This window comes from Flavobacterium sp. ABG (genome assembly GCF_001027725.1).
In the GTDB taxonomy this organism is placed as follows: Bacteria; Bacteroidota; Bacteroidia; order Flavobacteriales; family Flavobacteriaceae; genus Flavobacterium; species Flavobacterium cupriresistens.
Genome location: NZ_LEKS01000005.1, coordinates 173,015 through 230,685, shown reverse-complemented (window position 1 = coordinate 230,685; position 57,671 = coordinate 173,015). Strand labels below are relative to the sequence as shown.

Sequence of the window (57,671 nt, the reverse complement as noted above, 5' to 3'; positions counted from 1 at the left end):
AATACTGATTGGAAAACCTACTATAAATATTCAAACAGAAAGCTTGAAAAAACAATTAGCCAACGCAGAGCTTGACGTCAACAGAACTCAGAAATTAGTACAAGGCGGAGTTGCATCTCAAAAACAGCTTGACGATGCCAATGCAAAAGCAGCTACTTTGCGATCTCAAATCCGCGCTCAGGAAAATTCTTTAGAAACTACAACAGAGTCGATGACAGAACAAGCCAATACTGTTGCTGAACAGCTGAAAGGAACAAACGATCAATTAAATAAATGTGTAATAACAAACCCAATAAAAGGTGTTGTCCTTGCCAAATATGCAGAGCAGTATGAAATGGCCGTTATTGGAAAGCCGCTTTATAAAATTGCCAATACAGAAACGCTTGATCTTCGTGCTTATATTACAGGAACACAGCTCCCGCAGATAAAAATGGGGCAACAGGCTACCGTTAGAATAGATCAGGGAAATGATAAGTATAAAGAATATCCGGGAACCATAACCTGGATTTCAGACAAGTCTGAGTTTTCTCCTAAAACCATTCAAACCAAAGATGAAAGAGCTAATCTGGTGTATGCCATAAAAGTTAAAGTAAAAAATGACGGCTACATTAAAATTGGGATGTACGGTGAAGTAAACTGGACAAAATAAAATCATTATGATTTCAGTAAGTGTAAAAAATATAACCAAAACATACGGTGAACTCAAAGCAGTTGACGATGTTTCGTTTGAGGTAGAAAAAGGAGAACTCTTTGGCCTGATTGGTCCAGATGGTGCTGGAAAAACATCACTGTTCAGAATCCTTACCACCTTACTTCTTGCTGACAGCGGAACAGCAACAGTTGAAGGTCATGATGTAGTGAAAGATTATCAAGCAATTCGAAATAAAGTTGGTTACATGCCTGGGCGTTTTTCTTTGTATCAGGATTTGACCGTAGCGGAAAACCTAAATTTTTTCGCTACTATTTTTGGCACTACCATTGAAGAAAATTATGATTTAATTAAAGACATATACGAGCAGATTAAACCTTTCAGCGATCGAAGGGCCGGAAAATTATCTGGCGGTATGAAACAGAAACTGGCTTTATGCTGTGCTTTAATTCATAAACCCGAAGTTTTGTTTTTGGACGAGCCAACTACCGGTGTTGATGTGGTTTCCCGAAAAGAATTCTGGGAAATGCTCGATAAATTAAAAAAACAGAATATCAGCATTGTGGTTTCTACTCCATACATGGATGAAGCCAAACTTTGTGACCGTATTGCACTGATCCAAAATGGAAAAATCATGAGCGTTGATAAACCTGAAACGATTGTTCTGAATTATCCAAAAGTGCTTTTTGCTGTTAAAGCTAAAATCATTTATAAACTTCTGGACAATCTTCGTTTAGATCCTGAAGTGGAAAGCTGTTATGCTTTTGGCGAATACCTTCACCTAACCTTAAAAAATGATGATGACAATGAAAAGACAGTTCAGCAAATAGCCAAAAAATACAATCCTGATGAACTGGAAGTAATGGCAATAACGCCAACTATAGAGGACAGTTTTATAAGACTTATGCGCGAACAACAAAGTACAAACGAAATAACACCAACTTCCAATGGACAATAAAGCAATAGTTTGTAAGGATCTAACCAAACAGTTCGGCGATTTTAAAGCTGTTGACGGAATTTCTTTCGAAGTAGAGAAAGGGGAAATCTTTGGCTTTCTAGGCGCCAATGGTGCCGGGAAAACTACTGCTATGCGTATTCTCTGCGGACTGTCCTTTCCTACTTCTGGTGCCGCGACCGTTGCGGGATTTGATGTTTACAAACAACAAGAACAGATTAAGAAAAACATTGGTTATATGAGTCAAAAATTTTCTTTGTATGATAATCTTACCATATTAGAGAATATTGAATTTTATGGCGGCGTGTACGGTGTTTCGCGAGATGAAATAAAAAAACGCAGTACAGATTTGGTCAAAACATTAGGTCTTGAAAAAGAAGCCACAAAATTAGTAGGAGGATTGCCGTTGGGATGGAAACAGAAACTGGCTTTTTCAGTAGCTATATTTCACCGACCACAAATCGTTTTTTTGGATGAACCTACCGGAGGTGTTGACCCATTAACCAGACGTCAGTTTTGGGATATGATTTATAAAGCAGCAGACGATGGAATAACCGTTTTTGTAACGACACACTATATGGATGAAGCTGAATACTGCAACAGAATAACTGTTATGGTTGATGGAAGGGTAGAGGCTTTGGATACACCAACAAACTTAAAAAAACAGTTCAATACGCATTCTATGGATGAAGTTTTTTATCAACTGGCAAGAGGTGCCAAAAGATCCGGAGATTAAATATGAAACAGCTATTTGCATTTATAAGAAAAGAATTTTATCACGTATTCAGGGATCGCAGAACTCTGCTTATACTTTTTGGTTTACCCATTATGCAGATTGTGCTTTTTGGTTTTGCACTGAGCAGCGAGGTTAAAAATATCGGAATAAGTATTCAGGATAACGCTAAAGATGCTGCATCACAGCAGATTATTGCAAAAATTCAAGCAAGTTCGTATTTTCATGTAAAAGAACCCATTTTAAACTATAATGATATCGAAAGTAAATTTAGAACCGGAGACATCAAATGCGCTGTAATTTTTCCAGCCAATTTTGGCTCAGACCTATTTAAAAAAGTGGGCGGTAAAATACAGATTATTGCAGATGCTTCAGATCCGAACACAGCAACAATTGTAACTACTTATCTAACATCCATTATTAATAATTATCAGCAGGAACTCAATCCTACTGCAAATATTTCGTACCGTATAATTCCAGAGATAAGGCAGCTTTACAATGAAGAACAAAATGGTTCTCTAAATTTTATACCAGGAGTTATTGCGCTTATTTTTATGATTGTAAGTACTGCGCTTACTTCTGTAGCGGTTGTTCGTGAAAAAGAATTAGGTACTATGGAAATCTTATTAGTATCACCTTTCAAACCTATTTTGGTCTTGGTAGCCAAAGCAATTCCTTACTTGGTATTATCGCTTATCGATTTTATAATCATACTTCTACTTTCGGTATTTTTATTGCATGTTGAAATAAAGGGAAGTTTATTGTTACTGTTTGCTGAGAGTATATTATTTATCATTACTTGCTTGTCTTTGGGGCTATTGATCTCCAATTTAACCAATTCGCAGCAGACAGCAATGCTGGTTTCGATGATGGGAATGATGCTGCCAACCATGCTTCTAACAGGATTTATGTTTCCAATAGAAAATATGCCTTGGATTTTTCGCGTGATTTCGCATATTATCCCATCACGTTATTACTATGCAATTGTTAAAGCCGTAATGCTCAAGGGCCTCGGGTTTTCTTATGTATGGAAGGAAACTCTCGTTTTAATAGGTATGACAATAGTGTTGTTAACTCTTGCTTTGAAAAATTTTAAAATCAGACTCTCGTGAAAGTATTAGGATTCATATTACAGAAAGAGTTCCGCCAGATCTTTAGAGATAAAACGATCCTGGCCATGATGTTCGCTATGCCGATAATTCAGCTCATCATCATGCCATTGGCGGCCAATTTTGAAGTCAAAAATGTCAATGTAGCTTATGTTGATAATGACCACAGTACCTATTCTCAAAAATTAATCAATAAGATTGCAGCTTCAGGTTATTTTAAAATTGCGGGTAGTCCAAGTTCATACCGTGAGGGATTAAAAATGATTGAAGACGGGGATGCAGATCTGGTTTTGGAAATTCCAGCTGGTTTTGAACGAAATCTTGTTAGAGAAGGAAGTCAGAAAGTAAATCTTTCCGTTGATGCTATTAACGGAACTAAATCTTCTTTAGGAGGTGGTTATTTAATGGCTGTTATTGCAGATTTCAATAGTTCATTAGCTATAAATTTTAAATCACCTCAAGGTACTGCACAGGCACAAAGAGCAAGTATTGAAATTGATTCCTCAAATTGGTACAACCCAAGGGCAGAATATAAATATTATATGGTTCCGGGAATTTTGGTTTTACTTCTTACTCTTATTGGAGGTTTTATTACAGCACTTAATATCGTACGAGAAAAAGAAATTGGTACCATTGAGCAAATCAATGTGACACCAATTAAAAAGTGGGAGTTTATTCTGGGAAAACTAATCCCGTTTTGGATCGTTGGCATGATTGTCTTTACGGTGGGATTGGTGGTCATGTACGTTATCTATGGGATTTTTCCAAAGGGAAGTTTATTGGTTTTATATCTTTTTGCGGCAGTTTATTTAATTGCCCTGTTGGGATTAGGTCTTCTTATTTCCACATTTGCTGACACACAACTGCAGGCGATGTTTATAGCTTTTTTCTTTATGATGATTTTTATGCTGATGAGCGGATTTTTTACCAGCACTGACAGTATGCCTGATTGGGCAAAACAAATTTCTAATTTCACACCTGTCACTCATTTTATATCAGTGGTTCGACTAATTGTACTTAAGGGCAGCAGGTTTTCGGAAGTTAAAAATGAATTGTTTTATTTAATTGGTTTTGCTTTCCTCCTCAATGGACTCGCGATCTACAATTACAGAAAAACAAGCTAGGAATTCTTTCTTAAATTTTAAGCAAATAATTAATAAACTAAATAAAAATGAAAGTAGTATTAATTGCAAATCTTTCTGCAAATGGGAAAGTCCTTTTAGCAGATAATCCATCAACTCAAGAAGCACCGCAAGAGGCCTTGGGTTATTTTGTAGAGCAGGCAAATCTAAATGGAAATCTTATTCTTGGCAGAAAAACTTATGAAGTTATGCAGCAATTTCCAGGAGGACTAAAAGCATTTTTTCCTAATGTAGAGATTGTATTGATGTCACATTCGAAGATCTCGGTAGAAGGCTTCACAGTGGTAAATAATCCTGAAGAAGCGATTAATTACCTAAGTGAAAAGGGATTTAAAGAAATTATAGTTGGAGGAGGAGTGCAAGTCTACAACGAATTTCTTGATAGGGAATTAGTAACTGATGTGTATTTTAATTTTGTTCCAATGATTATTGGAAATGGTGGAATTATCGGTAATTCAGATGAATTGAATACGAAATTTAAGATTGCTGATAATAAACTTCTAACAAAGAATATTGCCCAGATTCATCTAGTAAAAATTTAAGCTTTTCAAATCTAAATGATTTTAAGTAGTTATTGTAAATTATAAAAAACCTTACTTATCAAAATGGTATCTATTGGGAGTGCTTTGGTATCTGGTATCATTACTCTAAGTTTTAATTTTGTCAGATATAAATTTTAAAATTAAAATAAAATGAATAAGGCACTATTATTAATTGATATACAGAAAGAATATTTTGAAAATGGGGCATTAGAACTTGTAAATCCTATTGGTGCAAGTAAAAACGCAAAGAAACTGTTAGAGCATTTTAGAAAAGAAAACGGGACTATTGTTCATGTTCAGCACCTATCGGGAGAAGGTGTTCCCTTTTTTGTTCCCGGCACAAAAGGGGTGGAAATTCATGAAAATGTAAAACCGCTGGAAGAGGAGAAAGTAATTACGAAACAGTTTCCTAATAGTTTTAGGGATACTGATTTATTGGAATATCTGCAGTCAAAGAAGATAACACATTTGGTAATCGCGGGAATGATGACTCACATGTGCATTGACGCAGGAACAAGAGCTGCTGTTGATTATGGATTTGAATGTACAGTAATTGGAGATGCCTGTGCTACAATGAATCTTCAAATAAATGATCAAGATGTAAAAGCTGCGGATGTTCATAATGCATTTTTGGCGGCATTAGAATTCTTTTACGCAAAAATTACTACAACAGAAGAATATCTGCTTTCGTAAAATTAAAGATAAATAAGAAATTACTTTTATGAAATGAGCCGTAGTTAATTACTGCTCATTTTTTTGGTTTGAAGTAATTTGTAAATGAAGTTGTAAATTTGCTTTAATTATAATGTTAGAACAAATCTTAAAAGTAAAAGAAACGGATTTCAATAGGTTAACTAATTAGAAAAAATGAAAACAGTTAAATTTCATAAAACAGAATGTGGTGTTGAAGTGCTTCTCAACGTATTGCACGGCGATATGCTGAGTGAGAGATATTTGGAGCGAGATACTTACAATACTGATTTTTTTGAAATATTACTTTTTAAGACTGCCAAGGGATCCCTGATTTTAAATCAGCAGAAAATCAATATAACTGACAATACAATTGTTTTTATTTCTCCTTTTCAAAAAAGGCAATGGGCTTTGGAGAGAGAGGGATTGGATTATACTGTTCTGGTTTTTCAGGAAAATTTTCTTAATGATTTTTTTTCGGACAAATTCTTTACGTATCGGCTTCTTTATTTTTATCAATTAAATTATCCTTTAAATATTAGTATTGGAAGGGAAGAAGTTCAAAAAGCATTTGACCAGCTTATGGAAATCAAATACGAACTTGTTAATAGCAAAACAGACAGTATTCATATCATACGATCTCTTACTTATTATTTGCTTTTGAAGTTTAACAGAATGTATGCTGGTGCAAATAATCTTTCTATAGATAGGGCAGAAAATAATTTCGCTTACCAGTTTAAACAATTAGTAGAAATACATATCAGGCAGAAGCAACGCATTGACTATTATGCAGATTTATTAAATGTTAGCAGAATTACAATTAACTCTTGTGTGAAAAAGCAGTTTAATGTTACCGCGACAGAGCTCTTAAAACAGAGACTGCTTTTTGAAATAAAGAATGACCTGATACATTCTGGAAAAACTATTGCTGAGATAGCCTACGATCTTCATTTTTCAGAACCTGGACATTTGATGCGATTTTTTAAAACCCAGACCGGAATAACCAGCAGCCAGTTCCTCTCAGATTACCAAAATGGTATATTTTCATAGCATTTTAGTTATCCAAACTATCAAAATGTCATCGAGTTTATTTATTATTTATAACTTTTTACTCCTTAATAAAACCACCTACAAATAAAAAAAAGCTCATTTCGAAAGAAATGAACTTTAAATTTTGTGACGTCTAGTTTACAATTTGCAAACCATTTTATGAATGATTTAAGGTAATTTGAGAACCTATCGGTTGTATGTTAAAAAAATCTGAAAATGTATTTTAAAATATACTTTTTAGTATATTTGTACCCTAATTAAAAGAGTAATGTTAACTAAAGCGGAAAGAACAAAGCAATTTATACTTGAAACTGCGGCTCCTATTTTTAATCAAAAAGGAATTGCAGGCGCGAGCATTGATGATGTACTTGAAGCTGCTAAGTTGACAAAAGGCTGTCTTTATGGACATTTTGAAAGTAAAGAAGATTTGTCTATTCAGGTAGTAAACTACATGCTTGATTATAACGGATTGAGATTGGTAGCGGCTATTAATAAAGCAAAAACGGCTAAAACTAAGGTTTTTGCTTATTTGGATTTTTATAAAGATCCATTAGAAACCAATATAAAAGGCGGATGTCCAGTGTTTAATATGGCCGTAGAGTCAGATGATACTTTTCCAATAATCAAAGAAAGAGTGGCTGTTGTGATCAGAAATGGACAGGATTTATTTGTCGAAATTTTAAACAAAGGTATTTTAGATGGTGAGTTTACAAATAAGTTAGAACCCGAAATCTATGCTTTTAAAGCAGTTGCAGCCGTTGAAGGCGCTTTAGTTTTGTGCAGAACTATGAATACCGCTAAACCTATGCAAGGCCTTATTAAAAATTTGAAGGAAGAATTAGAGCAGTTTGTAATTTGACTTTTTTTTTGGCTTAAAATAAACTTTTTAGTATATTTTATAGTTTTTAAATGAAGAAAAATTAAAGCCTTTAATCTTTTTTTTGAGTATAAAATATACTAAAAAGTATAAAATTATAATTTAAATATTTAACAATTGAATAAATAACAAAATGAAAACAACAAATAATACAATATTTATTTCAGGCGGTAGCGCTGGAATTGGATTAGCATTTGCAAAAAAATTAAGTGCCGTAGGAAATAAAGTGATCATCAACGGGCGTAATGAAGAACGTTTACAAAACGCATTGAAAGAATTAGACAATGCTGTTGCAATACAAGGAGATTTATCTGTAGCAGAAGATCGTATTCGAATTGCAAAAGAATTAACAACACAATATCCTGAGGTAAATATTATCATCAATAATGCCGGTGCTGCCTTTATGAATGATTTAAGCGACAGCAAAAATAATGCTGCCGAAAAAGCATTTCAGGAAATTAATACGAATTATTTAAGTGTTATCGATTTCACACAATTGGTATTGCCTCATTTAGTACAGCAAAAAGATGCAGCAATTGTAAATATTACTTCGATTGCAGTTTTTAGAGGAAATAAATACCTGCCAACTTATTCTGCAAGTAAAGCTGCATTACATCTTTATACACAAGGTTTAAGAGATTCATTTGAAGAAAATCCTACTCTAAATGTTTATGAAGTTTATCCACCTTTGGTAAATACAGAATTTTCTGCTGAGATTGGTGGTGCAAACGGGATTCCACCTTCAGAAGTTGCAGATGAATTATTCTTGGCATTAGAGAAAAATCAATTTGATGTTTTGGTTGGAGAATCAAAAAAGTTCGCAGATAAATTATAAAACTGAAAATAACTTAGATCTAAATCTTTCATTAGAGATTGAATTAATAGAAAAATGTAAAATTATGGTACTAAAGGATAAAGTGATATTAATTACTGGCGGAGGTTCTGGAATAGGTCTTGAGGCTGCAAAACAATTCTTGCGGCAAGGTGCAAAAGTTATTATTACGGGTAGAAATCAAAAGAAGCTTGATAGTGCAAAAAAAGCGCATTCAAGTTTAATTACTATAAAAAGTGATGCGGGAAAGGAAGAAGATGCGATTGCTCTTTTCAATCATATAAAAGGATTGGGCGGAATTGATATTTTATATCATAATGCAGGAGTGTTAAGTCCGCTTTTAAATTTAGCTCTTACAGATGAAAGACATAGTAAGAATGCTGCTTATGAAATTGAGGTTAATTATCTTGGCGTAATTCGCTTAAATAATCTTTTTATGGATATGCTCCAATCACGAAGAGAAAGCGCCATTATTAATACAACCTCACTTCTTCGTTATGTACCTTCAATTGTAGAACCAACGTATTCTGCGAGTAAAGCGGCATTAGGTTTTTATACAGAATCGCTGCGTAAACATTTACAGATTTTAAACAGTCGTGTAAAAGTATTTGAACTTCTTCCTCCAGTTGTTGCTACCGAAATGACTGCAGATAGAACAGGTAAAAAACTAACAGCAGAAGAGTTTGTGAAAGAGTTTATAAATGCCTTAAAGAAAGATCATTATACGATTCGAATAGGAGATACAAAAGTTTTGTATTTGTTAAATAGATTCTTTCCTCAATTAGCGTATGCTTTAGTTAACCCTAAAAACAGCTATAAATTATTACAAAAATAATCACTTAATAAAATCATATGAAAGCATTTATAATAAAGAGTTATAAACCTAAAGACGGTATGACTCTGGTCGAAGTTCCGGAGCCAAAACTACAAGAAAACGATATTTTGGTTAAAGTAAGTGCAGCCGGAGTAAATCTGCTAGATTCTAAGATAAAAAGTGGTGAATTTAAAGCCATGCTTCCTTACAAAATGCCGCTTATTTTAGGTCATGATGTGGCAGGAGTTGTGGTAAAAACAGGTTCTGGAGTAAAGAAGTTTAAAATAGGAGATGAAGTTTATTCGCGTCCAGCCGATTTTAAGATAGGTACTTTTGCTGAATTTATTGCCATTAATGAAAATGATGCCGCACTAAAACCAACAACTATTTCGATGGAAGAAGCGGCCTCAATTCCGTTAGTTGGGTTAACAGCTTGGCAGGCATTAGTTGAAAAAGCCGCTTTAAAAAAAGGACAAAAAGTATTTATTCAGGCAGGTTCTGGCGGCGTAGGAACCTTTGCGATTCAGCTGGCCAAACATTTAGGAGCTACAGTTGCCACAACAACCAGCACTACAAATATTGAATTGGTAAAAAGCCTTGGTGCAGATATTGTTATTGATTACAAAAAAGAAGATTTTGAAACCATTCTTAAAAATTATGATGTTGTTTTAAACAGTCAAGACGCAGTCAATCTGGAAAAATCCCTTCGGATATTAAAACCGGGAGGTAAACTAATATCAATTTCAGGTCCGCCAGATCCGGAATTTGCAAAAGAATTTAGACTCAATACCGTACTAAAAATAGTGATGTTTTTTCTGAGTTACAGTACCAAGAAAAAAGCAAAACGATTAGGAGTATATTATTCGTTTCTTTTTATGAAAGCAAGCGGGGAGCAGCTTCATCAAATTACAGAACTCATCAATTCTGGAATTATACGCCCGGTAGTAGACAAAGTATTTCCATTTAATAAAGCTAACGATGCTATGACTTATGTAGAAAGCGGGCGTGCTAAAGGGAAAGTTGTGATTAAGGTTAATTAAAATTGACAACAGTTTATTATAATACATAAAACAAAAGCTCAATTCGAAAGAATTGAGCTTTTGTTTTTGTGACCTCGACTGGATTCAAACCAGTAACCTCTTGAGCCGTAATCAAGTGCGCTATTCAGTTGCGCCACGAGGCCTTTTTTCTCAGTTAAACTACATTTAGTAGCTTTCCTTGAGCGCTTATCGCGGGTGCAAAGATAGACATAAATGTGAGATAAACAAGGAAAACAACCCTGATACGACAGATTTTTTTTATGTGGTTTTGAAATAGGATTTTCTATAAACGTTTTTCATGATTAATGCTTTGAAAAGCAACTAAATAGCTAAATATCCTTTAAAACCAATAAGGAGTTATGTATCCATCCAATTTCTTTTTTACTGCCTCCATCCGAATTAACGACGTCTTTTTTGTCATTCACCAGATAAACTTTGTTCCAGGAACCGTTGGTTTCAATGAGACCTACTTCATAATCCTTTTTCAGACTTTTTATAGGCGTATTTTCTTTCGAGGGACCACTTCTAAAATTAGTTCCATTTTCTGTGACCTTAAAGATTTTACCAACCGTATCTGTCTTTCCAAATACGGCAATTTTAAAGTCGTCCCATGGGAATGCCGGTCCCGGATCGGGTTTTCGAGCCGGTGAAATATCATCATGACCAATAGCCGTAGTGAGTTCATATTGACTGATCAGTAAACCGGATAGTTTGTATACGGCATCTAATTGTGCTTTAGGGAATTTGAACCAAAGATGATTGTCAGGATCGGTCCAAAATTTGTGTTTATGGTTACCCACATGCAGTTTTGATGCAATAGTAGCGGGGTAGGTCTTGTAAACCGGTTTTTTATTTTTGTCAGTTCCAACGCGTCGGCGGTAGCTTCCGTCAGTTAATTTTTCTAAATAACCCGGATTAACAATTTCGATCCCTATGGAATGATCATTAAATCCCGATACTTTATCCCACACGCTGTAACCGGCATGATTGGCTCTTCTGTTAAAGGGAACCAACTGTGTGATACTACCATCAACATCTACCACAATATGCGCTGCAATTCGATCCGGATTTCCTTTGTCTTGCGGAGTCATAAACCAATTTAAAGCAGATTCTGCAGTATCACCGGCAGTATAATGAATAACCAAAAACTTAGGCACTATAGTATAACGGGCGTTTGGAGAAACCAGTTTTTTTATTTTATCTGTGACTGTATCGGGAACCAGCCAATCTTTTTTTATTTCCATGATCACTTTCGTTTTTAAAATTAATACTGTTTTTTTTGTCTAACATTCAGTTTGGGGTATGAAAAATAGATTATGAACATTTATAATCAGCATATCTGAATAGTTGTATAAGCAGTTTAGGGTAGGGGTGTGCAGCCTTTACGTTTTACTTTTTCATTAAAACTTTGCGATTTTGCAACTCTGCGAGATTTTTACTTCTCCACAACTTTTGGACTTGGTCCACAAAAGACTCAAAAGGAAGGCGTATAGTGTATTTTCTTTCTCTTTATAATACGAAAGAAAAAAGATTCAAAGAAGAATTTACAGTTTACAGATTGCGATCAATCTATCTATAACTTGCTCAAAAATAAGAATATATGCGAAGTTGTAAAAGGGGGTTTATACCCTTTTTGACTTACTTCATTCAAAAAGAAGCAAAAAAAAGGAACATCTTTTAGAATGTTCCTTTATAAAATGCCTTTTTCTCAATAAAGCCTTACCGATGTTATTGGTAGTAACCTTGTTTGTATGTGCGATTTTTATTTATTTTGGCTAAAAGATCTTAAAGCCTATAATCACTATTGCGCATCCCAAGACGCACTAGGATAAGAAATAGAGCTAGTCACAGGAGCTGTCCAGTAGCTCTGACTGCCACCACGGAAGGTGTGAAGACTTACTGCATTAACATTTCGTTTAGCGTCGTTAGTTACCCAGCGAATGCTTTGATTCAACACCTCCGTACCATTTACATAATATTTGACGTATCCGTTAGTATTGGATCCGGTATTCAACTTAACTGATATTTGACAGTTGTATGTCACGCCTTCTTGGATGTAATATTTTTTCCCAAAATCATTACCAAATTGTCCGGGTTGATCTTTATAGTAAACGTAAGGCTGAAGATACGCCCCGCTTCCCTTGGCAGTGTTCGATCCGCTAGGGCAGTACCACATAAATCGGGCACTACCGCCATTCCCGTCCCAGCCCGGGTCACCACCTGTATTCTGATCCCCAATCAGGATACCATATCCGCATTTACCGCCTCTGCTCCAATAAAATCCAGAATTAAATTTCATTGTAAACCACACCGAGTAAACATCACCCGACCAAACACCATACGAGGTACACAAACCACCGGGACATGATAGTGTATTGGTTTGCAAGGTAATTGTTCTGGCTCCTGCAGAACCTTGTAATACTGCGCCATCTGTGGCATCCTTGCTGACAATTTCCGGTTCGCTTTTGTTACCGTTTCGCGACATCTCTTTGTTATTACTTTGAGGCTCACTTGAATCTTGTTCCTTTTCGCAGGAAGTAAACACTACTGCTGTAATAAATAATAAACTTGTTAATTTTAAGATTTTTTTCATTTTTAAAGGTTTAAGGTTAGTAAATAATTAATGGTTAATAGGTTAATTGTATGCTTGTTACGTATCACATTTACGTTTGTTACGCAATGAAGTGATGTTGCAAAGTTGCTTAATAATAGTTCTCAGGGGGAGCAATAAAGTACGATTCTGGGTACAGAAAAATCCTATTTATGTATTATATGTATTTTTTTGGAATCAAGTATGAATAGACCTTGAAAGTTACTTTGTTGGTAGGAATAGCAATAATGGAATTCATTTATTGCTACTTACTATCCAAAATTCTGATTTTCTGTATTACTTTATAAGAGAAGACTTTATAATTTAAATGGGACATAAAAAAACGCACGTTTATAATTTATATTGCGATTTGCATATCTTTGCGCCTTAAAAAATAAAATTAACATAATTTAACAGTGTAATTACGATGAAATTTTAGCAAATTATTAATAACGAAAACACCGCTAATTGTCGTGATCTCATCCCATTTTTTTTTCTCTAGCACAGTTTAACGAATATGGAAAAGCAAAAATAGGGTACGAATACAGTAATCAAGGAGTAAATAATTCTCCAAGTATACACAGACATTACTATTTATATAGGATGAAAAAAATAACTTATTTAGTAATTATAATTTTCTCTATTACTTTATTATTTTATTTGGGCAATAAATTTGCACCGGGTAGCTATCCGTATGCAGAGAAATATGAACTTCAATATAAATTTGATACTGTTAAGAGCGCAATTTTAAGATTTAAAGAGAAAAACAAGGACTATATTGTACCAAAAGTGTCAATTGAAAATCAAGGTTCTTGGGATTTAAAAGATGAATCAAAATCAGAAACTTCAAATTGGTATCGCTTTTATTTTTATTATAAAAAAGAAAATAAGGTTATATATACTTTAATTAGTTCTACAGGTGAAAATTCAACAGAATTCTCTTTTATATCTATTAATAATGGTCTAAATATTGGTAATTGGAAAGACATAAATAACGATCTTGACTTTTTTGAAAATAAAAAAGAAAAAAAACTGTTTGAAGACCGTATTTTAATAGGTATTAAGAAAGAATTAGATATTCAGGCTAATGGACAATAGGGTAATGTATCAGATTTTGATAATTGTGATTACTTAAGCCACCCTATTTTTGACGGTGATTACAATGATTGGTTTGATTTGAATTTTTAAAGTATAAACAATTAGTACCAAATATTGAAATATAACGAAATAACTTCGTGTCAAAATTTAAATGGCTACCTAAACAAGAAATATAAATGAAAAATATATTAAAAACAACATCTCTTTTAATAACAGGTTTTATCCTGTTCGCTAGCTGTGATGAAAATCGATATCGAAAATATTTTAATGTAAAAAACAACTCAGGAAAATTGATATATTGGGGCGTATCTCATTCCTATCCTGATACTAGTTTGAAAAGTATAGTTAATATACCTGGTAAAAATACAGCCTATAAAATTTATCCAGGAGATATATATGCTTTTACAATGAGCATGTTTAGTAGAAACCCAACGGTACAACTTTTTATTTTTGATAAAGATGTAATAGAAAATACCCCTTGGGATACCATTGTAAAATATAATATGATATTGAAACATTACCAATTTACTGAAAGTGAATTAGAAAAAATGAGCTGGCCAATTACTTATGATGAGAATTAATCCAGAATCTGGAAGTCATGCTTCTTTAACTGGTCCGAGCGGGAATAATCTCAAGGGCTAGCTTCAAATGTCTTGTTAGACTAATCTTACACAAGAAATTCGTTTGATGCAGCAGACGGAGAGTGTCCTTAACGGCATCTATAGGGATTAATGGTACTCCTTTTAATCCGATATGCCTCTCTCGGATAACCCGGAGGAGCTTCCATTCAACACCTTCATTAGGAACTAAAAAATAATCTTTAACATGAAAAAAAAGATATTTTTATTAATAATTTTTTTAATAACTGTTGTTGGATTTATTTTTATAAATGTATTTATAAAATCACGTCAAGAATACAGTAAGAGCTATGATTTTATAATAGCTAATATTGAAATAGATGCTAAAGGAGATTTAACGTTTTACGACAGTCTTAACAATAAATATTTTTTCGCAAGTTACATATTTAATGAATTTGACAAATTAGGAATTTCAATTGGAGATAAAGTTTCTAAGGATCAATATTCAAAAAGTTTAACTATTAGTAGGAGAATAAATGATAAATATAAAATTTATTATATTCAACAGCCTAATGGTATAATCCCTTTTTCGTTTTATAACTATTAAAGGAATTTTGAATAATATATCAGATATTGGCAGCAAATTATTTCATCTAAAATTCATAAAAGCAAACTATTTAAAATAGTAGCGCTATTTAAGAAAAATAACCCCCTCTCTTATGCAGAGGTTAAAGCAGGTTAAATTGCATAAAAAAGAGTATTTAAGTTGATATATCTTCACGCCAAAGGGAGTAGAATTGTCCTTTTGGCGTAAAGATGTTAGTATTGGGCTCTTATTATTTTATTTTATTGAACATATAGCGAGCAATCTTCCATTGTCCGTTTACTTTTTCAAATACAAATAACTCTCGATTTTCCTCTGGAACTGTTTGTCCATTGGCGTGAATTAAAGTGGTTCCTTTTGATGTTGTTTGAGCAAAAGCAAAGTCACCATTGACTTGGATTTCGTCAATGTAAAACTGAATGTTTAGTTGAATTGTCTTGAAAACGAACTCATAAGAACTTTTTATTTGTTCCTGCCCAATTGCCGATGGTGCGCCTGAAGGCATAAAAACGCCATCATTGGTATAAAGCGGTAACACCTTATTAACATCTGATGCATTCAGCGCATCACGATAAGAGAAAAGCACTTTCTCAATTGCTGATTTTTCTATTGGAGTATTCATGGTAATTTTATTTAAATTGTTTGAATTATTTTTTACTTTGTTTTCACAGGCTACGAGCGCTACCAAAAGCACTACGCTAATTGCAATTCTCTTCATTCTTTTATTTTTATAGTTGTAATTTTGTAACTGCTGCTTTTGCTTCTTCAAGTGAAATAGTCTTACCTAATGCTCCAAACTGATGCAGATCACCAAAGACTTCAATGCGTATACTTTGGTCAATTCCACCAATATGCAGAGGTTCAAAACCGGCACTTGAAATGAGCTCTTCAATTTGAGAATTACTGTTTGTGTTGTCTGAAGCATAAAATAAAGTCATTTTGAAAGGATTTTTAAATGCATCGTTCTTAAGTGATTCGGCACCCAGCGTTCCGAATGCTTTTACCAGTTTAGCATTAGCAGGTAATAAGGCAGAAAGAATTTTTGCCGCTGATTCATTCTCATCAATAATTTTTTTGAAACCACCATTTCCATCTGGCGCAATAGGATTCGAAACGTCAATAATTATTTTTCCTGAAAGGGCATCATTATAGTTTTTAAGAAACTCTTTAATGAGATTGAAACCGATGGAAGGAATAATTACATCGGCTTCATTAATAGCCTCAGTAATCGTTTTGGCGGTAGCGGTAGCTCCAAGAGTAGTGGCAATTTTTTTAGCTTTTTCGAATTCTCTTGATGCTAAAATTACATTGTGATTGCCTTTAGTAAGGTTTGTTGCAAGAGCTATGCCTATGTTTCCAAGTCCAATTATAGCTACTTTAGTTGGTGATGAATTTTTCATTTTATCTTTGTATTAAATTGTTATGTCATTATTAACAATACAAAGATGCGATGATGTGTTCGCTCATGTCTATGAACTACTTTAAGAAATAGTCTTAATGTAGCTTAAGGGTAAGTGTTATTTCCCCGCTCTATCGTTTCTGATTTTGCTTAGAAATTCAGGTGTTACTCCAAGATAGGATGCTATTTGCGTGTTGGGCAATCGCATGGAAAGTTTTGGATATTGCTCCAGGAAAAATTCATATCGTTCATAGGCTGTCGAACTAAAAGTCTGCAACAATCGATTCTGAAGTTCAATGTATTTGTCTTCAATAATTACGCGAAAATTTCTATCAAACTTAGGATAGTTCGTATAGAGATACCAAAGATCTCCTTTAGATATTTGCAGAATTGTAGAAGGTTCAATCGCTTCAATATAAAGTTTAGAAGGTTTTTCTTTATGCAGACTATCAATATCAGCAATCCAATCGTTCTCAGTTGCAAACAAGAGATTGTGTTCCTTGCCAGTTTTGTCAACGCCGTACATTTTAAAACAACCTTCAACAACATAAGTAAAATATTTGCAGGTATCACTTTCTTGCAAAATAAACTGTCTGCGTTTTATTTTACGCTCGACCAAGCGGCTCAGTAAGGCCTCTTTCTCGTTTTCATCCAAAGAAAGATATTTGTCAAAGTGTCTAACTATATTTTCCATTAGTCTTATGTCTTGTAGGATTGCCTGTAAAATTTGGGTTCATGGCAATTTTAAAGATTAAAGATGCGAGTTTTTTCGATTAGGTACAAATTTTATGAATATAAAAAACAATTTAAAAAGCAACAAGTGACTACGATTACATAATTTTGCAAAACATAAAGCAACTACCTTCCTAATATCATACCATGAGCAAAACATTATTCAACAACAACCAAATTGGATTAGTATCAACTTTCTCCGAGCTTGTACAAACCGATTTCAAGGGAGAAATGAATGCATTGTGCTGGCACAGAAGTTCGGATGGTGATTTTAACGATGTTGTAGCGCAGTTGAGTATAAAAGGAAATATAACAGAAGTTTACGCTGAAGATCTGATTGCGCTCCAACTCTCAGAAAAGGGGAGTATAGCACGGGAAATAATCTTAAATGATTTACAATTACTAACTGATTTTGGCGCTTCGCCTTCCCTTAATTTATTGAAGTGTTACGAACGCGATGATGAATTTGATTTCATATCAACTGATGTGTATTCGTTTCATGTTGATCGTTCGCCAATTGCGACAGATACTTTTTTATGTACCTATCATGGTGCGGCAAGTGATATTATTTCTAATTCGGAAGCAGAGCAAAAAGTACTAATTCCGGAAGTCCGAACAAAGTTAAAAGAGCTGCATGATGGACCGCCAGAAGAATTCGAAGACTTTCTGAAGGAAAACTATTTTGATTTGCATTATCAAGCACTTGCAGACGTGAAGCCTATTAATTTAGGGTTAGTACATCTTTGGCGACTGGCCGTAGATCATCCGGAGCAGCAAGTGTTACCCTGTATTCACAGAGCACCAATAGAAAAGGAAGGGGAGTATAGGTTGTTGTTAATTTGTTAGCGATTTTTTTAATTCTTTATTAGTTTAACAACTTGATTTTGACTGTTTTCATTTTCTAATTAAAAACAGAGAGATAGGAGGGAACCATTATGTACGTTGCAGACCTAACAGTTTACAATTAATCTCTATATTTGATCATTAAATTAATCAAATGAACGAAAAAACGAAACCGTATGCCTTAATTACGGGCGCCAGCAAAGGGATTGGAAAAGCTATTGCTTATGAATTGGCCAAACAAGGTTATCCACTATTACTTGTCGCAAGAAGTGAGGAGGATTTAAAAGCACTATCTGATGATCTTCAAGTTAAATACGGCATCAACGCTCCTGTTTTATCAATTGATCTGTCGATAAATAATGCATCGTTAAAAGTCACCAATTGGATAAAAGAGAATAACTATCGGGTTGGCTTTTTAGTTAACAATGCCGGTTATGGTGTGTGGGGCAATTTTAGTGAGTCTTCTCTAACCGATCAGCTTGGTATGATGCAACTTAACATGAATGTAGTTGTAGAACTTTCACATTTATTAGTACCCATCCTTTCACAAGAAAAACAAGCCTACATTTTAAATATAGCGAGTACTGCTGCCTACCAAGCTGTACCTACGCTGGCTGTTTATTCAGCTACAAAGGCTTTTGTTTTATCGTTTACCCGTGCCTTGCGTTTCGAACTTGCCACAACTTCAATTTCAGTAAGCTGTTTTAGTCCGGGTCCGGTTGATACAGGTTTTGCTGCCAGAGCTGGTTTAAATGCTTTTAGCAAAATGGCTGAAAAGTTCAATATGCAACCTGATGAAGTTGCTAAAATTGCAGTAAAAGCCATATTCAACAGAAAATCGGAAGTTATTCCCGGTTTTACAAATATCATTTCGGTTTATGCCAACCGCATACTACCAAAGGCTTTCATCGAAAAAACGGCAGCCGGGATTTATAAAATTTAACTTTTTCAAAAAAAAATAAAAAAAATATTCTTTGCGTAAGTGAAATTATCTTACATTTGCTTAATATCTACTAATTCTATAGAACATGTGTAATAAAAAAAATATGTTTAATTTATCTGAAAACCGAATGCACGCCAACATGCGAATGTGTTGTTGCTGTTGCAACTCTTTTAGATAAAATTTCAAACGTTATTCTTTCATTTATTAAATCTATATATTATGGTATCTTCTTACAAAACCTTTACTCTTACTGAGCAATTAACTGACGAGCAAATTAACTTTTTTAACCATTATGGTTTTATCCACTTCAAAAAATTTATAAATCCGGAAACTGTTTCATCAATCATTGCTGCCTCGAAACAAGTGGAGCAAGAATGGATTGACAACGATCTTAAAAAGGTAAACGGTGTTCCAATTAAATTTGGAAAAGATTTAGATGGTTCACCTATTGTACAACGTTTTGCTTTTATCAATCAACATCATCAAACCTTAAGCGGTCTTTTACTTGATCCAAGATTCAATAGTTTATTAGAATTGGCAGGTGATGACGCAAGATTAGGTACGGAAGAAAAAGACGGAATGGTTTTCAATCATTATATCAATGGGCCGGAAAGTAAGTTTACAAAAATGGGCTGGCATACAGATGGTTTGAGAGATATTTTTTATGGCGGAAAATTAAACCCGATGTTAAATGTGGGGATTCACTTAAGCACTTTACAACCCGAAAATGGCGGTCTTAAAATCATTCCGGGCACTCACAAACAAAGTGTTTATCAAATGCTTTTCCGCAAAAAGTACTTTTTAGATAACAAACCCGATCCTGAGGAAATTTCCATCAATCCCGAAGCCGGTGATTTAACCATTCACGATGGCCGTCTGTGGCACAGAGTTGCAGAATCATCTATCCGTGGCGAAGAAAGTAGGAGGAGAGTGGTTTATATTCCAATTATAGCAGGAAAGTACGCTCCTAAAAACGAGAATAGCCCAACGGTTTTCTATCAACGTTTTGCAGGTATTGTTAAATAATATGCTGATTGTACTTGCATTTAGTTATCTGGTTAGATCAGGTAAGCTAAAAAGAACCACCGACTTTTTTAAAAATACCCAAAGAAAAATAAAACTAAAAATTGTAAAACTAGAACTGCCTATACTAGCAGGCGTATTAATATTAGGCTATTAATGGGGAAAGAAACACAGATTGAAGTGTATAGTGCAATTGTACAAAGAACATTTTCAGACCGTAAGCGAACTAATATTCTAAAAAGAGTAGAACAGTTAACGATCGTTTTTTTGCTTCCAAAGGTGCCTGAATTCATTTCGCCAAACGTACTCACCTTAATTGGTACACTTGGTTCGGGGTTAATTTTTTTAGCTTTTGCTTTAGGTACTTATTTCACCAATTGGTATTTGCTTCTCGGTATTATTGGTTTGGTTATAAATTGGTTAGGCGATTCTTTAGATGGAAGATTGGCTTATTATAGAAATATTCCACGTCGCTGGTATGGTTTTGCACTCGATATTATTGCCGATTGGATTGGTATTTTACTGATAGGATTTGGCTACTACATTTATGCTGAAAACGGCACACAAATAGTAGCCTTTGCTTTTGTCGCATTGTACGGTTGGTCTATCATCATCAGCCAGTTGCGCTACAAAATTACAAATGAATATCGTATAGATTCCGGTTTTGTTGGTCCAACAGAACTTAGATTTATTATTGCTTTAATTTTAATTATAGAAGTTTTATTTCACGGATCCATTACCTATTTGGCTGGTTTAATCTCTATCATACTGTTTATAATCAATACTATTGACAGTATAAAACTTTTAAAGTTAGGTGATTTAAGGGATAAAACTCAAGACTAATATGTTCAAGAGAAAATCTATTTTCATTTTTCTGCAAGCACAAGTTGCGGCATTTTTAGGGGGTATTACCGATTATGGCTTAATGATTTTATTGACAGAAGTATTTAAATTGCATTTTACCTTTTCTATTCTAATCTCCGGAACCGTTGGCGCGATTGTCAATTTCAGTATCAATAGATTTTGGGTATTTAAAAACCAATCCGGTTATAGTAGCCACATCAATAGTCAGCTTTTTAAATTTGCGTTGGTTGTATTGGGAAGTATCACCTTAAAATCATTTGGTACGTTTATTTTACAAAAAGTATTTCAAATCGATTATAGAATCGGAAGATTAATCACGGATAGTTTTGTCTCTTACGGATTCAATTACCCACTAATTAAATATTGGGTTTTTAAAGTAAACAAAAAACAGAATGTAACCGAATAGAATTGGCCTATAAATAATCCGTTGGTTGCAATTAAACTAAATGTTTTTTGACACATAGAAACATAGATTCTGATTTACAATTTGACGTGTTTTAAGAAAATCATAATTTTTACACATAGCTTATGCGATTTATTTTAAGTGTAACGCCTTTTTAAGCTTTGTGAACTATGTCTCTATGTGTTAAAATTAATTGTAGCCAACGGATAATATAAACATTTCGCTATGAACAAATTATCATTTAAATATTTTAGAAAATTACTAATCGTTATATCGATCTTAGTAAATATATTTTCTAATGATCTGATGGCACAATCCAAAAATCCATCGCCATTACATTTTCCAACGCCTAAGAATATAGATAATATGCTATTTTACATTCAGCGGGACCCCAATACAAACACTGCGATTTATGCCATAAACTACCAGGAAAATGGAAAAATAAACAAAAGCGATCCCATAAAAGCGTATTGGATTCGATATGCTGAGAAAGGAGATAAAAAAGATTTTAGTTACATACAACGCAAATTTGCATACGGAATAGAAAGCAAAACGGTAAATAATGAGGAGTTTGAACTTCAATTTGTATCGTATAAAAAGTTGCCTTTAATCTTAAAAAAGATAGAGTCAGATCAAAAATACCATGTTTTTGTAAGTGTAAATCAGAAAAAGATACAGGTAGAAAAAATATTTGTACGCATTGAAGGCGGTTCTTTTTGGCTACCCAATGTAAAGTATGCCGAGGTTACCGGAATTGATGCTTCCTCCAATAAAACAATAACGGAAAGAATGTTGTTGAAATGAGATAGATATCCAACAAATAAAAAGCTCTTTTGATAATTTGTAAGAGAAAAAGAATATATTTGAAATAGTAAAAAGCGAAACAAACCTCCGCAAATCTACCTCAAAAAGGATGTATATACGAAGGTTTGTTTCGCATATATAATAGTTAGCGGTAATCAAACCCATCAGACTCAAAACCATAATATTAAATATGAAAATATATTTTAAATATTTTATTTTTTTATTGCCAATGCTGATAATTGGATGCCATTATCATAGAGCGAATATGGTAATTAAAAATGAAACAAATAGACAAATTTGTTACTCGACTTTAGCTAAAAATGCAGATAACAAATATTATGAAATAGCAGCTGGTGGGAAAATCAACTCTCATAATCAAGATTCTCCAATAGTTAGAGGATGTTCAGATAGTTTTAAAATAGATATAAATAGTTATTCTGACAAGTTAATTTATATTGCATTCTATAATACTGAAGAACAACAATATGTTTTTAAAAATATTGATTCTATGTTGAATACAGGAAAACTAAAATTAATGAAGTATTCAAAAAAAGAACTTGATAATATGAACTGGGTAATTACTTACTCGGAAAAATAACAAGAACTACAACCAACTGTCGTTTCTACAAGAGATTTGGGCATTTGGCTGAATTTAAAGATGGTTTTGTACTTGAAAATTTGTGCATAATGGAAAAACTTGCAACTTTAATCCCAAACCTTTTGTAGCACCAGAACGTTACCAGCAATTAGGCAGCAGACTCAAGAATCTGACATAATTTAAAATCAAAAAATGAAAACAAAAACAGTACTATATTTTATTACAAGTATATTATTTTTATCTTGTATTGGATCAGATAACATATCTATACCTCATAGCATAGAAGATGCAAAAAAAGATAATTTACTTTTCGACATTTACATGCCTGATAAAAGAAATGTCACAATTAACAAAAAAGATTATATTATTGGTGAAGCATTTACAACCACTAAATTTAATTCGACAAAAGACAGAACAATAAATAAAAATGTTTTTGTATTTATTTGTAAATTAAAAAATGTAAAAACAGGTGAAAAATTTGAATACGATTGTGACGTTAATTACGATGATTACATCAATTTTAATTCAGAAAATGGAGGAATTTTTGATAGTAATTTAGGTATTGATTACGAAGATTCAAAAGTAAGAAATAAACTTGACACTATTAAAATTGGATTTATTGACTATCTAAAAGTAGAAAACACCATAATATTTACTAAAATTAAGTAAAAAAACTGCTAGTAAAAGCCGTTACAAGAGATTTAAGCATTTGGCTGAATTTAAAGATGGTTTCGTACTTGGGAAATTTATGCATAATGCAAAAAACGCACATGTTTAATTCCAAACCTCTTGTAGCGCCAGGACGTTGTGTGACATTGCTCCGTAAACGATACGCAGACGTTTTCAATCTAGCATCTAGCATAGAGCGGGGTGAAATTTCAATGGAAAAAAAGGTATTCTCGAGAAATTGAATTGCTTTAAAAGTCTTGCCTTCCGATAATGGTAATAATTTCTACCCGTTTATCTCCATTAATTTGATAATAAATAGCATCAACACCACAAACGCAATAACGATATCCTTTTTTAATATGGTCAGCAGATGGAAATAAAAAAGGATTTTCCTCTATTTTTTCAAAACAATCATAAAACATATTATAATAGCTGTCAGCTTGATTAATACCAAACTTGCTAACACCATAATAATAAATTCTTCTTAAATCTTCTTTGGCTTCGCTACTTAAATAATAGCTATACATTATCTAGGTAAATCTTTTTTAAATTCAGCTAACATTTCTTCTCTAGTTTGTTTTTTAGCAAAACCACTTTTTTCTCCCTTCTCTATTTTAGCTCTCACAAACTCATAGTATTCTTCTTGTGAACGCGCTTGCTTAATCAAATAGTTAATAGCTTCACTTTTACTGCTAAATTCTTCCGTATTAACCTGATTTTTCAACCACTCGTCATTAGGGGCTGTTAATGATATACTTTGTCGTGTCATAACAATACAAGTTTTTAGATTGGTGTAAATTTACACCAAAATTTCGAGATAAAAAATATCTTTATGAGTCATTAAAGTTTATAAAAAGCCTCCTGACTTTTTACTGTTAGTTCTTATTATAGTCGTGGATTTTTTACATTGAGGAGAAATATTCTAATAAAATTAGTTTTAAAGTTAGAGACATTTGCAGCAGCGTAAGGAAGAACACTTTGTAGAGCGGGGTATTGAACACATACCAATAGTCTTTTCATTATTCTCATAAGAGAAAAATCTCTGAAAAAACTGCGGTACAAAGTGCTTATTTTTTGTGATCTTTTTTTTCTGCGAAAGCCATTTTAAATTCTGTTTATAAGTACTTGAAATTTGGCTCAAAAGATCTTTTATACTTATGAATTTAATAAATTATATTTTTCATTGGTCAAAAATTTATTAACTCGCTTACCAAAATGAGTCCATAAATATATGTTTCCCGATTTTTCTATAATATCATTGGAAATAAAAAAGTTAAGAATTGCTGCGTCGAGAATGTTTTGAAGTCCCACCGTTCCATTATTGGCATATTTTCTAACTATTTCAATTGAATCCGATAGGCCTTTATTTTCTTTAATTTTGTTAACTAGTTTTAATATATCATCCTCACCAGCTTTTAACTTACTATCATCAGTATCAATAATTGGAAATTCGTTTGAATAATCTTCAATAATAAGTTTTAGCTGTTCAATTTCTTTATTCTTATCTTCTAACAATGTTTCGAAGCGTTTTTCATTGGAAAGATGAATCTCTCTTAAATTCATAGAGTCTTCTATAGTTAAAAGTTGTTTACTTTCCACAAAATTTTTTTTATTGACTCTCCATCTGTAATAAAGTAAGTCAAGCCAAAACGCTCCATTAGTTATTAATGGTAAAAATAATAATAGTACCGCTGTAGAAATCAAAGGATACCATACAATATGCCATGTGTCATTATAGTTTGCGGTTATGTAATCTATCTTTGTACTCCTAATATTTTTTTCACTAATAAAGATTGTTAAATAGATAATTTTCCAATTCCATATGAGCCATGACACAATTAAAGTTCCATAAAATGGGCTTGTTAGCCTTTGAGATAGAATTGATTCCACGGATTTTTTTGCTTCGTCGAACATTTTTTTAGTTTTAAGTTAGTTTTTTTAGTTTGATTAATTGCTTTCAATTTTATAGAAATGACCCTGATAGCCGTTGAAATTTTCTTTTAAAGTTACAACACTTATCTTGCATAAAATGGATTAATATCTTGCTATATCACTTTTTAAAATCCATCCTATTGTTTTGATTCGATTTGCATTCGTAAATTCGATATATACAAAATATTGAGAATAGGCAATAGCCGTGATGATTTCACCATAAACTAAGTAAGCTTTATTTTGGTTATAAATATCTGGTGCTGAATGAAAATGAGCTTTCTGTGATATCACCTTGTATTTAACATTGTGTTCTAAATTTGGTTTAGTGTAATAATTTTGATTATTTTCCGGGGAATAAACTTTATTCTGTAAAGAATAGGAACTTAAAAATCTACTGCTTATATAACCTTCGTAAGTGTCATAACTATTTGTATAAGTGTTGTATATTTTTACACTGACTTTTTCCCAATTGCCAAAATTGTAGAATGATGTAATTTCATCTCCGTAGTTTAATATCCTAATTATGTTTTCTGTAATTTCTGGACTTGTTCTTACATTGACCTGTGCTGTATTGATATATTTTTTGACTGAAGAGTTACTTGCTATATTACTTTCTTTTTCTTTTGTTTTAAAATAACCATTTACATGAGTTCCATCATTTCGGTAATATCCATCTACCCATTCTGTATTTGTATTAGTTGAGCTTGTGTAATTATAATTACTACGAGATGATGAATTATCATATGAAATATTAGGGTTATAATTTCCAGGATAACTGTAGTTGTCAGTAATAGTAGAATTAGAGGCTGTTCTTTGATGGGGTTGAACATAAGTCCCATTACTTCTATAATATCCTTTAACATTAACTTGAGAATAAGAATTAATAACAAATATGAAGAGAAAAAAATAATAAGTATTTTTCATTGATTTATAGACTAATAGAACTTTTTTGACAAACATCGTTCATAAAAAGGACAACTTAATACGTAAAAATACCTGATTTTGAATGCAAAATGCTATAAGTTTTTGCGGAAATTTATTTTTAAATGATTTTGGAAATGAGCTATATTATACAATTATTCCAAAAGCAGTCTTACAAAAAAAAGAGACTCAAAAAAAAATCTCTTTCTAAAATTTATATTTCTTTAAAATTATTATTTCACGATTAATTTCTCAAGCCTCACCATCATTTCATCTTTCTCTCTCAACATACGCTCGTAGAGCGCAATTTTTTCATCATATAATTGAACAATTTTGTCGACAGGATTGAAAGAGGGTTGGTAGCTAAATCCAGAAGCGACAGCGTTATCTTTAAAATCTTGGAATGAATAAGTATTTGCAATAACATTTACAGCTTGCTCTTCATCAAAATTCTGAAAAGCTTCAACAGGAATTTTTAATACGGCCGAAATTTGTTTCAACAAATTATCTTCAATTACATCTTTCTGCTCCAGCATAGAAATTTTCTTTTGGTTCCAGTCTTCGCCCAGATCATAAGCCAATGCTTCTTGCTTTATGTTAAGCATTTCTCTGAAACGTTTTATGTTTCTTCCCTGATGTATTTTCTGTTCCATAACGAATATTAATTTTTCTAAAAGCTCAAAGATAAAGCCATTTGCATTAAAAATCCTGAATTTCAAAGATAAAAAAATATCCTGTAAAACATCCTTTTTGTCAGATATTATATCCAATTTTCGATTAGATTATCCTTTTGAAAGAATAGAACTTCACTTCTTAATTTTTAAATCTATTGACTATGAAAAAGAAGAAATCATCCTTCGAAACTAGCTTTTGGGCAGGATATGCGACAGGAAATCCCCTTAAGGCAGTTAACGCTTTTTTTGATTTTGCAGACCTGGATTATTATAAACAAAGTTTAAATGAAGCGGTAATTTACAGCTATAAAACAAAAATCTACAGAGAGGACAATCCTTCTGATGTTTTTGTTTTGTATACCGTTTTCAGCTCCTTTCTCAAAGTCTGCTATTGTCTGCATGAGAAAAGCAAAAAACGAAAAGTGAAAGAATCTTTGCGCTGTGAAACGGTTTCTCATCTTTCTTCTCTCACGAAGGAAGAATACGATAATCCCTTTATTGTATTTCAAAAAGCATTTGATGAAAAAACACTGGAAAAATTTGAATTATTTCTATGTCAAATCCTGGAGCTTTCATTGTCTCCCCATCCCGGAGATTCGGATTCTGACCTGACCACGCCCTATATTCATTTAATCAAAATGTTCGATGCAGTGGAACAAATGAGAGAAAGAGGTGTTGAGAAAATAAAGAAAACGGATAAGGTTGTTGCTGTAACGGAATAAAATATCCGGTATTCGAATTTTAAAATACTATACTATGAACTTCAACATAGATTTTCTTTAGGTTATCCGTTATAAAAGCAAAAAAAGCCATAAAAGAAGAAGCCGTTTCAAGTTAGTATTGAGACGGCTTCTTCTTTTTGCTTATAAAATTATGTGTCGTTAAATAAAAGCATACAACAAGCACTAAACTTCTCAGTTTAATCTTTTTAAATTGTTCACGTTATAATTTAGCAATGTCGTCAGTTTTTTCATTTAAAAACTTCTACGAGCGCTAAGTTTCGCAAATAATTAACGTAATTTTGGTTTAATTAAAATGTTATTTATAAAAGTAAAATATGAAAAAAATTATTGTAAGTATGTTTGTTCTAAGTCAATGTTTTAATGTACATGGACAATCGATTGATAAAATTATCACGAAAAAGGAAGTAACTCGTATAGAGAAAATACTTTCGGCTGATGATATGCAGGGTAGGAGAACTTTTACTCCCGGTATTGACAAAGCATCTGCTTTTATAGAATCAGAGTTTAAAGAAATTGGTTTGAAAACTTTCAATACAGCAACAAATTATAGACAAGAATTTTCAATAACGGTCTCTAAAGCAGTTTCTTCAAAAATCACTATTGACGGCAAAGAAATAAATAATAATCAAGTTGCAACATTCTCCTACCTTCCTCAAATTTCTTTAACTGAAAAAAGCGATATTTCTATTGTAAAAATCAATAAAGGAGATAACATTGGAGATAAATTTAATGAATATTATAAAAGTTCGAAAAATCTTTTGGTACTAGTTGACCCTTCATTTGATAGTATTTTACCAAATATTCAACATATTGATCGAGTAAATTCTAATCCCGGAAACAATACAATTATGTTTGTTTTTGGCACCACAGAAGCGACCACTTTCTCTGTTGAATTAACGAATGTAATCTCAAAAAAAACATTGAATAATGTTGTTGGAATATTACCCGGAAAAACTAAACCAAATGAGTATGTGATTTTTTCAGGGCATTATGATCATTTAGGAATAGGCTCTCCCCAAGAAGGTGCTCCACATCCTGCAACCGATTCTATTTATAATGGTGCTAATGATGATGCGGCTGGAACAACTGCAGTAATTATGCTTGCGAAATATTTTAAAAAACAAAATAACAACGAGCGTACTATCATTTTTACCACATTTACAGCTGAAGAAATAGGTGGTTATGGAGCCAAATATTTTTCAAAACAGCTTGCGCCGGAAAAAGTGATTGCAATGTTTAATATTGAAATGATCGGAACAGAATCTAAATGGGGTAAAAACTCAGCTTACATTACAGGCTACGAAAAGTCGAATATGGGAGAGATTTTGCAAACTAATTTAAAAGGATCAAGTTTTACATTTTATTCAGATCCTTATCCGGAACAACAATTATTTTACCGCTCAGACAACGCTACGTTAGCCAAGCTTGGAGTTCCTGCTCATACCATTTCTACTTCAAAAATGGATAATGAACTAACGTACCACACAGCCGATGATGAATTTGAAACGTTAGATATTGATAACATGACCCAAATAATAAAATCAATTGCCTTAAGTTCTTCTTCGATTATTAGTGGAAAAGATACGCCAACAAGAGTAAATACTACTCAACTGAAATAACAGAAGTAAATTACACAGAATCGAAAAAGCACTGAAAATGATTGGTTTTCAGTGCTTTTTTATTATTTGTCTTGTCATGATATAGGTTGACTATTTTTGTTTTATTTATATCAAAAACATTTGATTGTAGACCCAAACCTAACAGGTTTTTAAAACCTGTTAGGTTTAATTCATATCTTTTTTGGAAGTAAAAACCCGTTAAATTCGATTGGAAAAACACAAAAAAAAGCCCATTTCGTTAAAAATGGGCTTTTCAGCTGTGACCTCGACTGGATTCAAACCAGTAACCTCTTGAGCCGTAATCAAGTGCGCTATTCAGTTGCGCCACGAGGCCTTTTTATTTCTCAATTCAGCTAAAATTCTGTAGCTTTGTTGAGCACTTATTGCGGCTGCAAAGATAGCTATAAATGTGAGATAAACAAGGAAAAAATAATATAAAAACAAAAAAAAATGAAGTTCGAAAGTTATATACGTGATATTCAAGATTTTCCCAAAGAAGGAATTTTATTTAAAGATATTACCCCGTTATTAAATGATCCTGTTGCCCGGAAAGAATGCCTATCTATTCTGCTAGCATCGCTAAACGGACAGGTTATCGACAAAGTTATAGGTGCTGAAAGTCGCGGATTTTTCTTCGGTATGTTGTTGGCTCAGGAATTGAATGCGGGTTTTGTACCGGTTCGTAAACCTAAAAAACTGCCTTACACAACTATTTCCGCTTCTTATGACTTAGAATACGGCACAGATACCTTAGAAATTCACACAGATGCCATCAAAAAAGGAGACCGCGTCTTGATACACGATGATGTTTTAGCAACGGGAGGAACGGCTAAAGCACTTGGAGAATTGGTAAAGGAATTGGGTGGAGAAATTGTACAGTTTAATTTTCTAATGGAGCTTTCATTTTTAAACGGTAGAGATAAAATTGCCGAAAACCCAATTTTTGCGGCAATAACCTACTAATCCACCGACTTTAACCCAAATCTGAAAATGAAATATATTTCTCTACTAGCAGCACTGTTCTTATTTTCCTGTAATAACCAAAAAACAACATCCTCTGAGATATCGGTAAAAACAGCAGCGAATAAAGAAAAGCAAATTCCAAAGGCTTCCCAAGAAGAGGCCTTTTTTAGCGCTATACGCCCAGGAGAGCGATTGAATAAAGGAAAAGAATACTCAGATGAAGTGGAATATGTAGAATACGATGACAACGGAGATTATAACCTGTTTACCATAAAAAAAGGCAAGGAAACTGTAGCATTGAACACTAATTTTGAAGGAACTGCTGCCTTTCTGAGAGGCGACATTTTAGAAATAACCTGGAAAATAGATACAACCTACAGTGCAGGCGACGGAGAGAAACTCGATTTCACACCTTGGCTGATAAAAGCTAAAAAAGTAAAAGACGGTAGCGTAAGTCTATTTAAAAGAAAATACAAAAAGCCAATAAAATATTATTCGACAGGCCAGGAGCAGTATACAAAGTCTTTTGCGGAATACCTCAATGTTTTGGTCGAGTATTACCTCGCAAATTCTAAAAAAGAGCTCGTAAAAGCAAACCTCCAAAATCCGGATACCAATTTGGTTTATTCGATAGAAAATGGAGATAAAGGCGGTCGCTCTTATGTCATTGTTGGAATTTCAAACGAATTCGAAAACCATACCAGTATAATTCAATGGTTGTATTTAGATAACGAAACCAGGAAATTATATGAGTATGATTTGGCAAATGATACATTAATCGAATTTAAGTAGTCTTTTAAACCAAAACAATTTTATGCTTAATCGCATATAAAACTAAACCAATTCGGGTTTTGATTTCGAGCTTGTCAAACAGGGACTCTCTGTAACCATCAATTGTTTTGGGACTCAGACACATTTCTGAAGCAATTTCCTTATAGGTTTTTTCACTGCAGGCATGTCTTATAAAAACAATTTCTTTTTCTTTTAAACTGACTTTTTTAGAATCGTCATTGGCTTTTTTCACGAGCATTCCTGAGACCAATTCGGTAAAATAGAAGCCTTTATCGATCACGCACGACATGGCTTCTTTAAATATTTCTGGCGAAGTGTCTTTTAGTAAATAACCTCTGGCACCATTAGTGATCATTTTGATGATAATTTCTTCATCATCGTTTACCGATAGCGCTATAATTTTTAAAGAAGGCCTGTTTTCTTTGACCCATTTCATTGTTTCAAGGCCGTCTAACACAGGCATATTGACATCTAAAAGAATCAAATCTACCTCTAAGTCTGTGTTTTCCTGAAGATAGGTTATAAAAACTTTGCCGTTTTCAAAGCGATTGACCACGTCAAATTCTTTAAAACTATTGATCAAAAGCTGCAAGGATTGTGAGAACAACTGGTGATCATCGACAACAATAATTTTATTTTTAACTTTTGTTTTCATCGGGTGTGGTTAAGGGATATTCTAAAGTTATACTTGTTCCGGATGTATTGGATTCCATAATTAGTTTAGCACCAATTAGTTTAGCTCTCAATTTCATATTGTTTAAACCAATTCCGGAAGTGACTTTTTTGGTGTCATAACCAATTCCGAAATCCTTCATTTTTAACTGAAAAAGGTCTGCTGTTGTCGTAATATCCACCTCGTACAAATCGCTGAGGGAATGTTTTAAACTATTGTGCAAAGCTTCCTGAAAAATGCGGTAAATAAACAAATCATGCTCTTCGTTAATCTCAGGTATTTCTCCTGTAAATTTATAATTATAGTGAATGTGTTTCAGTTTTTTTATGCGTTCCAAATCCTGTTTTATCGCTTCTATAAAATTGGATTGCAATAAGTTATCCTTGTTTATAATGCGGGATAAAATCCGAATCTCGTCGAGTGATTTGGCTAAAACATGCTTAAGATCAGTCAGTTCTTTGCTTTTAATTGATTTTCCGGTCTGTATATACATATTAAGCTGCATAATTCCCACTGAAACAATCTGGCCAATATTGTCATGCAGTTCTTTGCTAATTTCGGATAGCGTCTGATCTTTAATCTCAATCCTGGTTTTGACTAACTCTGATTGAAAGTACATTTCAGATTCCATTTTTTCAACCAGATAATTGTTCTTTTTCTTCAAAAAATAGAAAAAAAGCACAAGCAACGTGATGAGTAGAGTAAAAAAAACAATACCTAATGAAATGACTAATAATTGTATTTCTTTTCGCTCCATATAAATCCGATTATAAAACAACTGTGTGCCAGAAAATTTAAAATAAAAACAACTAAACTAAAAATAGAGTCGTCTTGTTTGATTAAAAACCAGTTTATCGCTAGCATAAAAGGCAGAAAAGGAACGTGAAAGACCAATATGCCTAAGATATACCAAAAAAAAACAGATTTTTTAAAGTTTAATATTTTGTCTGAATTAAAGATCTCTACCAAATAGAGACAGGCAAGTATCATCACTACTATAACTCCAATTGCAAAACTGTATGTAAACGAGTGATTCATATCTTCTTTGAAATATAAAATATTCAAAAAAAAGGAAACCACGAACAGCCCTAAAAATAGTACCGCAGAAATTCTGTTATCCCGCTTCAATAAAAGGCTTCTGAGTAATAGTATATAGGCTGAGAAACTAACGAACATGTAAAAATTATAAACATAATAATTTAACAAACCTGTCCATTGTGTAAAAAAGTAGCCGACTATTTCAATTAGCACTGAAAACCAGATTAAAAGTACTAAAAATTTAGCTTTATTACTAGGAAGTTTATGCAACGAGATTAACCCGATGATTCCTGATAGCAAAGCTAAATAGACGATATAAGATCTTAAAAATTCAAACATAATTTTTTTTAGTAGGTTAGGCTAGGTGGTCTTCCTATGTTGCCATAATTCATTGGTTGAATGCTTTCTATGTCATGGGATTCCTCTTCTTCAACCGTAGAAGCAAAACCTTGCATTTTGTTTGCGCTCGATACTGAGCTTGCTTTTTTTCCAGTAGGAGCCAGAAAAAGTGTCGTCAGACCTGCTTTCTCGCCATGTTTTTCGTCCTCCGGGTATACGCCAAAATAGAATCGGATTCCATCTACGTCATATCCGTTTTCAACTCCTTGTGTTTTAATATACTGTATATAGCTTTCTAAAGCTTCCAGTGAATACCAAATGGCATTTGCATCGTCTTTTTTGGTTGATTTACGTATTATTTTCGCTCTTTTATGCGTGTAATTCGAATTCAGCTCCTTGGCAAATTCTCTCGTTATCAACTGATTGGGTTTTGAAGAAGGGTTTTTCATGTTTTTTAGTTTTAAAGTGTAATTAGTTAAAAAGTTATTAATTAAGGTTTTTGATAATCTTACGTACAAAATTATTTCAAATGACAAGATGCGACAAGGGGGAATTTACCCTTTTTTACGCAGGTAAATTTATTTAAAAATTTGGGCTAAAGCGCTGTTACAGGATAATTTCTAATGATACAATTTTACATCGTTCCTTTTTTCGAACAAATGAGTCAGGCGAAACTCAAAAAAAAGAGCCAATTAAAAATGTAAAACTTTAAATTATTTAATTATGTCACAACCAACACCTCTAGGTTACCCACATGCAGGAGCCGGAACAGTAGAAATCCTTTTAGAAAAAGAAGATGGAGCAGATTTTGCAGTCCTTTTTTCACCAGATCCCAACAATATGTTATTGAGAGACGCGGGATTACCAATGCAGTTTTATTATTATCCAAAAGCACCACGTCTGGCGAAACACCCTGACGGAAGATTCAAATTCTCTATGCAGGTTTTTAAATCAGAAGGAGATTCCTCAACCGTAATCGGTGCAGAAGGACTGGAAGAAGAAGCAGGAGCTTATACTACATTGACAAGCACTATAGATTTACCGGAAGCTTTATTAAAGAAAGCAATCGATAAATTGAAAACAAAGCTTCACACGAGCTACAATAATCAAAGAACTTCAAAACTTTTTGGATTGTTTTCTTTCCTGAAAGGAGTTGACAGAGATTTTGACGAAACAAACGTTAGACCGATACAGTTAACAGAGAATAAAATTGCCATGCATATAGTAGGAGAGAAGTCTCCAAACAATCCTTTTGGAGGGGCTAATCCATGGACATTTAATATTCAAGGAGAAGGAAACGGAAGTACTTTTGGACTTGGAGACAATGCATTGTCTGTATTAATGGGACGTAACAGTGCTTCATTAGTGAAAGGCGCTTTAGAAACAGGAACCAATAACCTGGTTGTCGAGAACAGTATCAAGTACAAAGGATATATGCCAACAACAACTATTAAAACTACTGTAGATGTCAAAAAAGTACACACTTATTTTTCTGCTAAAGTAAATGCCAGCTGGTCATTTGTTGATGTGAACTGGGAACATGAGTATGAGAAAATCTTAACTCAGGGCGGAATTATCAGTGAAATCATCACAGACAACCAATTCTCTAACGAGGAAAGAAAAAAAGTAGAAGAAGCACTTTTAACCAAACAAAGAGATTTTGCTTTTCAAATGGTTCAAAAACAAATTTTTGATGCTCCTGAAAAACAATTTACGCCGGCATCTACACCGGAAAAACCAGGAGGATTCTTTAGAGTGCTATTTGGACTGGGCAGCGTAGGAGTAAGCTTAAAATCCGGAACTCAAATTAGAGAAGTAAAATTTACTGATGAAATTAAATTCTCTGCCATTGAAGTTTTAGATTCAAAAATCAGTGGAAATCTGACTCCTTTGACTTTAAAATCAGGAGCTGAAGCAAAAGCAGAACTTAAAAAATACATCACTGAGATTCAGCTTGATGAAGATTTTTCTAAAGTTCAGGTAATTGCGTCCTTAAACGGTGGTTTGATTAAATTGGACAAAGACAGCGATATTGTAAACGACAGTCCAGTGAGTCAGGTTTCTATCGAAGTTGGTTATCCGGATTCAAAAGGAAAAATAATCTGGAAAAGCTCCGGAAGAATGATTGCACCTGAAGGTACTCCGTATGTGAAAAATACGAGCAAATCCGGTAAAGAAATTGACGCGATTTTCCCGGCAACATGGAATGATAAATCTAAGGAGAAAAATGCTTTTGTCTTTGATTTTGTGAAAAACAATGGTTCAACCAAAATTAAAGTAAGACAAGAGGTAATGTATGAAAAAGACAAGAGAATCAAATTAAAAGACACCACCAGAGAATTTGAATTCGAAGGAACCAAAGTGTTCGTACCACTACCGGTGATGAACATGATCAATTATACATTGTCTACCGAAGAACTTTTTGAATGCGACACTTTGGAGGTTACTTTAAAAGTAGACAAAATGTCAAGTAAAAAATTCAAATTTACAGCCGACAATTTTGAAGACGCGATACCTTACAGAGCTTGGTATGAATTAGATTATACCATAAAACCAACTGAATACAAAGTAAAATATACTTGTAACGGTAAAATTGGTAAAAAAGCCAAAAAGGTAAGTATCTCTACGGATTATCAAAAAATTGATTATTTAGAAGGGGATGTTTTATTCGAAATCCCAACGGGAACTGCTGCTCAAAATGCGGACATAGAAAAAATCAGAGCGCCATTTATGGAATAGTTTTTTTCTAAACAAACAAAGGGGACATTTTGTCCCTTTTGTTTTCTAAACCTAATTAATCATTAAAATGAAACATCATGCCAGATTTAAATACATTCAAACTTGAAGGAACAAAACTGGTTCCCACCAACAGATTCAACCTCGAACCGGCAAAACCCAGTGCTTCATTTACGGTTGCACCCAGTGTCAAAGTAGCTGATTTTAAAGTTATCGAACATCCTGTAATTCATTCGATAAACATAAGACCGGAGATCATTCTAATACCCTTGGATATTTATTTTCCATTGATTGAAAACGATACCATAATAAATGAAAATTCCACTTTCAAAGATTATAACAATCCTGATATAACCTTATTTTTTCCCGAAATAGAACTTACACCAAACAACAACACGGTGTTCTATTACGAAAACGTACTGGATAAATCCGGGAATAAAAGCGGATTACTTGGTTATGTTACTTTAAAATACAACATCAAAAACAAACAAGTAAGCAGCAATCAGAGGAATATTGCTTTAAATTTAAGAGAAGCAATACTAAATCTGAAAGTAAACGGAGACCTGGTCAGAATCAATGGCGTAATTAATACCTTAACCAAAGAAATACAATTTGACCTAAAAGATGAAGCCGTAAAAATTGCCTATTTCAACCTGATCTCGCAAATTGAAAGCGCCAAATGTAATATCGATTTGTTCTTCGATTTTAAAGGATACTCCAAGTACAGAAGAAACCTTTTGTTTGCCAGAGATATTTCCTTAATCAACACTAAAATGGCGATCAAAAGTGATTTAGTGGCTCCTAAAACACTTTCGACAAAAGCAAATTTGATAAGCAGTCCTTTGCTTGTGAAAGCAGGACCTGCAAAAAGCATGATTTCAAGCAAATCCATTACCGAAATTCAAAGAGAGAATAATATCGACACTTCCATTCAGGCAGAATTGGTTAAAAGCACTTTTTTATTAAAGGTAAATAAGACCGTAGGGTATGCTGTTTCAAAAGAACCCGCAACCAGTCTTTACAAAACAGCCGATGGAGGGTTTATTGTCAATCCTTTTAATCTGAATGAAGATTTCTCTCAGTTCAAACAAATATTTGTCGCAGGAATAAATTTCAGCAAACTTTCGATTTACAAATCGATGGTGCAACCCAATACCTTTTTACTGATTTCTAAAATGTACAGTCTTTCTAAAGATTTAGATACTTTAAAACCTTGCATTTCGACAATTTTTCACGCCTTTGAAGACGGTGTAGGTTCTTCGGAAGAAATCTCAAAAATTAGTTTCCAGTTTGCTATTGGCCCAAATCTTTCCGAATTTGATTTGGCAAAGCTAAAAATAGCACTTTTGAACAACAATTTTATTGATGGAGACACGACCGATTATTTCAATAAAGTTCAGTTTCTCTTTCCAAATGATATCGAAGCCGAGTACGAGGTGAGCGGAAATTACTTTTTGCAAAAATCAGATATTAATGTAGACGGGAAACATTTTCTGTTCAATCTCTCTACTGAAAATCTGGCCGAAGCAAGTATAATGATCAACGCTTTAAACAACACCATTTCACAGTTTGCTAATATTAATTTTAAACATAAAGAAATAAAAGACACGAGTGTCATTGAATTGAATATAGAAAAAACGATTGGAGAAATTATCGCTGCTTCGATAGATAATGATCTGAAGAAGATTCAAATTAAAAATCAGTCCTTTTCCAGTTGCAGGCTCAATTCTATTCTTTTGGTTTACAATCAAAACGCAACGTATTTTAACAGTACCTTTTTCAATAGTTATCCGCAGTTAATCAGTAACGACAGCAAGGTTTTGGACAGTGCTGTTCTCAATCCGAGTAGTGCACCAGGGAATTTAGAAAATGTATTTTTTGATTTTGAAAACATTGAAAATATTAGTTCCGAATTCAACCAGATCGTTTCGCAATCTACAGACTACAATCGTTACATTCAGATCGAAATAAAAAAGCAAGCCGCAGCCACAAGTAAAATTACAGTAGAGTTAACGGTTCTGGAATCTGGAAGTAAATTCAGCATTGAACGCTTAAAATCGGAATTTTCGACTCCGATCCTCTTTAATTTCATTGTCAAAAATACAGGAGTAAATTCGACCCTTATTTCGTACAAAACAAATTATTTTGACAAAAACGACAATTTGGTAAAATCCAAAAATGAAGTTTTTGATTTCTCAACCTCTTCCAAAATAACGATAATCAAGTAAAGCCATGAGAACTATAAAATTTGGAGTCAAATCAAGTGAGGTGTATTACTTAAACGAATTACTCGCAAAACGCAATTACAGCGTCATCGTTTCAGACTATTTTGGCGTTGAAACGGATAAAGCGGTAAAGGATTTTCAGTTAAACAACAATCTGGTAGTTGATGGAATTGTGGGACTAAAAACCTGGTCAATGCTTTTAGAACAAAGTGATGCCGGATCTTTATCCAACAACAAATTACTTTCGGAGCAAGATCTTATCGATTTCTCGAACGACCATAATCTTGAATTAGCAGTTGTTAAAGCGGTAAATCAGGTTGAAAGCAATGGCAAAGGTTTTCTGGTAGACGGGAGGCCAAAAATTCTGTTTGAAGGCCATGTTTTCTGGAGGGAATTAAAAAAGAGAGGCATCAATTGTCAAGCTTATGTCAATTCAAATACGGCCAATATTCTCTATCCTGCTTATACCAAAAAGTATTATGTGGGTGGAGAAGGGGAGTATACCCGTTTAGAAAAAGCGATGAATTTAAACTCGGATCCAGATTTTAGTGACGCTGCAAAGTGCTCGGCCTCTTGGGGGCTCTTTCAGGTTATGGGATTTAATGCTGTTTCTATCGGATATGCGAACATAAACGAATTTACAGAAAAAATGAATCTAAATGAAGGGGAACATTTAAAAGCTTTCGGGTTCTTTTTGAAAGAGAATAATCTGATTTCGGTTTTAAGAAACCAAAAATGGGCTGAATTTGCCCTTAAGTACAACGGTGAGGGGTATAGAACAAACAAATACGATGAAAAACTAAAGAGTGCTTACGAGCGATTTGCGTCTTAAAAAAAAATCCGACAGCTCTTTGAAAACTGTCGGATTTAATTATAGTAAGAAAGTTCTTTTTTATCTTAAACTTGCTCCAAGTTCGGTCTCAAATGCATGTTGCAATTTCGACATGATTTTATCAATCTGAACATCTGTAAGTGTCTTAGTATGATCCTGAATCGTAAAACTTAAAGCGTAAGATTTTTTACCTTCCGGAAGATTTTTACCTTCATAAACATCAAACAAATTCACATCTTTCAAAAGTGTTTTTTCCGTTTGTTTCGCCAAATTATAAACACTCTCGTATGTTGTTTTTTGATCGATTAACAAAGCCAAATCTCTACGAACTTCAGGATACTTTGGAATTTCGGTGTATTTGATTTTTCCGGTAATAATTTTCAATACCAAATCCCAGTTGAAATCAGCAAAATAAACATCTTGTTTGATTCCGAAATGCTTTAGGATCGGTTTTTTAATCACACCCATTTCAACTAATACATCATTGTTGTAACAGATAGATGTTCCTTCAGAGAAAATATCAGACTGCACAGGATTATTAGATATTTTATCGATTCCTAAACGGGCTAAAATAGCTTTAACATATCCTTTCAATAAAAAGAAATCTGTAGCTTTCTGAGGGCTTGTCCAGCTTTCTTTATTTCTGTCTCCGGAAATGGATAGCGTTAAATGTTTGTGCTCTTCATAACCGTTAAGGAATTTGTGGTAGGTTTTTCCAAATTCAAACAATTTCAAATCAGAACTTTTTCTGTTGATGTTGTATGAAATCGCTTCCAAAGCAGAAAACAGCAAAGATTGACGCATAGTTGCCAAGTCACTACTTAACGGATTAAGCATGGTCACATTATGCTCTTCTTTTAACATAGCCGATAGTTTTGTATAAGCAGCTGTTGTTAAAGAATTGGCCATCATTTCATGAAAACCTTGCGAGTTCAATTGAGAACCGATTAGGTTCTGCACTTTGTAATCTTCTGTTCTTGGTGAATTTGCAACCGTAGCATTAAACTTCTTCGAAAACTCGATATTGTTGTAACCGTATACTCTTAAAATTTCTTCAATTACATCAATTTCACGTTGTACGTCCACGCGGTAAGCAGGAATCGTTAATCCCAAACCGGAATCAGAAACACTGTTTACTTTGATATCTAAAGAAACCAGTATTTTTTTGATCGTATCTTTTGGAATTTCCTGACCGATAATTTTATAAACATGACTAAAGTTCAATAAAACAGAAAAATCCTCTACCTTTTTAGGATACACCTCAATTACATCAGAGGTGATTTTTCCACCTGCAACTTCCTGAATCAAAAGAGCAGCACGTTTTAAAGCATATTCTGTAATAGTCGGATCAATTCCTCTTTCAAATCTAAAAGAAGCATCTGTGTTTAACTGATGTCTTTTGGCTGTCTTACGAACACTAACCGCATCAAAATAGGCACTTTCAAGGAAAATAGAAGTAGTTCCTTCAGAAACTCCTGATTTTTTTCCTCCAAAAACACCGGCAATGCAAAGTGGTCCTTTTTCATCACAAATCATCAAATCTTCTGCATGCAATGTTCTTTCCACATCGTCTAAGGTTGTAAATTTTGTACCCTCAGCCAATGTTTTTACACTTATTTTTCCGTTGACTTTTGCAGCATCAAAAGCGTGCAAAGGCTGTCCCAATTCATGTAAAACATAATTGGTAACGTCAACAATATTATTTTTTGGAGCTAATCCGATCGCTTTTAGACGATCTTGCAACCAGCTTGGAGATTCTCCAACAGTGATCCCCGAAATCGTAACACCACAATATCTTGGAGCCAAAAGAGGCTCTTCAACAACCACATCAATTTTAAGGGTACGCATATCCACTCTGAAATTGCTTACAGAAGGTGTAATTAATTCGATGTTTACGCCACGTTGCAGCATTCCGGCTCTAAGATCACGCGCTGTACCATAATGGCTCATGGCATCGGCACGGTTAGGAGTCAATCCAATTTCGAAAACTTCGTCGCTTACGATATCAAAAACTTTAGAGCCCGGAGTTCCAGGTACTAATTTTTCGTCTAAAACCATAATTCCGTCATGACTGGTACCAAGACCTAATTCATCTTCTGCACAGATCATTCCGTGGCTTTCTTGTCCACGAATTTTTCCTTTTTTAATGGTGAATTCTCCACCGTCTTTATCATACAAAACTGTTCCGATAGTAGCAACTGCTACTTTTTGTCCGGCAGCAACATTAGCAGCTCCACAAACAATCTGTATAGGAGCTTCCAATCCGATATTTACAGTCGTAACGTTTAGTCTGTCAGCATCGGGATGTTTTTCACAGGTAAGCACGTGTCCTACAACAATTCCTTGTAAACCACCTTTAATGGATTCATATTTTTCAACAACTTCGACTTCCAGACCTAAATCTGTAAGTAATTCTGATGTTTGTTCAGAGGTCCAGTCTGTCTTAATGAATTGTTTTAACCAGTTGTAAGATATTTTCATGTTAACTTTTTTATTCTTGAATAAGGGTGTAAATATAAGGATTGATCAGCGGAGTTGGAAACAATTTTTTTGTTTTTTGCCGTATAAATTTACCTTTCAACGTTATAATGATGCAACAAATTTAACACAAGCATTTTGTAATCTGTTTGTAATGAGTTGCTACACTACTTTGTAAGGGGATTTAAATCAGTTCTTCCACGTGTTTTTTGATATTTTCCGAAATCTTTCTGATCGGCAAATCATTTTCATCATCACCAAAAGGATCTTCAATTTCTTCGGCTATAAGCTCTAAACTGGCTAAGACGTAAAAGATAAAAACAACCACCGGTGCTACATAATATCCTAAACTTACTGCATATCCAAAAGGCAATGTCATCGTATAAAAAAAGATGAATTTCTTGATGAAAGCACTGTAAGAGTAGGGGATAGGCGTGTTTTTGATGCGCTCGCAGGCACCACAAATATCGGTAAAAGATTGTAACTCCTCATTTAAAATAATGAGTTGATCTCCGGTAATTTTTTTAGCATCATACAAATCATTGATTTTCTGATACATGATTCTTTTTACCTGATTCGGTTTGTGTTTTTGATGGTCAATTTCTAAATCTACATCTTCAAAAAGCTGTTTACCGGTATCCTCATTATTCAAATGCTTCTGCAAAACAGAAGCATATGTTGGTATAATCTTACGGAAAAATTTCCTGTCGTTTTCTTCTTTTAAAATAGCGGAAAGTTTTATCGCTAAATTACGACTGTTGTTTACCAGTGCGCCCCAAAGCTTTCTGCCTTCCCACCAACGATCATAAGCTGTGTTGGTTCTGAAAACAAGCAATAGGGATATTACAAAACCAAGCATTCCATGCATAATAGGAATGTTCTGGATGTAGTCATTTTTGGTGACTTTAAAATATTCAAGTTCAACATATCCAACCGCTCCGGCGTAAACTCCGATGGCCAGCATAATTGGAAATAATTTTCGAACGGTATCTGATTTATGAAAATGAAAGATAAAAGAAAACCATTCTTTAGTATTATATGAAATCATTTAAGTTTGTTTTGAAACAAATTTAAATTAAAAATTCATATTTCCCGCCAATTCTTTTAGTGCAATTTCAGATAATTTTGCCTGATATTGGGCATTGCTGTAACGTACCTTTGCGTTTACATAATTAAGCTGAGCTGTTCTGAAATCGATAGTTGTGATCGTTCCGATTTTGAATTTATCCAACGTAATCTCTAAGTTTTGTTTAGCGATTGCTTCGTTATTTTCCTCAAGACCAATCAATTCTAAATTGGTCAAATACGTCTGAAAAGCAGTACTTAACTGTGTATTCAAAACCATATTTTGCTGCTCGATGGCAATTTGAGAATTCTCAATCTGCAGTTTAGCCACTTTTTCATTTCGATGCTGATTAAAGCCGTCAAAAATATTCAGCGTCGCATTAAAACCATAATTTAAACCTCGGGAAGAAGTAGCGCTGGTAAATCCTAAACTCGATTCACTTTCGTTGAAATTATAACCCGAAGTCAGTCTTACAATTGGATAACGATCAGCTTTGACTTGTTTCAACTGCAATTCAGCTATACGTTTGTTTATAACCTGCGCTTCTAATGCCGGATTCTGTTTTTGAGCTAAATCCACTAAATCATTTAAAATCAATTTATTATCAACAGTCACCAAATCAGTTACTTTAAAATCTATTCTTGAATCACGTGCTAAATACTGCTTCAATAAAATTTTGGCATTAGCATAAGATTCTTTTTGTCTTAACAACGCCACCTGATCCGAATTTAGATCCACCTGCGCATTTAAAACCTCTAATTTTGAAGCTTTACCAATACTAAAACGATTTTTAGCTAAAGTCAATCTTTGGTTCGAAATTACAATCGTCGTATCCAATGCAGCTAATTGTTGTTGCTGCTGCACCAAGTCATAATAAGCCGAATTTACTTGTCCAATCTTGATCAAAATGGTTCTTTTAAGCTCTGAATCGCCCAGTTTTTGAAGTTCTTTTAACTGATCCAATTTCGCAAACATTTTCATTCCGTCAAAAACCGTCCAACCCAGACTTACACCGTAGCTTAAACTGTTGTTTTTGGCATTTTTCAATGATGTAGAAGTTCCATCCTGACGTGTTTGTGATGAATTCTGAATATTGTTGTTATCTGTAACCGAAGCCGTTGCGGTAGGTAACATTCCTGCGTTTCCGACCGTAACATTAGTCTCACTTATTTTCGTGTTGTTTTTGGCAATCTTAATTTCAAAGTTATTTTCCAAGGCTATTTTCATAGCATCTTCAATAGTTAAAACTTCTTGCGCTTGTACTTTTGTGAGGCAGAAGAAGCATACTAGCAGACTACTGAATAAAATTTTAGTACTCATATTTGTTTTTCTTTTGACAGGAATTCACCAGCTCAAACTTTGGTAATAGTGAATTCCTGACTAATAAATTATTTACTTTCTTTTTCGTATTCGTCAATATGATCAAACTCCGGATAGTGTTTTCTGGCTTTAGACCACATCAGGTAAATTGCCGGAATCACAAAAAGAGTTAGAGCCAAAGAGAAAATAGTTCCACCCACAATAACAACTCCCATTCCGATTCTACTCGTCGATGCCGCTCCAAGTGACATTGCAATTGGTAAAGCCCCTAAAGCAATCGCCAAACTCGTCATTAGAATTGGACGCAAACGCGCTTCAGATGCTTCTAAAATAGCTTCCAGCTTCGGTTTTCCTTGCTCTCTTAGCTGATTCGCAAATTCAACAATTAAAATACCGTTTTTAGTTACCAATCCAATAAGCATTACCGTTCCAATCTGACTAAAAATATTCCAGGTTTGATTGAATAACCATAAAGAGAATAGAGCACCTGCAACAGCCATTGGCACTGTAAGAATAATGATAAGCGGATCGATAAAACTTTCAAACTGAGCGGCAAGAATTAAAAAGATCAACAGCAAAGCCAATCCAAACGCGAAAGAAGTATTAGAGCTACTTTCAACAAAATCTCGTGATTCTCCACTTAAATCGGTCGTAAAAGTATCATCTAAAACTTTAGCTTTAATCTGATCCATAGCCTGAATACCATCGCTGATACTTTTGCCCGGCGCCAAACCTGCAGAAACAGTAGCCGACATATAACGGTTATTGTGATACAATTGAGGCGGATTACTTTGTTCCTCGATATTCACAACATTGTCCATCTGAATAAGCTCTCCTTTGCTGTTTTTAACAAACATAGAAGTTAAATCCAGAGGCTTAGAACGGTCCTTCTGATCAAATTGACCAATAACCTGATATTGTTTTCCGTTTTTAATGAAATAACCAAAACGCTGACCACTTAAAGAAAGCTGTAAAGTCTGCGCAATATCAATAATAGAAATTCCTAAACTCTCGGCTTTGGCACGATCGATACTAACGTTGATTTCGGGTTTATTAAATTTCAAGTTCACGTCGGTAATAGAGAAAACATCACTTTTACCTACTTCTTCCATAAACAAAGGTATTTTTTCTCTTAGTTTTTCGAAATTCGGCGCTTGAATGATGTATTGAATCGGCAAACCACCACGTCTGTTTACGGCAATAGTAGGTTGCTGAATCACAGATGTTTTAGCATCCGGATATTTTTTCGTCCATTTTGTTAATTTGTCCGCAATGTCTTTTTGAGACAGTTTTCTTTCGTTTGGTTCTTTTAATGAAAGCCTGATAAAACCGGTGTTTGTTGCAGAAGCTCCAAAACCAGGCGCGGTAATCACCAAGCTCACTTTTTTCTCCGGAATAGAATCATCTACCAATCTTGATATTTCCTGCATAAAACGGTCCGTGTACTCATACGAAGAGCCCTCAGGAGTTGTCATACGCATGGTTACCGAGCTACGGTCGTCATAAGGAGCGGTTTCTTTTGGAAGTATCGTAAAAAACAAATAAATCAACCCAAAACAAGCAATTAGAATCGGGAAACTGATCCATTTTTTCGCCATAAATCGGTTTAAAGCATCCGCATAACCGCTGTTTAGCTTTTCGAAAAAAGGTTCTGTTTTAATATAAAATTTTGATTTTTTTTGTTCTCCACCTTTCATTAAATAAGCATTCAACATTGGCGTTAAAGTCAATGATACGAAGGCCGAAATTAATACAGCAGCACCAATTACAACTCCAAATTCCCTAAAGAGTCGGCCGACAAAGCCTTCCAGGAAAATTACAGGTAAAAACACAGCCGCCAAAGTCACCGAAATCGAAATTACAGCGTAAAAGATTTCGTTTGATCCTTTAATAGCCGCTTCAATAGGCGACATGCCTTCTTCTACTTTTTTGAAGATGTTTTCCGTTACCACAATTCCATCATCTACCACCAAACCTGTCGCCAAAACAATAGCTAAAAGAGTCAGTACATTGATTGAAAATCCAAAAAGCCACATGATAAAAAATGTCGCAATTAAAGACACCGGAATATCGATTAAAGGACGGAATGCAATGGCCCAGTCCCTAAAAAACAGGTAAATGATAATAATTACCAGGATAATTGAAATTCCTAAAGTCTCCGCCACCTCTAGTACTGATTTCTTAACGAAAATAGTATTATCCAGCGCAATATTAAGTTTGATGTCTTTTGGAAGATCCTTTTTTAAGGCATCGTATTTTTTATAGAATTCAGCCGAAATATCCAGGTAATTGGCCCCCGGCATTGGAACAATAGCCAAACCAATCATCGGAAGTCCTGATTGGCTCAATTTTGTCTCTATGTTTTCCGGACCTAATTCAGCACCACCAATGTCACTTAACCTGACAATGATATCACCGTCGGTACGAATAATGATATTGTTGAATTCTTCCGGTTTAGAGAGATTTCCAACCGTTTTTACTGTAAGTTCAGTGTTATTTCCGGTCAATTTTCCGGAAGGTAACTCCACATTTTGCGCGTTTAAAGCATTTCGAACTTCCGCTACTGTGCAACCGTAAGCTGCCAGTTTTGCCGGATCTATCCATAAACGCATGGCGTATCGTTTTTGCCCCCAGATTTGCACACCACTAACTCCCGGAATCGTTTCTAAACGTTGTGAAATTACATTTTCTGCATAATCACTTAATTCTAAAGCACTTCTGGTGTCACTCTGTACGGTCATCGAAATAATCGCATCACTATCGGCATCAGCCTTAGAAACTACGGGCGGAGCATCAATATCCTGCGGCAAACTTCTCACGGCCTGAGAAACCTTATCTCTTACGTCATTTGCAGCCTCTTCCAGATCTTTGTCCAGATTAAACTCGATGGTAATGTTACTGCTTCCCTGATTACTGGAAGAAGTTATATTTCTGATTCCGTCAATGGCATTTACAGCCTTTTCAAGAGGTTCTGTGATTTGGGATTCAATAATATCAGCATTGGCTCCGGTATAATTGGTTCTGATCGAAACCTGTGCCGGATCAATGGAAGGAAATTCGCGAACACCCAGAAAAGTGTAACCAATAAAACCGAACAAAATAATCAAAAGATTCAGTACAATGGTTAAAACGGGTCTTCTTATACTAGTAGTAGATAAACTCATTATGATTTTTAGATTTTAGATTTTAAGTAGTTGGTTTTCGATTGTTATCTCATAAACCGATTTTCAAAATCTATAATTATTTTACTTTAACTTTTATTGGAGCCTCATTTTTTAATGACATCACACCACTTGTCAGCAGCGTATCACCCGCTTTTAATCCGGATAAAATCAAAATCGAAGCATCTGTTCTTGTGGTAGCATCAACCATAACTTCTTTGGCTTTACCCATATTTGCGATATATACTTTTTTACCACTTTGAACAGGTACAATAGCTTCTGAAGGAACTACGATCGCATCTTTGATAATATTAAGAGGTAATTGCACATCTGCGAAAGTACCCGGCAAAAGTTTTCCGTCGATATTATCTGCAATGGCACGAATTTGTAAAGTACGTGTTGCTACAGCCACTTCAGGTTCAATGGCGTATATTTTGGCTGTATAAACTTTTGTTGAGCCCGACACTGTAAAATCAATATTAGAACCCGACACTACTTGTGAGGCATATTTTTCAGGAATTGAAAATGTAATTTTTAATTTTCCTGTGTTCACTAATTTTGCCACCAGTATAGTAGGGGTGATGTACGTTCCCGGAGAAATAGAACGCAAACCAATTTTCCCTGAGAAAGGAGCTTTTACAGCTGTTTTTGAAATCTGCGCTCTGATCAATTGGCTTTGAGCTTGTGCTGATGCATAATCTGCATTGGCAACATCAAATTCTTCCTGACTTATCGCTTCTTTTTGGAGTAGTAATTTGGCTCTTCTTTCGTTTTCCGCTGCTAATTTTTCTCTGGTAACAGCTTGTCTTAATTGCGCTTTTAACTCAATATCATTTACCTTAAAAAGTACCTGACCTTTGTTTACGAAAGTACCTTCAGTAAAGTAAATATTTTCAACAATACCGGAGACTTCGCTTCGAATTTCTATTTGTTCATTAGCTTCAATAGAACCCGATAAGGACAGATTATTATCAAAAGTGGCCGTTTTTACCACTATTCCTGTTACGGTAGTTGGACTGTCTTTATCGCCGAATTTTTTAGATTCTTCGTTTTTACTTTTATTAGATACAACTCGGTAGGCAATAAACCCTCCAAGTCCGATAATCAGAAGGGCATAAACTAGGTTTTTTACTTTCATAAAATTGAGGTAAATAGATTTTTTGGGTAAGTGTTTTTAGTAAGTGTACAAATTTAACTTTTTGGAGCGAATCCAAATGGCGTTAGCTTTTATTTAACATTTGTATGTACAAATCTTTACATTGAATTTAAGTCATTGAAAAACAGTATTTTACTATTATTCAAATTGACTTAGAGCTGTTCTGGCGCCGATTTTTGGCTGTTTTTTGAAAATAGGTCATTTTATAAAGTTGATGTGAATAATTGGATTTAGATGCTGATTTAGATGATTGGTTTAACGACACGATCTGAAAAACATGTTTTTTAACAAAACTTTTAGAAATGTTTTAATGAGCTGTATTTTTTGTAGGTTTTTACGCAAGTAATTTTGCTTAAAAATAAAACAAAAAATAAGGTAATTCTTATCTAATAAGCAAAATTTGCATTTTAACTGATTTTTTTTGTTGTTTATCGATTTTATTCGTAACATTGATAAGCTTAAACAAAATGATCGGTTTTTTGTGATAATATTAATGTTTTTAGGGGTTAAGCGTGTAAATGTGTAGGTTTTTTATTTGTTTTTAAGTTAAAATTAGTTTTATACAAAACCAATTACTTAACAGTTGTTTAGACATCATTAGAATTATATACCCAAAACTACTTATTTATGGCAAAAAAAATACTCCTTGGCTTATGGTTTTCTTTATTGCTCTCCGCAATTCTTGTTTTATTCTGGCAGAATGAGTTCAAATACAGTTTGCCAACTCCGATTCCTAAAAATTATCATACCATTGCTATGGGTTCCCGAATTGACTTAGGGAAATGTTGGGTTACCAACAACAAACCTGTATTTATTCATTTTTTTAATCCGGATTGTCCTTGTTCACGATTTAATATACCACACGTTAGCGAACTAATCAAAAAGTATGGTGACCGTATTAATTTTAAAATTGTGGTCTTAAACAAACACAAAAATTTTACGATTGAAGAAATACAGAAAAAATTCGATGCTGAAATCCCTGTCTATTTTGATGAAGCGATGGCCAAAAAGTGTGGTGTTTTCTCCACTCCGCAAGCTGTTATAATTGATCCTGTACAGAATTTATACTACCGAGGGAATTACAATAAGACCAGATATTGTACTAATGCCGACAGTAATTATGCACAAATGGCAATTGATTCTTTGCTCAAACAAACCAAGACCCCTTCATTTGATGCTTTAGCTCTGAGAGCTTACGGATGTTCGTTACCAAAATGCACTAAATAAATCTAACCCTCAACCTAAATTACCCAAAATTATGAAATCAAAAGCAAGTTTGAATGAACAAGATTACCTACACAGTTTTATGTCAACAATGACACAAAAGTCAGACACGATTATTAATTATGTGCTTGCAGCCTATTTTCTTCTCGGAATTGCCCTGGCCTTTAAGTACGATACATTTGAAATTGGGGTTGGAGTAGGTGTCATTAATTTATTGTTGTATTATTCGGCAAAATTCTTTTTTAAAAAATCGAACTTTTACCAGTATGTTTTGTCTGTAGTGTTGGCAATTTTTATGGCGCAATACATTTATCAGATGCATGGTTTGTTTGAAATGCACTTTACCGTATTTATCGCCAGTACCATTTTAATTATTTATCAAAATTGGAAATTGCAAATTCCGCTTACGCTTTTGGTGGTTCTGCATCATGGAGCTCTGGCTTATATGCAGAATGCTGTTTTTAATGATCCAAAAGGTTTGCAGTTGTATTTTTCTCAGGTAAATTTCGATTTAGAAACTTTTATTATTCACGTAGTATTAGCTGCAGTTGTATTTTTAATGAATGGGTATTGGGCGTATTATTTCAAAGAACACAGCCAGAATCACATTTCAAAAATATCAGATGAGTATGAATTGGAAAACATGAAATTGGCTTCTGCAAAATACAGCACACTGTCTTCTAATAATGAATTTAATGTTTTTGTTTACAGAACAGCACAAGATTTAAGACTTCCGGTAGATTCGGTTTTAAAACTTATTGATGCCTCAAAAGGACATACTGATAATGATAAACTATTAAACTACCTGGAAATGATGCGTGAAAGTGCCAAAAAAATAGATGATTTGGTTAATGACATTCACGGTAAATCGGCTACCAGAGTTTCAAATTAACTTTAAGTTGTATTTAGTAGTAGGTATTAATTCAATCCATTATAACTTAAATTTAATCTTATGTCGAAATATGATTTTGAATCAACCAATGCAATGCTCGATTCTTTAAAAAAATCGTTTGACAGTTTCCTTAAAGAAGACGTAGCTGTAAATTCATTTGATAAAATAACAGAAACTGATTTTGGAAAGGAAGTTGCCCGAATTTTTAACCAACACAGTGATAATCATAATGCTATAAATTTAGATTTTCAATATAAAAAGATCGTTCATATTGCAAATGATATTCAGCATTTAAAACTGGCCAACGACGCCACCTTGCCGGATTGGCTGGAGGAAGAGCTCGAAGCCGTTTTTAAGAAAACAAAAGGCTTGTTAACTATTTTAAAAGAAGAACTGAACTAGAATACTATTTAATACGCAGCGCATTTATTTATGCACAACAAAAGAGTCGCATATTAATTTTAAAATACGAGATTTATGGATACCAGAATTACCCGCCCGAATCCATCAGACAGAGAAGTTGATTGGAATAAAACCAAAGTATTACTAAGCAAAACAGATACAAAAGGAACTATTTTGTATGCTAACGAAGCTTTTATTGATGTATCGGGCTACGATGAGTTTGAACTTATCGGACAGCCCCACAACGTTATCCGTCATCCGGATATGCCAAAAGTTATTTTTAAATTTTTATGGGATAGTATTAAGGGTAATAAAAATATACATGCTATAGTCAAAAACATGTCTAAAACCGGAAGATACTATTGGGTAATCACAGATTTTAAAATTGTTTCAGATTCAGACGGAGAAATTGTAGGGTACTTTGGAACCCGAAAATCGGTTCCGGAAGAAGTAATCGTTAAGTTTATAGAACCACTATACAAAAAACTAATCCATATCGAAGAGGCGAGTGGACTTCATGCGTCTGAGGAATATTTGATCGGTTTTTTGGAAGAACGTAAAAAAACGTACACCGAATATGTAGATCATCTTGTAGCCACCGGAAAAGATGATAAAAATAAAGTAAGCAAAGGTTTTTTTAACGGCTTTTTCGAAAAGAAAAACGGAACCAAAAAATAGCGTAGAATAAATTACTATACGCTTCATTGTATCAGTTCTAAAATAGGAATGCTTTTTTTGCCCCAACTCTATTAAGCTTACTAATTTATGTAACTATTTTAGACTTAAATCTCGACCGTTTAAGATGATACTTTGGAGTGTATTTTTTTTAGTTTCTGAGTTACTGAGGTTCTGAGGGGCTAAGATTTGGGGTGAATCTAAACGTGGTAGTAGCAAAATCCCGCAAAAGAAATTTTGCTCGTTGGAATCATTCTATACCTCATTTCTGAATTATAATAATGTAAATTTCCAGTAAAAATTAAAATATTTGCAAAAGTATCATTTTGAATAGTCTCCTGCTTCAGCTGGAGGATTACAAATAGTTCAAGATTTAATGGCTTTAGCCGAATTATACCCCAGTTCTTTTAGCTAAAACCAAAGATGCACCTCTCAATCATTTACCTCCAGATGAAGCACAATGTCATTAAGTTAATGCTATTTTTTCACGCAGATTCTGCGGATTCTGCGGATTTTTCAATTAATTAAACAAAACAGTTGTTGCAAATCACTTCGTAACTTTTAGATCTCTTTTTATAACTTAGAAACTAAAACCAAGACAATACCCCAGATTCTCAGAAACTTAGCATCTTAGTAACTTAGCACCTTAAAAAAAACTAACTAATATAATTCCAGATATTCTTCTTCTTAGTTAGTTCAATAAAGACTGCTTTCAAAATAGCATGCTCCGGTTTTTGAAGGGCCGAATCTTCCTTTAAAATCTTCATTGCATAGTTTCTACCTAAAGACAATATATCACGATCACGGACAATGTCCGCAATTTGAAGGTTTAAAACACCGCTTTGTTGCGTCCCCATTAAATCTCCGGGACCACGAAGTTTAAGATCTACTTCGGCAATTTCGAAGCCATCATTGGTTTGCACCATGGTCTCCATTCGGGTTTTACTGTCGGCACTTAATTTATGACTAGTCATCAGAATACAATAACTTTGTTCAGCACCACGTCCTACACGACCCCGAAGCTGATGCAATTGGGACAATCCGAAACGTTCCGCGCTTTCAATAATCATTACACTTGCATTGGGTACATTTACCCCAACTTCAATCACGGTTGTTGCGACCATTATATTCGTTTTTCCTTCTGAAAAGCGCTTCATTTCAGCATCCTTATCTGCAGGTTTCATTTTTCCGTGCAAAATAGAAATCGAATACTGTGGCAATGGAAAATCACGTGAAATACTCTCGTAACCATCCATTAAGTCCTTATAATCCATTTTTTCAGACTCTTGAATCAACGGATAAACGATATAGATTTGTCTTCCCAGTGCGATTTCATCCCTAAGAAATTTCCAAACTTTCAAACGATTACTGTCAAAACGATGTACGGTCTGAATGGGTTTTCTTCCGGGAGGTAATTCGTCAATTACAGAAATATCCAAATCACCATAAAGACTCATCGCAAGCGTTCTTGGAATAGGGGTGGCGGTCATTACTAAAACATGAGGCGGAATCTCGTTCTTCTTCCATAACTTAGAACGTTGCTCGACACCAAAACGATGTTGTTCATCAATTACCGCTAAACCTAGGTTTTTAAATTTGACTTTGTCTTCCAATAAAGCGTGTGTCCCGATTAAAATATGCAAAGTCCCGTTTTCAAGTTCTTCATGCAGAATTCTTCTGGCTGCCGTTTTGGTTGAACCGGTAAGTATTTTAATGTTGATATTTAAAGTTTTAGCCAACTCCGACAATCCGATAAAATGCTGGTTGGCGAGAATTTCTGTAGGCGCCATCAAACACGCCTGAAAACCATTGTCCATCGCCAATAACATGCTCATAAAAGCTACAATAGTTTTTCCGGACCCCACATCACCCTGCAATAATCGGTTCATTTGGGCATTGCTTCCCATATCGGAACGGATTTCTTTTATAACTCTTTTTTGTGCATTGGTCAATTCAAAAGGCAAGTGATTCTGATAGAATTCATTAAAAAATTCTCCCACTTTTGTAAAGGGATGGCCTTTTATTTTGTGTTTCTGAATTAGATTTTTGGTGATTAATTGCAGTTGAATAAAGAACAACTCTTCAAACTTTAATCGAAACTGCGCTTTCGCCAAAGCATCAGTGCTTTTCGGGAAATGAATATTGAATAGCGCTGCTTTTTTTGAAATCAATTTCAACTCTTCAATTAAATAAGAAGGAAATGTTTCTGTAAACAAAGCCTGCGTTTCAATAAACAGCTGCTCCATTAATTTATTGATCGTTCGATTAGAAATACCACGATTTGTCAGCGTTTCTGTTGAAGGATAAACCGGTTGCATGGCAGAACGGAGGCTTTTTTCATGTTCATTTAAAGGTTCGATCTCAGGATGCGCCATACTAAATTGACTCCCGTACAAAGAGCATTTTCCAAAAATGACACAAACTTCATTCAGCTTTAAACTTTCGCGAACCCATTTGTGTCCCTGAAACCAATTTAAATCAATTTGGCCCGTATCATCAACAAAGGTAGCAACCAGGCGTTTTTTGTTTTTTGCAAATTCAACCGTTTTGATGTTGATGATTTTCCCAATAATCTGAACTTCAGAACCCGTATTTTGAAGTTCATTTATCTTGTAGTATCGCGTTCGATCAATATAACGATTTGGAAAAAAGTTAACTAAATCACCATACTTATGAATCCCCAGTTCCTTGCGCAGCAATTGACCCCGATTGGGACCAACACCTTTTAAGTATTCGATAGGAGTTTCAAGGAGATTATTGGACATTTTTTGGCGTTACGTTTTTAGAATATTGCAAATAGATTTTAGAGAATAACTTTAAGATTGTAAGCCGCATGCTGACGAGTACCTTCTTTTTTCTCTTTTAGAAATACGAAGATAGATTTTAATTGGGAATTTTAAAAATCTGCCAGTCTTGAAAAGTCAGTTGTTGTAGGAAAGAAATTGACGTTTGTTAAATCTGGCAAAGCCAAAACGCGAATATATAGACAGTTGATTATTAATTGTATCGACATCTGTATTTTTATATAATTGGGACATTTTCATCTACATTTCAAGCCGTTTTAGTTTGATATCTTTTTTTTAATCCTAATCGTAAAACTATAATTGAGTCCGGCTCCATTTTTATTGCAATTGATTTTTTTATCTTTGAACAAAATTCAAAGACAATGACAACACATCTGGTACTTTTACGCGGCATAAATGTTTCGGGACATAATATGATGAAAATGGAAGCATTAAAGACAATGCTTGAAAATATAGGTTTTCAAAATGTTAGAACGTACTTACAGTCCGGAAATGTATTTGTAGATACACCGGAAGAAAGCGCATCGGCAGTGGGTTTTCAGATAAAACAAGAAATCTTTAAAGTTTTCGGACATGAAGTTCCGACGGTAGTGATTACCAAAAAAGACCTTGATGATTGTTTCAAAAACAGCCCTTTTCTCAAAGAAAAAGAAGTCGACACTAAAAAACTGTACGTTGCTTTTGTCTCAATTGCTTTGAAAAGCGAGAGTATAAATGATCTTAAAATTAGTCAGTTTAAACCTGATGAAGCCAGTATTGACGGGAACAGAATTTTTATTAAATACGCGGTTGGAGCAGGAAAGACAAGATTTGATCAAAAATATATTGAGAAAAAACTAAACGTAACGGCAACGATTAGAAACTGGAATACGGTAACTAATTTATTGAACATGTATAAAGAAGAATAATCCATATGAAAATCTCACAAAGTATATTTTTCTTTTTTTTATTAGTAGCATTTGTAAGCTGCAAAAGGAATGATGTATTGCAAACTATTTCTGTTCCAAGAGAAGAAACCAAAAAATCTGTTAGAGTAGAAGAAAAAAAACCTGCCGTCGTCGAAAGTAAAAATGAACAAGAAGACTTTAGTTCTTTTTTAAAAATATTTAGTAACGATTCCCTTTTTCAAAGAGATAGAATTCATTTTCCGCTGAAAGTTAAAATAAATAACGACGATTTTGAATTAGTTGATTACTTAATTACTAAAGAGGAGTACCGCAATATTAATCTGGACGTGCAACCGCAGAGCATGGATTATAAGCAAGTGATACATCTAAAAGAAGAGGAGGCCGTAATCCAACAGCGCGGAATTAACAATGGTATTTATATCGATTACTTTTTCAAAAGAAAAAATGGAAAATGGCAACTATCAACTTGGATCGATGTTTCAACCTAATTTGAATTAAGAATAACAACATAGCAGTTTCTCACATAAATAGATCTTTATTGGTCTGAATTTTAATGTTTAAAAGAAATAGCGCAACAGCTACAAAAACAATTACTTTAAAACAGTCGTTTTTAAAAACCTAGATTTTATAGCTCTAAGTTTTTTATTATTTCATTTGCTGTTGGTGTATTTAGAAGACGTAGCTGGGCAATCATAAGTTCTTTTTCCTCTTTTTTAAGTACTACAGCCGGCTTCTTAAATTGATTTTCTGCCGCTTCTTTGTAAAAAAGAGCATCAGTCCATTCATTTCGAACTCCGTCAATTACTAGGTGTATACGATCCTGATCGCCTCTGTTTGCCACAGAATGCTCAAAATTAGCGTCGATATACCAGCATTCTCCTTCACCCATGATCAGACGTTTTCCGTCCAGAATAAATTCGACATCAGGATTGGTAATTATTGGGATATGCAATCGGAAAGAACCATCTTCATACCCCAAACAATGATCGGAGTGCGGCTTGATTTCTGCACCAACGGCCAGTTGGAGTAGGCGTACTGCGGTTTTTTCAAAGAGAAAACCATCTAAAATTTCTTTAAAATAGGTACAGGAATCTAAAATCTCGGTTTCTTTAATGGCATCGTCAGTATTGGGTAAAGCAAAAATAGTATCCGATTTCCCGTCTGTAGACATCAAGGCAACCGAAGTCCATTTTCCGGAATAATCATTGGTATTGTAATGCGCTACCCATTTTTTATTCATTATTTTAGAAAGATCACTTTTGAGTTTGTCTACATCAAAAACAATGGGGAATTTTATAGAACGTATCAGTATATCCATAATCTATTTTTTTTGCATTAGAATAATAATAAACTCTCGTGAATTTAAAATCTGGCCTCAGTTTAGATAGTTTATTTAGGAATCAAATCGCAGTACCAGAATCCAAAATCGAAAGCATCGGTCGTATTCGTATCACAGGCAGTATTGGATGAGTCATCCTTTTTTGGCCTTTCATATTTGCGGTAAACGATTTCGCCAATTTCAAAATCAATTGGTTTAGAGAAAAGCGGACCATCAAATGTAAAGGTATGAAATTCACCATTTTCACCACATAAATCTACATTTTCAGGCAAATCATTGATAAAATCCTGATCGATAATACGACCGGCAAAACTTTTGTCTAAATAGCGTTCATTTACACAAACTACAATTGTCTTAAATCCAAGTTGAATGAACTCCTGGATCAATTCCTTTGTTGGAATTTTCCAGATTGGAAAAACACCTTGAAAACCAATTTTCGCTAATTGATCCTCACGATATTTTCGCAAATCTTCCAGAAAGATATCCCCGAAAACAGAATGCGTAATTCCTTCCTTTTTTAATTCCTCTAAAGTTTGGGTCATTACGTTTTCATACACTTCCATTGTCGGCATCTCCGGAACCTGCAGTACTTTTAGTGGAATACCTATACTTTTTGCCTGTGCTTCGAGAAGTTCAATGCGTACACCATGCATCGAAATTCGTTGGTATTTCTCGTTGACACTGGTTAGCAAACATTCGATTTTATACTCCGGATTCTGTAAAATTTTGTATAAGGTAAGAGCAGAATCTTTTCCGCTGCTCCAGTTAAATAAGGCTTTTATTGGCTTTGACACTTTGTTGTAATTTTCTGTAGTAAACATACAAAATTCATTCGATTTGTTGGCGAAACCTTTGTAACTTTGAGATTATTATACGCCTCAAGAAATGATATTATTTAAGAATAAATACAAAACTGATTCTAACAGATTGAAAAACTGGGATTATTCCGGTGATGCAATCTATTTTATTACAATAGTGACTCAGAATAGAGAGTCCATTTTTGGCACAGTTGAAAATGAAGTGATGAAATTAAACGACAATGGAGAAATTATTGAAACCGAATTGAAAAAATCAATTTCAATTCGGAAAAATTGGTTCTTCCATAATTGGGTGGTCATGCCAAATCATATTCATTTGTTGATTGAAATCCAAAATAATCCGATTTCTAACGCAGAAAC

The 57,671-nt window shown here is 34.0% G+C and carries 58 protein-coding genes and 2 tRNA genes (2 of these 60 running past the window's edge); 37 read left to right on the top strand and 23 right to left on the bottom strand.

Going from position 1 to position 57,671, the window contains the following annotated elements; translation table 11 throughout:
* From AB674_RS07610 to AB674_RS07555, 12 genes are all read left to right on the top strand, one after another.
* Positions 1 to 649: the 3' portion of an HlyD family secretion protein gene (locus tag AB674_RS07610; RefSeq protein ID WP_047775346.1), read on the top strand. 254 nt of this gene lie to the left of the window's left edge; only the last 649 of its 903 coding nucleotides appear in the window; its start codon lies off the left edge, out of view; its stop codon occupies positions 647 to 649.
* A 7-nt stretch (positions 650 to 656) separates the two neighbouring features.
* A complete protein-coding gene (locus AB674_RS07605; RefSeq protein WP_047775345.1) occupies positions 657 to 1,607 on the top strand; it encodes an ABC transporter ATP-binding protein in 951 nt (316 codons plus the stop codon).
* Positions 1,597 to 2,340 (top strand): ABC transporter ATP-binding protein, encoded by a 744-nt coding sequence (locus AB674_RS07600; RefSeq protein WP_053004221.1) that lies wholly within the window; start codon positions 1,597 to 1,599, stop codon positions 2,338 to 2,340. The genes AB674_RS07605 and AB674_RS07600 overlap by 11 nt, the downstream gene beginning before the upstream one ends.
* 2 nt (positions 2,341 to 2,342) lie before the next feature.
* Positions 2,343 to 3,449, top strand: a complete 1,107-nt coding sequence (locus AB674_RS07595; RefSeq protein ID WP_047775344.1) for an ABC transporter permease — start codon at positions 2,343 to 2,345, stop codon at positions 3,447 to 3,449.
* Positions 3,446 to 4,570: an ABC transporter permease gene (locus AB674_RS07590; protein ID WP_047775342.1), complete on the top strand. Its 1,125-nt coding sequence runs from the start codon at positions 3,446 to 3,448 to the stop codon at positions 4,568 to 4,570. The genes AB674_RS07595 and AB674_RS07590 overlap by 4 nt, the downstream gene beginning before the upstream one ends.
* Before the next feature lie 47 nt (positions 4,571 to 4,617).
* On the top strand, positions 4,618 to 5,130 hold the full coding sequence (locus tag AB674_RS07585) for a dihydrofolate reductase family protein (RefSeq protein ID WP_047775341.1): 513 nt from the start codon (positions 4,618 to 4,620) through the stop codon (positions 5,128 to 5,130).
* A gap of 150 nt (positions 5,131 to 5,280) precedes the next feature.
* Entirely contained in the window at positions 5,281 to 5,823 is a 543-nt protein-coding gene (locus tag AB674_RS07580; RefSeq protein WP_047775340.1) for a cysteine hydrolase family protein, read from the top strand.
* Between the two features lie 174 nt (positions 5,824 to 5,997).
* Positions 5,998 to 6,870, top strand: a complete 873-nt coding sequence (locus tag AB674_RS07575; protein WP_047775339.1) for a helix-turn-helix domain-containing protein — start codon at positions 5,998 to 6,000, stop codon at positions 6,868 to 6,870.
* Positions 6,871 to 7,138: 268 nt separating this feature from the next.
* Positions 7,139 to 7,729, top strand: a complete 591-nt coding sequence (locus AB674_RS07570) for a TetR/AcrR family transcriptional regulator (protein WP_047775338.1) — start codon at positions 7,139 to 7,141, stop codon at positions 7,727 to 7,729.
* Positions 7,730 to 7,880: 151 nt separating this feature from the next.
* Positions 7,881 to 8,582, top strand: a complete 702-nt coding sequence (locus tag AB674_RS07565) for an SDR family oxidoreductase (protein ID WP_047775336.1) — start codon at positions 7,881 to 7,883, stop codon at positions 8,580 to 8,582.
* Positions 8,539 to 9,414, top strand: a complete 876-nt coding sequence (locus tag AB674_RS07560) for an SDR family oxidoreductase (protein WP_240478070.1) — start codon at positions 8,539 to 8,541, stop codon at positions 9,412 to 9,414. The genes AB674_RS07565 and AB674_RS07560 overlap by 44 nt, the downstream gene beginning before the upstream one ends.
* Positions 9,415 to 9,431: 17 nt before the next feature.
* Positions 9,432 to 10,433, top strand: coding sequence for an NADP-dependent oxidoreductase (locus AB674_RS07555; RefSeq protein WP_047775334.1), 1,002 nt, complete (start codon positions 9,432 to 9,434; stop codon positions 10,431 to 10,433).
* Between the two features lie 69 nt (positions 10,434 to 10,502).
* Here the strand turns inward: AB674_RS07555 and AB674_RS07550 are convergent.
* The 3 genes from AB674_RS07550 to AB674_RS07540 form a co-directional block, all read right to left on the bottom strand.
* Positions 10,503 to 10,576 (bottom strand) — tRNA-Arg (locus tag AB674_RS07550).
* Positions 10,577 to 10,762: 186 nt separating this feature from the next.
* A complete protein-coding gene (locus AB674_RS07545) occupies positions 10,763 to 11,677 on the bottom strand; it encodes an N-acetylmuramoyl-L-alanine amidase (RefSeq protein WP_047775332.1) in 915 nt (304 codons plus the stop codon).
* A gap of 557 nt (positions 11,678 to 12,234) precedes the next feature.
* Positions 12,235 to 13,026 carry a polysaccharide lyase gene (locus tag AB674_RS07540; RefSeq protein WP_047775330.1) on the bottom strand — a complete coding sequence of 264 codons (792 nt, stop codon included), beginning with the start codon at positions 13,024 to 13,026 and terminating at the stop codon, positions 12,235 to 12,237.
* A 600-nt stretch (positions 13,027 to 13,626) separates the two neighbouring features.
* Between AB674_RS07540 and AB674_RS07535 the strand changes: the two genes are divergently transcribed.
* The 3 genes from AB674_RS07535 to AB674_RS07525 all read left to right on the top strand — a co-directional run bounded on the left by AB674_RS07535 (position 13,627) and on the right by AB674_RS07525 (position 15,306).
* Positions 13,627 to 14,121 carry a hypothetical protein gene (locus tag AB674_RS07535; RefSeq protein WP_047775328.1) on the top strand — a complete coding sequence of 165 codons (495 nt, stop codon included), beginning with the start codon at positions 13,627 to 13,629 and terminating at the stop codon, positions 14,119 to 14,121.
* Positions 14,122 to 14,297: 176 nt separating this feature from the next.
* Positions 14,298 to 14,702: a hypothetical protein gene (locus tag AB674_RS07530; protein ID WP_047775327.1), complete on the top strand. Its 405-nt coding sequence runs from the start codon at positions 14,298 to 14,300 to the stop codon at positions 14,700 to 14,702.
* Positions 14,703 to 14,946: 244 nt separating this feature from the next.
* Positions 14,947 to 15,306, top strand: coding sequence for a hypothetical protein (locus tag AB674_RS07525; RefSeq protein WP_047775325.1), 360 nt, complete (start codon positions 14,947 to 14,949; stop codon positions 15,304 to 15,306).
* Between the two features lie 229 nt (positions 15,307 to 15,535).
* On the opposite strand, the gene AB674_RS07520 is transcribed toward AB674_RS07525, so the two are convergent.
* From AB674_RS07520 to AB674_RS07510, 3 genes are all read right to left on the bottom strand, one after another.
* On the bottom strand, positions 15,536 to 16,021 hold the full coding sequence (locus tag AB674_RS07520) for a YybH family protein (protein ID WP_131701524.1): 486 nt from the start codon (positions 16,019 to 16,021) through the stop codon (positions 15,536 to 15,538).
* Between the two features lie 10 nt (positions 16,022 to 16,031).
* On the bottom strand, positions 16,032 to 16,703 hold the full coding sequence (locus AB674_RS07515; RefSeq protein WP_047775323.1) for an NADPH-dependent F420 reductase: 672 nt from the start codon (positions 16,701 to 16,703) through the stop codon (positions 16,032 to 16,034).
* A 117-nt stretch (positions 16,704 to 16,820) separates the two neighbouring features.
* The gene (locus tag AB674_RS07510) at positions 16,821 to 17,396 is read right to left on the bottom strand and encodes a Crp/Fnr family transcriptional regulator (protein ID WP_047775321.1); all 576 of its coding nucleotides are present in this window, start codon (positions 17,394 to 17,396) and stop codon (positions 16,821 to 16,823) included.
* 185 nt (positions 17,397 to 17,581) lie between these two features.
* Between AB674_RS07510 and AB674_RS07505 the strand changes: the two genes are divergently transcribed.
* From AB674_RS07505 to AB674_RS07470, 8 genes are all read left to right on the top strand, one after another.
* Complete coding sequence (locus AB674_RS07505) at positions 17,582 to 18,280, top strand: hypothetical protein (RefSeq protein WP_047775319.1); 699 nt, start codon at positions 17,582 to 17,584, stop codon at positions 18,278 to 18,280.
* 151 nt (positions 18,281 to 18,431) lie between these two features.
* A complete protein-coding gene (locus AB674_RS07500) occupies positions 18,432 to 19,220 on the top strand; it encodes an SDR family NAD(P)-dependent oxidoreductase (protein ID WP_047775317.1) in 789 nt (262 codons plus the stop codon).
* A 219-nt stretch (positions 19,221 to 19,439) separates the two neighbouring features.
* Positions 19,440 to 20,246 (top strand): phytanoyl-CoA dioxygenase family protein, encoded by an 807-nt coding sequence (locus AB674_RS07495; RefSeq protein ID WP_047775315.1) that lies wholly within the window; start codon positions 19,440 to 19,442, stop codon positions 20,244 to 20,246.
* A gap of 153 nt (positions 20,247 to 20,399) precedes the next feature.
* Complete coding sequence (locus tag AB674_RS07490) at positions 20,400 to 21,086, top strand: CDP-alcohol phosphatidyltransferase family protein (protein ID WP_047775313.1); 687 nt, start codon at positions 20,400 to 20,402, stop codon at positions 21,084 to 21,086.
* A gap of 1 nt (position 21,087) precedes the next feature.
* Positions 21,088 to 21,513 (top strand): GtrA family protein, encoded by a 426-nt coding sequence (locus AB674_RS07485; protein WP_047775312.1) that lies wholly within the window; start codon positions 21,088 to 21,090, stop codon positions 21,511 to 21,513.
* 222 nt (positions 21,514 to 21,735) lie between these two features.
* Positions 21,736 to 22,314: a DUF4833 domain-containing protein gene (locus tag AB674_RS07480; protein ID WP_047775309.1), complete on the top strand. Its 579-nt coding sequence runs from the start codon at positions 21,736 to 21,738 to the stop codon at positions 22,312 to 22,314.
* A 190-nt stretch (positions 22,315 to 22,504) separates the two neighbouring features.
* Positions 22,505 to 22,912, top strand: coding sequence for a hypothetical protein (locus tag AB674_RS07475; RefSeq protein WP_131701523.1), 408 nt, complete (start codon positions 22,505 to 22,507; stop codon positions 22,910 to 22,912).
* 192 nt (positions 22,913 to 23,104) lie between these two features.
* Positions 23,105 to 23,581, top strand: coding sequence for a hypothetical protein (locus AB674_RS07470; RefSeq protein WP_047775305.1), 477 nt, complete (start codon positions 23,105 to 23,107; stop codon positions 23,579 to 23,581).
* A gap of 248 nt (positions 23,582 to 23,829) precedes the next feature.
* Here AB674_RS07470 and AB674_RS07465 read toward each other — a convergent pair whose 3' ends face one another.
* The 5 genes from AB674_RS07465 to AB674_RS07445 form a co-directional block, all read right to left on the bottom strand.
* Positions 23,830 to 24,108 carry a type II toxin-antitoxin system RelE/ParE family toxin gene (locus AB674_RS07465; protein WP_047775302.1) on the bottom strand — a complete coding sequence of 93 codons (279 nt, stop codon included), beginning with the start codon at positions 24,106 to 24,108 and terminating at the stop codon, positions 23,830 to 23,832.
* Complete coding sequence (locus AB674_RS07460) at positions 24,108 to 24,350, bottom strand: type II toxin-antitoxin system ParD family antitoxin (RefSeq protein WP_047775300.1); 243 nt, start codon at positions 24,348 to 24,350, stop codon at positions 24,108 to 24,110. The genes AB674_RS07465 and AB674_RS07460 overlap by 1 nt, the downstream gene beginning before the upstream one ends.
* A gap of 386 nt (positions 24,351 to 24,736) precedes the next feature.
* Entirely contained in the window at positions 24,737 to 25,495 is a 759-nt protein-coding gene (locus tag AB674_RS07455) for a hypothetical protein (RefSeq protein ID WP_047775298.1), read from the bottom strand.
* A 120-nt stretch (positions 25,496 to 25,615) separates the two neighbouring features.
* Entirely contained in the window at positions 25,616 to 26,437 is an 822-nt protein-coding gene (locus AB674_RS07450) for an SH3 domain-containing protein (RefSeq protein ID WP_047775296.1), read from the bottom strand.
* A 230-nt stretch (positions 26,438 to 26,667) separates the two neighbouring features.
* A complete protein-coding gene (locus AB674_RS07445; protein WP_047775385.1) occupies positions 26,668 to 27,087 on the bottom strand; it encodes a helix-turn-helix domain-containing protein in 420 nt (139 codons plus the stop codon).
* A gap of 182 nt (positions 27,088 to 27,269) precedes the next feature.
* Between AB674_RS07445 and AB674_RS07440 the strand changes: the two genes are divergently transcribed.
* On the top strand, positions 27,270 to 27,830 hold the full coding sequence (locus AB674_RS07440; protein ID WP_047775294.1) for a hypothetical protein: 561 nt from the start codon (positions 27,270 to 27,272) through the stop codon (positions 27,828 to 27,830).
* Positions 27,831 to 28,165: 335 nt separating this feature from the next.
* The gene (locus AB674_RS07435) at positions 28,166 to 29,470 is read left to right on the top strand and encodes a M20/M25/M40 family metallo-hydrolase (protein WP_047775292.1); all 1,305 of its coding nucleotides are present in this window, start codon (positions 28,166 to 28,168) and stop codon (positions 29,468 to 29,470) included.
* A gap of 260 nt (positions 29,471 to 29,730) precedes the next feature.
* On the opposite strand, the gene AB674_RS07430 is transcribed toward AB674_RS07435, so the two are convergent.
* Positions 29,731 to 29,804, bottom strand: a tRNA-Arg gene (locus AB674_RS07430).
* A gap of 116 nt (positions 29,805 to 29,920) precedes the next feature.
* Here AB674_RS07430 and AB674_RS07425 point away from each other — a divergent pair.
* Both AB674_RS07425 and AB674_RS07420 read left to right on the top strand, forming a co-directional pair.
* The gene (locus AB674_RS07425; RefSeq protein ID WP_047775290.1) at positions 29,921 to 30,433 is read left to right on the top strand and encodes an adenine phosphoribosyltransferase; all 513 of its coding nucleotides are present in this window, start codon (positions 29,921 to 29,923) and stop codon (positions 30,431 to 30,433) included.
* Between the two features lie 27 nt (positions 30,434 to 30,460).
* A complete protein-coding gene (locus AB674_RS07420; protein ID WP_047775287.1) occupies positions 30,461 to 31,225 on the top strand; it encodes a hypothetical protein in 765 nt (254 codons plus the stop codon).
* A 4-nt stretch (positions 31,226 to 31,229) separates the two neighbouring features.
* On the opposite strand, the gene AB674_RS07415 is transcribed toward AB674_RS07420, so the two are convergent.
* The 3 genes from AB674_RS07415 to AB674_RS07400 all read right to left on the bottom strand — a co-directional run bounded on the left by AB674_RS07415 (position 31,230) and on the right by AB674_RS07400 (position 33,724).
* A complete protein-coding gene (locus AB674_RS07415) occupies positions 31,230 to 31,880 on the bottom strand; it encodes a response regulator transcription factor (protein WP_047775285.1) in 651 nt (216 codons plus the stop codon).
* The gene (locus AB674_RS07410; protein WP_240478069.1) at positions 31,864 to 32,517 is read right to left on the bottom strand and encodes a sensor histidine kinase; all 654 of its coding nucleotides are present in this window, start codon (positions 32,515 to 32,517) and stop codon (positions 31,864 to 31,866) included. Before AB674_RS07410 ends, AB674_RS07415 begins: the two co-directional genes overlap by 17 nt.
* Positions 32,518 to 33,283: 766 nt before the next feature.
* Positions 33,284 to 33,724 carry a hypothetical protein gene (locus AB674_RS07400; RefSeq protein ID WP_047775279.1) on the bottom strand — a complete coding sequence of 147 codons (441 nt, stop codon included), beginning with the start codon at positions 33,722 to 33,724 and terminating at the stop codon, positions 33,284 to 33,286.
* Between the two features lie 274 nt (positions 33,725 to 33,998).
* Between AB674_RS07400 and AB674_RS07395 the strand changes: the two genes are divergently transcribed.
* From AB674_RS07395 to AB674_RS07385, 3 genes are all read left to right on the top strand, one after another.
* Complete coding sequence (locus AB674_RS07395; protein WP_047775277.1) at positions 33,999 to 36,014, top strand: hypothetical protein; 2,016 nt, start codon at positions 33,999 to 34,001, stop codon at positions 36,012 to 36,014.
* Positions 36,015 to 36,091: 77 nt separating this feature from the next.
* Positions 36,092 to 38,239 carry a hypothetical protein gene (locus tag AB674_RS07390; protein ID WP_047775276.1) on the top strand — a complete coding sequence of 716 codons (2,148 nt, stop codon included), beginning with the start codon at positions 36,092 to 36,094 and terminating at the stop codon, positions 38,237 to 38,239.
* A gap of 4 nt (positions 38,240 to 38,243) precedes the next feature.
* Positions 38,244 to 39,068, top strand: coding sequence for an N-acetylmuramidase domain-containing protein (locus AB674_RS07385; RefSeq protein WP_047775274.1), 825 nt, complete (start codon positions 38,244 to 38,246; stop codon positions 39,066 to 39,068).
* A gap of 60 nt (positions 39,069 to 39,128) precedes the next feature.
* Here AB674_RS07385 and pheT read toward each other — a convergent pair whose 3' ends face one another.
* From pheT to AB674_RS07360, 5 genes are all read right to left on the bottom strand, one after another.
* Positions 39,129 to 41,549: a phenylalanine--tRNA ligase subunit beta gene (gene pheT / locus AB674_RS07380; protein WP_047775272.1), complete on the bottom strand. Its 2,421-nt coding sequence runs from the start codon at positions 41,547 to 41,549 to the stop codon at positions 39,129 to 39,131.
* Between the two features lie 181 nt (positions 41,550 to 41,730).
* The gene (locus tag AB674_RS07375; protein WP_047775270.1) at positions 41,731 to 42,594 is read right to left on the bottom strand and encodes a bestrophin family protein; all 864 of its coding nucleotides are present in this window, start codon (positions 42,592 to 42,594) and stop codon (positions 41,731 to 41,733) included.
* A 27-nt stretch (positions 42,595 to 42,621) separates the two neighbouring features.
* Positions 42,622 to 43,932 (bottom strand): TolC family protein, encoded by a 1,311-nt coding sequence (locus AB674_RS07370; RefSeq protein ID WP_047775269.1) that lies wholly within the window; start codon positions 43,930 to 43,932, stop codon positions 42,622 to 42,624.
* Positions 43,933 to 44,000: 68 nt separating this feature from the next.
* Positions 44,001 to 47,096, bottom strand: a complete 3,096-nt coding sequence (locus tag AB674_RS07365; protein WP_047775267.1) for an efflux RND transporter permease subunit — start codon at positions 47,094 to 47,096, stop codon at positions 44,001 to 44,003.
* A gap of 76 nt (positions 47,097 to 47,172) precedes the next feature.
* Positions 47,173 to 48,231, bottom strand: a complete 1,059-nt coding sequence (locus tag AB674_RS07360; protein ID WP_047775266.1) for an efflux RND transporter periplasmic adaptor subunit — start codon at positions 48,229 to 48,231, stop codon at positions 47,173 to 47,175.
* Between the two features lie 645 nt (positions 48,232 to 48,876).
* On the opposite strand from AB674_RS07360, the gene AB674_RS07355 reads away from it, so the two are divergent.
* The 4 genes from AB674_RS07355 to AB674_RS07340 all read left to right on the top strand — a co-directional run bounded on the left by AB674_RS07355 (position 48,877) and on the right by AB674_RS07340 (position 51,445).
* Positions 48,877 to 49,476, top strand: a complete 600-nt coding sequence (locus tag AB674_RS07355; RefSeq protein ID WP_047775264.1) for a peroxiredoxin family protein — start codon at positions 48,877 to 48,879, stop codon at positions 49,474 to 49,476.
* Between the two features lie 31 nt (positions 49,477 to 49,507).
* On the top strand, positions 49,508 to 50,365 hold the full coding sequence (locus AB674_RS07350; RefSeq protein WP_047775262.1) for a hypothetical protein: 858 nt from the start codon (positions 49,508 to 49,510) through the stop codon (positions 50,363 to 50,365).
* A 60-nt stretch (positions 50,366 to 50,425) separates the two neighbouring features.
* Positions 50,426 to 50,767 (top strand): hypothetical protein, encoded by a 342-nt coding sequence (locus tag AB674_RS07345; protein WP_047775260.1) that lies wholly within the window; start codon positions 50,426 to 50,428, stop codon positions 50,765 to 50,767.
* A gap of 75 nt (positions 50,768 to 50,842) precedes the next feature.
* Positions 50,843 to 51,445: a PAS domain-containing protein gene (locus AB674_RS07340; protein WP_047775258.1), complete on the top strand. Its 603-nt coding sequence runs from the start codon at positions 50,843 to 50,845 to the stop codon at positions 51,443 to 51,445.
* A 653-nt stretch (positions 51,446 to 52,098) separates the two neighbouring features.
* Here AB674_RS07340 and recG read toward each other — a convergent pair.
* Positions 52,099 to 54,207 carry an ATP-dependent DNA helicase RecG gene (recG, locus tag AB674_RS07335; RefSeq protein WP_047775257.1) on the bottom strand — a complete coding sequence of 703 codons (2,109 nt, stop codon included), beginning with the start codon at positions 54,205 to 54,207 and terminating at the stop codon, positions 52,099 to 52,101.
* Positions 54,208 to 54,608: 401 nt separating this feature from the next.
* Between recG and AB674_RS07330 the strand changes: the two genes are divergently transcribed.
* Together AB674_RS07330 and AB674_RS07325 are read left to right on the top strand one after the other, a co-directional pair.
* A complete protein-coding gene (locus AB674_RS07330; protein WP_047775255.1) occupies positions 54,609 to 55,154 on the top strand; it encodes a DUF1697 domain-containing protein in 546 nt (181 codons plus the stop codon).
* Between the two features lie 5 nt (positions 55,155 to 55,159).
* Positions 55,160 to 55,642, top strand: coding sequence for a DUF4348 domain-containing protein (locus tag AB674_RS07325; protein ID WP_047775254.1), 483 nt, complete (start codon positions 55,160 to 55,162; stop codon positions 55,640 to 55,642).
* Between the two features lie 137 nt (positions 55,643 to 55,779).
* Here AB674_RS07325 and AB674_RS07320 read toward each other — a convergent pair whose 3' ends face one another.
* Together AB674_RS07320 and AB674_RS07315 are read right to left on the bottom strand one after the other, a co-directional pair.
* Complete coding sequence (locus AB674_RS07320; RefSeq protein WP_047775252.1) at positions 55,780 to 56,472, bottom strand: aspartyl/asparaginyl beta-hydroxylase domain-containing protein; 693 nt, start codon at positions 56,470 to 56,472, stop codon at positions 55,780 to 55,782.
* A 71-nt stretch (positions 56,473 to 56,543) separates the two neighbouring features.
* Entirely contained in the window at positions 56,544 to 57,314 is a 771-nt protein-coding gene (locus AB674_RS07315) for a diphthine--ammonia ligase (RefSeq protein ID WP_047775250.1), read from the bottom strand.
* Between the two features lie 64 nt (positions 57,315 to 57,378).
* On the opposite strand from AB674_RS07315, the gene AB674_RS07310 reads away from it, so the two are divergent.
* Positions 57,379 to 57,671: the beginning of a transposase gene (locus AB674_RS07310; protein WP_047775247.1), read on the top strand. It continues 385 nt past the right edge of the window; the window shows 293 of its 678 coding nt (coding positions 1-293); it begins with the start codon at positions 57,379 to 57,381; its stop codon lies off the right edge, out of view.

Excerpts from the sequence above, each read along its gene's own strand:
- AB674_RS07605 (WP_047775345.1), top strand. The coding sequence starts at position 657 with ATGATTTCAGTAAGTGTAAAAAATATAACCAAAACATACGGTGAACTC.
- AB674_RS07600 (WP_053004221.1), top strand. The coding sequence starts at position 1,597 with ATGGACAATAAAGCAATAGTTTGTAAGGATCTAACCAAACAGTTCGGC.
- AB674_RS07595 (WP_047775344.1), top strand. The coding sequence starts at position 2,343 with ATGAAACAGCTATTTGCATTTATAAGAAAAGAATTTTATCACGTATTC.
- AB674_RS07585 (WP_047775341.1), top strand. The coding sequence starts at position 4,618 with ATGAAAGTAGTATTAATTGCAAATCTTTCTGCAAATGGGAAAGTCCTT.
- AB674_RS07580 (WP_047775340.1), top strand. The coding sequence starts at position 5,281 with ATGAATAAGGCACTATTATTAATTGATATACAGAAAGAATATTTTGAA.
- AB674_RS07575 (WP_047775339.1), top strand. The coding sequence starts at position 5,998 with ATGAAAACAGTTAAATTTCATAAAACAGAATGTGGTGTTGAAGTGCTT.
- AB674_RS07570 (WP_047775338.1), top strand. The coding sequence starts at position 7,139 with ATGTTAACTAAAGCGGAAAGAACAAAGCAATTTATACTTGAAACTGCG.
- AB674_RS07565 (WP_047775336.1), top strand. The coding sequence starts at position 7,881 with ATGAAAACAACAAATAATACAATATTTATTTCAGGCGGTAGCGCTGGA.
- AB674_RS07560 (WP_240478070.1), top strand. The coding sequence starts at position 8,539 with ATGTTTTGGTTGGAGAATCAAAAAAGTTCGCAGATAAATTATAAAACT.
- AB674_RS07555 (WP_047775334.1), top strand. The coding sequence starts at position 9,432 with ATGAAAGCATTTATAATAAAGAGTTATAAACCTAAAGACGGTATGACT.
- AB674_RS07545 (WP_047775332.1), bottom strand. The coding sequence starts at position 11,677 with ATGGAAATAAAAAAAGATTGGCTGGTTCCCGATACAGTCACAGATAAA.
- AB674_RS07540 (WP_047775330.1), bottom strand. The coding sequence starts at position 13,026 with ATGAAAAAAATCTTAAAATTAACAAGTTTATTATTTATTACAGCAGTA.
- AB674_RS07535 (WP_047775328.1), top strand. The coding sequence starts at position 13,627 with ATGAAAAAAATAACTTATTTAGTAATTATAATTTTCTCTATTACTTTA.
- AB674_RS07530 (WP_047775327.1), top strand. The coding sequence starts at position 14,298 with ATGAAAAATATATTAAAAACAACATCTCTTTTAATAACAGGTTTTATC.
- AB674_RS07525 (WP_047775325.1), top strand. The coding sequence starts at position 14,947 with ATGAAAAAAAAGATATTTTTATTAATAATTTTTTTAATAACTGTTGTT.
- AB674_RS07520 (WP_131701524.1), bottom strand. The coding sequence starts at position 16,021 with ATGAAGAGAATTGCAATTAGCGTAGTGCTTTTGGTAGCGCTCGTAGCC.
- AB674_RS07515 (WP_047775323.1), bottom strand. The coding sequence starts at position 16,703 with ATGAAAAATTCATCACCAACTAAAGTAGCTATAATTGGACTTGGAAAC.
- AB674_RS07510 (WP_047775321.1), bottom strand. The coding sequence starts at position 17,396 with ATGGAAAATATAGTTAGACACTTTGACAAATATCTTTCTTTGGATGAA.
- AB674_RS07505 (WP_047775319.1), top strand. The coding sequence starts at position 17,582 with ATGAGCAAAACATTATTCAACAACAACCAAATTGGATTAGTATCAACT.
- AB674_RS07500 (WP_047775317.1), top strand. The coding sequence starts at position 18,432 with ATGAACGAAAAAACGAAACCGTATGCCTTAATTACGGGCGCCAGCAAA.
- AB674_RS07495 (WP_047775315.1), top strand. The coding sequence starts at position 19,440 with ATGGTATCTTCTTACAAAACCTTTACTCTTACTGAGCAATTAACTGAC.
- AB674_RS07490 (WP_047775313.1), top strand. The coding sequence starts at position 20,400 with ATGGGGAAAGAAACACAGATTGAAGTGTATAGTGCAATTGTACAAAGA.
- AB674_RS07485 (WP_047775312.1), top strand. The coding sequence starts at position 21,088 with ATGTTCAAGAGAAAATCTATTTTCATTTTTCTGCAAGCACAAGTTGCG.
- AB674_RS07480 (WP_047775309.1), top strand. The coding sequence starts at position 21,736 with ATGAACAAATTATCATTTAAATATTTTAGAAAATTACTAATCGTTATA.
- AB674_RS07475 (WP_131701523.1), top strand. The coding sequence starts at position 22,505 with ATGAAAATATATTTTAAATATTTTATTTTTTTATTGCCAATGCTGATA.
- AB674_RS07470 (WP_047775305.1), top strand. The coding sequence starts at position 23,105 with ATGAAAACAAAAACAGTACTATATTTTATTACAAGTATATTATTTTTA.
- AB674_RS07465 (WP_047775302.1), bottom strand. The coding sequence starts at position 24,108 with ATGTATAGCTATTATTTAAGTAGCGAAGCCAAAGAAGATTTAAGAAGA.
- AB674_RS07460 (WP_047775300.1), bottom strand. The coding sequence starts at position 24,350 with ATGACACGACAAAGTATATCATTAACAGCCCCTAATGACGAGTGGTTG.
- AB674_RS07455 (WP_047775298.1), bottom strand. The coding sequence starts at position 25,495 with ATGTTCGACGAAGCAAAAAAATCCGTGGAATCAATTCTATCTCAAAGG.
- AB674_RS07450 (WP_047775296.1), bottom strand. The coding sequence starts at position 26,437 with ATGAAAAATACTTATTATTTTTTTCTCTTCATATTTGTTATTAATTCT.
- AB674_RS07445 (WP_047775385.1), bottom strand. The coding sequence starts at position 27,087 with ATGGAACAGAAAATACATCAGGGAAGAAACATAAAACGTTTCAGAGAA.
- AB674_RS07440 (WP_047775294.1), top strand. The coding sequence starts at position 27,270 with ATGAAAAAGAAGAAATCATCCTTCGAAACTAGCTTTTGGGCAGGATAT.
- AB674_RS07435 (WP_047775292.1), top strand. The coding sequence starts at position 28,166 with ATGAAAAAAATTATTGTAAGTATGTTTGTTCTAAGTCAATGTTTTAAT.
- AB674_RS07425 (WP_047775290.1), top strand. The coding sequence starts at position 29,921 with ATGAAGTTCGAAAGTTATATACGTGATATTCAAGATTTTCCCAAAGAA.
- AB674_RS07420 (WP_047775287.1), top strand. The coding sequence starts at position 30,461 with ATGAAATATATTTCTCTACTAGCAGCACTGTTCTTATTTTCCTGTAAT.
- AB674_RS07415 (WP_047775285.1), bottom strand. The coding sequence starts at position 31,880 with ATGAAAACAAAAGTTAAAAATAAAATTATTGTTGTCGATGATCACCAG.
- AB674_RS07410 (WP_240478069.1), bottom strand. The coding sequence starts at position 32,517 with ATGTACTTTCAATCAGAGTTAGTCAAAACCAGGATTGAGATTAAAGAT.
- AB674_RS07400 (WP_047775279.1), bottom strand. The coding sequence starts at position 33,724 with ATGAAAAACCCTTCTTCAAAACCCAATCAGTTGATAACGAGAGAATTT.
- AB674_RS07395 (WP_047775277.1), top strand. The coding sequence starts at position 33,999 with ATGTCACAACCAACACCTCTAGGTTACCCACATGCAGGAGCCGGAACA.
- AB674_RS07390 (WP_047775276.1), top strand. The coding sequence starts at position 36,092 with ATGCCAGATTTAAATACATTCAAACTTGAAGGAACAAAACTGGTTCCC.
- AB674_RS07385 (WP_047775274.1), top strand. The coding sequence starts at position 38,244 with ATGAGAACTATAAAATTTGGAGTCAAATCAAGTGAGGTGTATTACTTA.
- pheT (WP_047775272.1), bottom strand. The coding sequence starts at position 41,549 with ATGAAAATATCTTACAACTGGTTAAAACAATTCATTAAGACAGACTGG.
- AB674_RS07375 (WP_047775270.1), bottom strand. The coding sequence starts at position 42,594 with ATGATTTCATATAATACTAAAGAATGGTTTTCTTTTATCTTTCATTTT.
- AB674_RS07370 (WP_047775269.1), bottom strand. The coding sequence starts at position 43,932 with ATGAGTACTAAAATTTTATTCAGTAGTCTGCTAGTATGCTTCTTCTGC.
- AB674_RS07365 (WP_047775267.1), bottom strand. The coding sequence starts at position 47,096 with ATGAGTTTATCTACTACTAGTATAAGAAGACCCGTTTTAACCATTGTA.
- AB674_RS07360 (WP_047775266.1), bottom strand. The coding sequence starts at position 48,231 with ATGAAAGTAAAAAACCTAGTTTATGCCCTTCTGATTATCGGACTTGGA.
- AB674_RS07355 (WP_047775264.1), top strand. The coding sequence starts at position 48,877 with ATGGCAAAAAAAATACTCCTTGGCTTATGGTTTTCTTTATTGCTCTCC.
- AB674_RS07350 (WP_047775262.1), top strand. The coding sequence starts at position 49,508 with ATGAAATCAAAAGCAAGTTTGAATGAACAAGATTACCTACACAGTTTT.
- AB674_RS07345 (WP_047775260.1), top strand. The coding sequence starts at position 50,426 with ATGTCGAAATATGATTTTGAATCAACCAATGCAATGCTCGATTCTTTA.
- AB674_RS07340 (WP_047775258.1), top strand. The coding sequence starts at position 50,843 with ATGGATACCAGAATTACCCGCCCGAATCCATCAGACAGAGAAGTTGAT.
- recG (WP_047775257.1), bottom strand. The coding sequence starts at position 54,207 with ATGTCCAATAATCTCCTTGAAACTCCTATCGAATACTTAAAAGGTGTT.
- AB674_RS07330 (WP_047775255.1), top strand. The coding sequence starts at position 54,609 with ATGACAACACATCTGGTACTTTTACGCGGCATAAATGTTTCGGGACAT.
- AB674_RS07325 (WP_047775254.1), top strand. The coding sequence starts at position 55,160 with ATGAAAATCTCACAAAGTATATTTTTCTTTTTTTTATTAGTAGCATTT.
- AB674_RS07320 (WP_047775252.1), bottom strand. The coding sequence starts at position 56,472 with ATGGATATACTGATACGTTCTATAAAATTCCCCATTGTTTTTGATGTA.
- AB674_RS07315 (WP_047775250.1), bottom strand. The coding sequence starts at position 57,314 with ATGTTTACTACAGAAAATTACAACAAAGTGTCAAAGCCAATAAAAGCC.